The sequence below is a fragment of the Micromonospora sp. NPDC003816 genome (assembly GCF_042874705.1).
In the GTDB taxonomy this organism is placed as follows: Bacteria; Actinomycetota; Actinomycetes; order Mycobacteriales; family Micromonosporaceae; genus Micromonospora.
The window spans coordinates 57,672-102,987 of sequence record NZ_JBIANP010000015.1 but is presented as its reverse complement, the minus strand read 5'-3'; the positions used below and the strand labels follow the sequence as shown (position 1 = coordinate 102,987).

General features: G+C 70.9%; 40 protein-coding genes. 20 read left to right on the top strand and 20 right to left on the bottom strand.

Annotated elements, in window-relative coordinates; all coding sequences use genetic code 11:
• Positions 1–121 precede the first annotated feature (121 nt).
• A complete protein-coding gene (locus ACFYTT_RS28955; protein ID WP_131053106.1) occupies positions 122–1,732 on the bottom strand; it encodes a DHA2 family efflux MFS transporter permease subunit in 1,611 nt (536 codons plus the stop codon).
• Between the two features lie 279 nt (positions 1,733–2,011).
• Here ACFYTT_RS28955 and ACFYTT_RS28950 point away from each other — a divergent pair, with 279 nt between their 5' ends.
• On the top strand, positions 2,012–2,362 hold the full coding sequence (locus ACFYTT_RS28950; RefSeq protein ID WP_176092821.1) for a PadR family transcriptional regulator: 351 nt from the start codon (positions 2,012–2,014) through the stop codon (positions 2,360–2,362).
• Positions 2,359–3,378, top strand: a complete 1,020-nt coding sequence (locus tag ACFYTT_RS28945) for a hypothetical protein (RefSeq protein ID WP_387263943.1) — start codon at positions 2,359–2,361, stop codon at positions 3,376–3,378. Before ACFYTT_RS28950 ends, ACFYTT_RS28945 begins: the two co-directional genes overlap by 4 nt.
• Positions 3,379–3,423: 45 nt before the next feature.
• On the opposite strand, the gene ACFYTT_RS28940 is transcribed toward ACFYTT_RS28945, so the two are convergent.
• The 3 genes from ACFYTT_RS28940 to ACFYTT_RS28930 form a co-directional block, all read right to left on the bottom strand.
• Positions 3,424–3,792: a globin gene (locus ACFYTT_RS28940; RefSeq protein ID WP_254876736.1), complete on the bottom strand. Its 369-nt coding sequence runs from the start codon at positions 3,790–3,792 to the stop codon at positions 3,424–3,426.
• 253 nt (positions 3,793–4,045) lie between these two features.
• On the bottom strand, positions 4,046–5,317 hold the full coding sequence (locus tag ACFYTT_RS28935; protein WP_387263940.1) for an FAD-binding oxidoreductase: 1,272 nt from the start codon (positions 5,315–5,317) through the stop codon (positions 4,046–4,048).
• Positions 5,314–5,634: a DivIVA domain-containing protein gene (locus tag ACFYTT_RS28930; RefSeq protein WP_387263938.1), complete on the bottom strand. Its 321-nt coding sequence runs from the start codon at positions 5,632–5,634 to the stop codon at positions 5,314–5,316. The genes ACFYTT_RS28935 and ACFYTT_RS28930 overlap by 4 nt, the downstream gene beginning before the upstream one ends.
• 272 nt (positions 5,635–5,906) lie before the next feature.
• Between ACFYTT_RS28930 and ACFYTT_RS28925 the strand changes: the two genes are divergently transcribed.
• The 4 genes from ACFYTT_RS28925 (at position 5,907) to ACFYTT_RS28910 (ending at position 8,536) form a co-directional block, all read left to right on the top strand.
• Positions 5,907–6,719 (top strand): DUF5919 domain-containing protein, encoded by an 813-nt coding sequence (locus ACFYTT_RS28925; protein WP_387263935.1) that lies wholly within the window; start codon positions 5,907–5,909, stop codon positions 6,717–6,719.
• On the top strand, positions 6,716–7,522 hold the full coding sequence (locus ACFYTT_RS28920) for an inositol monophosphatase family protein (RefSeq protein WP_387263933.1): 807 nt from the start codon (positions 6,716–6,718) through the stop codon (positions 7,520–7,522). Before ACFYTT_RS28925 ends, ACFYTT_RS28920 begins: the two co-directional genes overlap by 4 nt.
• Positions 7,523–7,595: 73 nt before the next feature.
• Positions 7,596–8,045 (top strand): hypothetical protein, encoded by a 450-nt coding sequence (locus ACFYTT_RS28915; RefSeq protein ID WP_387263930.1) that lies wholly within the window; start codon positions 7,596–7,598, stop codon positions 8,043–8,045.
• 11 nt (positions 8,046–8,056) lie between these two features.
• Positions 8,057–8,536 carry a flavoprotein gene (locus ACFYTT_RS28910; protein WP_387263927.1) on the top strand — a complete coding sequence of 160 codons (480 nt, stop codon included), beginning with the start codon at positions 8,057–8,059 and terminating at the stop codon, positions 8,534–8,536.
• Positions 8,537–8,578: 42 nt separating this feature from the next.
• On the opposite strand, the gene ACFYTT_RS28905 is transcribed toward ACFYTT_RS28910, so the two are convergent.
• Positions 8,579–9,505 (bottom strand): hypothetical protein, encoded by a 927-nt coding sequence (locus ACFYTT_RS28905; protein ID WP_387263926.1) that lies wholly within the window; start codon positions 9,503–9,505, stop codon positions 8,579–8,581.
• An 89-nt stretch (positions 9,506–9,594) separates the two neighbouring features.
• On the opposite strand from ACFYTT_RS28905, the gene ACFYTT_RS28900 reads away from it, so the two are divergent.
• Together ACFYTT_RS28900 and ACFYTT_RS28895 are read left to right on the top strand one after the other, a co-directional pair.
• The gene (locus ACFYTT_RS28900; protein WP_387263924.1) at positions 9,595–10,113 is read left to right on the top strand and encodes a macro domain-containing protein; all 519 of its coding nucleotides are present in this window, start codon (positions 9,595–9,597) and stop codon (positions 10,111–10,113) included.
• Positions 10,110–13,178: a DUF3427 domain-containing protein gene (locus ACFYTT_RS28895; RefSeq protein ID WP_387263922.1), complete on the top strand. Its 3,069-nt coding sequence runs from the start codon at positions 10,110–10,112 to the stop codon at positions 13,176–13,178. The genes ACFYTT_RS28900 and ACFYTT_RS28895 overlap by 4 nt, the downstream gene beginning before the upstream one ends.
• 104 nt (positions 13,179–13,282) lie before the next feature.
• On the opposite strand, the gene ACFYTT_RS28890 is transcribed toward ACFYTT_RS28895, so the two are convergent.
• Together ACFYTT_RS28890 and ACFYTT_RS28885 are read right to left on the bottom strand one after the other, a co-directional pair.
• Complete coding sequence (locus tag ACFYTT_RS28890; RefSeq protein ID WP_387263920.1) at positions 13,283–14,095, bottom strand: hypothetical protein; 813 nt, start codon at positions 14,093–14,095, stop codon at positions 13,283–13,285.
• A complete protein-coding gene (locus tag ACFYTT_RS28885; protein WP_387263917.1) occupies positions 14,083–15,087 on the bottom strand; it encodes a MarR family transcriptional regulator in 1,005 nt (334 codons plus the stop codon). The genes ACFYTT_RS28890 and ACFYTT_RS28885 overlap by 13 nt, the downstream gene beginning before the upstream one ends.
• 388 nt (positions 15,088–15,475) lie before the next feature.
• On the opposite strand from ACFYTT_RS28885, the gene ACFYTT_RS28880 reads away from it, so the two are divergent.
• Both ACFYTT_RS28880 and ACFYTT_RS28875 read left to right on the top strand, forming a co-directional pair.
• The gene (locus tag ACFYTT_RS28880) at positions 15,476–15,667 is read left to right on the top strand and encodes a helix-turn-helix transcriptional regulator (protein ID WP_131053101.1); all 192 of its coding nucleotides are present in this window, start codon (positions 15,476–15,478) and stop codon (positions 15,665–15,667) included.
• Positions 15,657–16,193, top strand: coding sequence for a hypothetical protein (locus ACFYTT_RS28875; protein WP_387263914.1), 537 nt, complete (start codon positions 15,657–15,659; stop codon positions 16,191–16,193). Before ACFYTT_RS28880 ends, ACFYTT_RS28875 begins: the two co-directional genes overlap by 11 nt.
• On the opposite strand, the gene yidD is transcribed toward ACFYTT_RS28875, so the two are convergent.
• A complete protein-coding gene (gene yidD, locus ACFYTT_RS28870) occupies positions 16,177–16,590 on the bottom strand; it encodes a membrane protein insertion efficiency factor YidD (protein ID WP_387263911.1) in 414 nt (137 codons plus the stop codon). The two genes, ACFYTT_RS28875 and yidD, sit on opposite strands and share 17 nt — an antisense overlap.
• 204 nt (positions 16,591–16,794) lie before the next feature.
• Between yidD and ACFYTT_RS28865 the strand changes: the two genes are divergently transcribed.
• A complete protein-coding gene (locus tag ACFYTT_RS28865) occupies positions 16,795–19,002 on the top strand; it encodes a choice-of-anchor J domain-containing protein (RefSeq protein ID WP_387263909.1) in 2,208 nt (735 codons plus the stop codon).
• A gap of 110 nt (positions 19,003–19,112) precedes the next feature.
• On the top strand, positions 19,113–19,550 hold the full coding sequence (locus tag ACFYTT_RS28860) for a VOC family protein (RefSeq protein WP_387263906.1): 438 nt from the start codon (positions 19,113–19,115) through the stop codon (positions 19,548–19,550).
• Here ACFYTT_RS28860 and ACFYTT_RS28855 read toward each other — a convergent pair.
• Positions 19,519–20,415, bottom strand: coding sequence for an SAM-dependent methyltransferase (locus tag ACFYTT_RS28855; protein WP_387263903.1), 897 nt, complete (start codon positions 20,413–20,415; stop codon positions 19,519–19,521). The genes ACFYTT_RS28860 and ACFYTT_RS28855 overlap by 32 nt on opposite strands.
• 562 nt (positions 20,416–20,977) lie before the next feature.
• Entirely contained in the window at positions 20,978–22,216 is a 1,239-nt protein-coding gene (locus tag ACFYTT_RS28850; RefSeq protein WP_176092809.1) for a multidrug effflux MFS transporter, read from the bottom strand.
• 77 nt (positions 22,217–22,293) lie between these two features.
• Here ACFYTT_RS28850 and ACFYTT_RS28845 point away from each other — a divergent pair, with 77 nt between their 5' ends.
• The gene (locus ACFYTT_RS28845) at positions 22,294–22,737 is read left to right on the top strand and encodes a MarR family winged helix-turn-helix transcriptional regulator (protein WP_131053096.1); all 444 of its coding nucleotides are present in this window, start codon (positions 22,294–22,296) and stop codon (positions 22,735–22,737) included.
• Between the two features lie 58 nt (positions 22,738–22,795).
• On the opposite strand, the gene ACFYTT_RS28840 is transcribed toward ACFYTT_RS28845, so the two are convergent.
• Positions 22,796–23,905, bottom strand: a complete 1,110-nt coding sequence (locus ACFYTT_RS28840; RefSeq protein WP_387263899.1) for a hypothetical protein — start codon at positions 23,903–23,905, stop codon at positions 22,796–22,798.
• A gap of 289 nt (positions 23,906–24,194) precedes the next feature.
• On the opposite strand from ACFYTT_RS28840, the gene ACFYTT_RS28835 reads away from it, so the two are divergent.
• Positions 24,195–24,422, top strand: a complete 228-nt coding sequence (locus tag ACFYTT_RS28835; protein ID WP_387263896.1) for a hypothetical protein — start codon at positions 24,195–24,197, stop codon at positions 24,420–24,422.
• Here the strand turns inward: ACFYTT_RS28835 and ACFYTT_RS28830 are convergent.
• The 5 genes from ACFYTT_RS28830 to ACFYTT_RS28810 form a co-directional block, all read right to left on the bottom strand.
• The gene (locus tag ACFYTT_RS28830; RefSeq protein WP_131051627.1) at positions 24,400–24,684 is read right to left on the bottom strand and encodes a putative quinol monooxygenase; all 285 of its coding nucleotides are present in this window, start codon (positions 24,682–24,684) and stop codon (positions 24,400–24,402) included. The genes ACFYTT_RS28835 and ACFYTT_RS28830 overlap by 23 nt on opposite strands.
• Before the next feature lie 86 nt (positions 24,685–24,770).
• Complete coding sequence (locus ACFYTT_RS28825; RefSeq protein WP_387263893.1) at positions 24,771–25,529, bottom strand: MerR family transcriptional regulator; 759 nt, start codon at positions 25,527–25,529, stop codon at positions 24,771–24,773.
• A 74-nt stretch (positions 25,530–25,603) separates the two neighbouring features.
• Entirely contained in the window at positions 25,604–27,892 is a 2,289-nt protein-coding gene (locus tag ACFYTT_RS28820; protein WP_387263890.1) for a putative bifunctional diguanylate cyclase/phosphodiesterase, read from the bottom strand.
• 235 nt (positions 27,893–28,127) lie between these two features.
• A complete protein-coding gene (locus ACFYTT_RS28815; RefSeq protein WP_387263887.1) occupies positions 28,128–29,609 on the bottom strand; it encodes a hypothetical protein in 1,482 nt (493 codons plus the stop codon).
• A gap of 43 nt (positions 29,610–29,652) precedes the next feature.
• Entirely contained in the window at positions 29,653–30,750 is a 1,098-nt protein-coding gene (locus ACFYTT_RS28810; RefSeq protein WP_357218523.1) for a hypothetical protein, read from the bottom strand.
• 312 nt (positions 30,751–31,062) lie between these two features.
• On the opposite strand from ACFYTT_RS28810, the gene ACFYTT_RS28805 reads away from it, so the two are divergent.
• The 4 genes from ACFYTT_RS28805 (at position 31,063) to fxsT (ending at position 38,038) form a co-directional block, all read left to right on the top strand.
• Positions 31,063–31,311 (top strand): hypothetical protein, encoded by a 249-nt coding sequence (locus tag ACFYTT_RS28805; protein ID WP_131051623.1) that lies wholly within the window; start codon positions 31,063–31,065, stop codon positions 31,309–31,311.
• A 138-nt stretch (positions 31,312–31,449) separates the two neighbouring features.
• Positions 31,450–32,949, top strand: coding sequence for a hypothetical protein (locus ACFYTT_RS28800; protein WP_131051622.1), 1,500 nt, complete (start codon positions 31,450–31,452; stop codon positions 32,947–32,949).
• The gene (locus ACFYTT_RS28795) at positions 32,946–33,989 is read left to right on the top strand and encodes an ATP-binding protein (protein WP_131051621.1); all 1,044 of its coding nucleotides are present in this window, start codon (positions 32,946–32,948) and stop codon (positions 33,987–33,989) included. The genes ACFYTT_RS28800 and ACFYTT_RS28795 overlap by 4 nt, the downstream gene beginning before the upstream one ends.
• Positions 33,986–38,038: an FxSxx-COOH system tetratricopeptide repeat protein gene (gene fxsT, locus ACFYTT_RS28790; RefSeq protein ID WP_387263883.1), complete on the top strand. Its 4,053-nt coding sequence runs from the start codon at positions 33,986–33,988 to the stop codon at positions 38,036–38,038. The genes ACFYTT_RS28795 and fxsT overlap by 4 nt, the downstream gene beginning before the upstream one ends.
• Before the next feature lie 48 nt (positions 38,039–38,086).
• Here the strand turns inward: fxsT and ACFYTT_RS28785 are convergent, their stop codons facing one another.
• Positions 38,087–39,940: an HEXXH motif domain-containing protein gene (locus ACFYTT_RS28785; RefSeq protein ID WP_387263881.1), complete on the bottom strand. Its 1,854-nt coding sequence runs from the start codon at positions 39,938–39,940 to the stop codon at positions 38,087–38,089.
• Between the two features lie 26 nt (positions 39,941–39,966).
• Positions 39,967–40,146 (bottom strand): hypothetical protein, encoded by a 180-nt coding sequence (locus ACFYTT_RS28780; RefSeq protein ID WP_117228938.1) that lies wholly within the window; start codon positions 40,144–40,146, stop codon positions 39,967–39,969.
• A 327-nt stretch (positions 40,147–40,473) separates the two neighbouring features.
• On the opposite strand from ACFYTT_RS28780, the gene ACFYTT_RS28775 reads away from it, so the two are divergent.
• Positions 40,474–41,526, top strand: coding sequence for an alpha/beta fold hydrolase (locus tag ACFYTT_RS28775; protein ID WP_387263879.1), 1,053 nt, complete (start codon positions 40,474–40,476; stop codon positions 41,524–41,526).
• A gap of 153 nt (positions 41,527–41,679) precedes the next feature.
• Here ACFYTT_RS28775 and ACFYTT_RS28770 read toward each other — a convergent pair whose 3' ends face one another.
• Together ACFYTT_RS28770 and ACFYTT_RS28765 are read right to left on the bottom strand one after the other, a co-directional pair.
• A complete protein-coding gene (locus ACFYTT_RS28770) occupies positions 41,680–43,023 on the bottom strand; it encodes a class I SAM-dependent methyltransferase (protein WP_387263875.1) in 1,344 nt (447 codons plus the stop codon).
• Positions 43,024–43,099: 76 nt separating this feature from the next.
• The gene (locus tag ACFYTT_RS28765) at positions 43,100–44,482 is read right to left on the bottom strand and encodes an FAD-binding oxidoreductase (RefSeq protein WP_387263872.1); all 1,383 of its coding nucleotides are present in this window, start codon (positions 44,480–44,482) and stop codon (positions 43,100–43,102) included.
• Between the two features lie 102 nt (positions 44,483–44,584).
• Between ACFYTT_RS28765 and ACFYTT_RS28760 the strand changes: the two genes are divergently transcribed.
• Entirely contained in the window at positions 44,585–45,283 is a 699-nt protein-coding gene (locus ACFYTT_RS28760; protein ID WP_176092801.1) for an RICIN domain-containing protein, read from the top strand.
• Positions 45,284–45,316 lie beyond the last annotated feature (33 nt).

Genomic DNA, 45,316 nt, shown 5'->3' with positions numbered 1-45,316 from the left:
CGCGGACGCGGAGCGCGGCGCGGACGCGGAGCGCGGCGCGGACGCGGAGCGCGGCCATCCCGAATCGGGTGGCCGCGCTCCGCGCCAGTGGTCTCGAATCGTCAGCGGTGACCTGGTGCGTTCAGTGCACGATGACCGGGGCGCGGGGCGCCTCGCCGGGCTGCTCACCGGGCTGGTCGTCCAGCAGGTGCGACCGTTCCCGCCGCCGGGGCAGGAACGCGGCCGGGATGAACGTCGCCGCCACCAGGGCGAACGCGACCCAGAACGTGGTCGCGAAGGAGTTGGCGGCGAAGTCGAGACCACGCTCGATGATCGACGGATCGGGCAATTGTTCGGCGAGTTCCGGCCGCTGCTGGGCGGCGACGGCCAACCCGGCCTCGGTGACCGGCTCGCCGTTGGGGCCGGTCAGGCCGGGGATCGGCTGGGACTTGTTGAACTCGTTGGTGAGGATCACCGACATCACCGCCGCGCCGACCGAACCGCCGATCTGCTGGAGGATGTTCACCAGCGTCGACCCTCGGGCGACCTCGTGCCCGGTCAGCGTCTTCAACGCCGAGGTCATGATCGGCATCATCGTGCCGCCCATGCCCAGGCCCATCACGAACAGCGAGCCGCAGAGCAGCACGTACGAGGTGTCCGCGTCGAGCTGGGTGAAGGTGAAGAACCCGGCGAGGATCAGCACCAGCGCGAACGGCACCGTCCGGCCGACCGGCACCTTGTCGGCGAGCATGCCGGCGATGGGCATGGTGACCATGGCGCCGAGGCCCTGCGGCGCCATCAGCAGACCGGCGTGCAGCGTCGACTCGCCGCGCACCTGGAGGAAGTAGCTGGGAAAGAGCAGCCCGGCGCCCATGAACGCGATGATGAAGACGAACATGGTCACCGCCGCGACGGTCAACCGGCGGTTGCGGAACAGCCGCAGGTCGAGCAGCGGGTGTTCGGGCTTGAAGGAGTAGAACACGAACGCCACCACCAGGACGGCGCCGACCAGCATCGGGCCCCAGACCTCCGGCTCGGCGAACGTGCCGGTCTCGGGCAGCGTGGAGACGCCGTAGAGGAACAGGGCCAGACCCGGCGAGAGCATCAGCATGCCGACGAAGTCGAACGACTGCGAGGGCTGCGCGGCGTCCTTCGGCAGCGCCATCTGGGCGTAGATCAGCGCGACCACACCGATCGGCAGGTTGATCAGGAAGATCCAGTGCCAGCTCGCCACGTCGATCAGCCAGCCGCCGAGGATCGGGCCGCTGATCGGGCCGAGCAGCATCGGGATACCGAGCACGGCCATCAACCGGCCGATCCGATTCGGGCCGGCCGCCCGCGTCATGATCGCCATGCCGATCGGCATGAGCATGCCGCCACCGAGCCCCTGGAGCACCCGGTACCCGATCAGCTGCCCGATGGTGTCGGCCGTGGCGCAGAGGCCGGACCCGATGGTGAACAGCGCCAACGCGATCATGTAGAGGCGTTTGGTGCCGAACCGGTCGGCCGCCCACCCGCTGAGCGGGATGACCGTGGCCAACGCCAGCGTGTAGCCGGTCATCGTCCACGCGACGCGGGCGTACGAGGCGTCGAACTCACTCTGGAAGGTCGGCAGCGCGACGCTGACCACCGTCACGTCGAGGATCGACATGATCGCACCGAGCACGACGACGCCGGCCACCTTGAGCACCGCAGCGTCGAGTTTGTCCGATGTCGGGACAGGTTGCGGTGCCGCGACAGATTGCTGTGCCACGAAGTCTCCTGTTGTCGGATCTGACCGTAGGACGAGCGGTGGTGGCCGACGCGGTGCCGGCGGAAGACCGGCCCGACGTGCGGAGGGGGCGATGCCCGCAGCGCACATTAGCTCCCGCCGCCGACACTCCGCCGCCCGTTTAGCGGCCGGCAGACCGGTGTTCCTCGTCACCACCCGATCCCGCGACTACTTGCCGGACGCGACTACTCTAAGATAGAACTAGTCGAGCGGACGGAATACCCTCCCGAAGCGACTAGTCGGAAGGCGGTGTTACGAGCGATGAGTGCCACGGTCGACCCGGCGACAGGTTGGCTCCGCGCGAGCCTGGGGCTGGCCATCCTGGCCGTTCTCACCGAGGGCGAACGGCACGGCTACGCCCTGGCGCAGCGACTGGCCGACCACGGCCTCGGCGCCGTACGCGGTGGCGCGCTCTATCCGGTGCTGGGCCGGCTGGAGGCCGACGGGGCGGTGCGCTCCGACTGGCTGCCCGGCGAACGCGGCCCCGGACGCAAGGCCTACTCGATCACCACGGCAGGCCGGCAACGGCTGGCGGAGGAGCGCGCCCGCTGGGGCGAGTTCACGTCGGCGTTCGACCGGCTCCTGACCGCAACCGGAGAGGACACGAGATGACGGAGCCGTTCGAGCGTTGGGAGTTGCCGACCCGGCTGGCCCTCAGCGACCAGGGCGTCGGCTACCACCTGGCGAACCCGATCATCGCGGACGTCCGTACCCACTGCGAGCTCAGCGGCGAGAGCCCGTACGACGCCTTCGGCGACCCGGAGGAGTTCGCCCTGACCGCGGCGGCCGAACAGCCGGCACACCTGCGGGAGAAGGTGGACCGCAACGGCATGCTCTCGGCCGACTACCTGACCGGCTCGGTCTTCACCTTGGTCGTCTTCGGCCTGAGCGCCACGATCTTCTACGCGATCCTGGAACGCACCCTCACCTTCACCACCACACCCGCCAGGCTGGCCGGTCTGATCATGGTCTGCCTGGCCTTCACCGCCTGCGCCCTCCCCAACGCCCTGCGCGCCGCCGGGCGCCCACAACTGGCCACCTGGTCGTTCGCGGTGGTCGGCCTCTTCGTCGGGCTGGGCGCGACGAGCTTCGTACTCCTGCCCGAGGAGCCGGCCGCCCGCATCCCGGTGCTCGGCATCGTCGTGGTCGCACTGCTGCTGCTCTGGCTGATGACCCGACGGCCGGCCCCGCCGAAGCAGCCGGTCGACTACGTGCCGCCCACCCCGCGCACCGCACCCGACGACGACCCCGACGCCTGGTACCGCAGCCTGTCGGGCCTGCTGGTCGGCCGCTACGACCTCCCGCCCGACCGCGCCGCCGACCTGGCCCGCGAGGCCCACGACCACCTCAGCGCCACCGGTGGCACCCCGACCGTCGAGTTCGGCCCGGTCGAGGAGTACGCCCGCGACCTCGCCGAGCACGAGCCGCAGCGACGCGTACCCTTCTGGCGCACCACCTGGGCGGAACTGGTCGCCACCCTGGTCGCCGTCCACCTCGGCATCGCCGCCTTCTTCAACTGGACCGACGAGGGGCACCTCTGGGCCGCGTACGGCGTCGCCCTGCCCTGCGCCGTGGTCGGCCTCGGTGTCGCCGTCCGGCTGGCCCTACGCCTGCGCAAGCGCGGCTGACCTGGCCCGATGCCCTCTCGTCACCTGCAGCGAGAGGGCGTCGCCCTACCCGCGCTCCGCGCGCACGGCGCGTTGCACACCGATGATCGCGTCCGTCGGCAGGTCGAGTCGCCACAGCACCGCCGCCAGGTAGTCGAGCACCCGCCAGTGCTGCTCCGTGGTCAACCCCAGCCGCAGCCACACCCCGCCGACCGACCCGATCGCCCGACCCGGACCACCCAGGGCCGGAGTGAGCTGAGCCGCGAGATGGGTGGCGAGCCGCCGCCGGTCGATCCCCAGCAGGTACGGCGCCAGTTCCGCGTCGGCCGCCACCAGACGCATCCAGCGGTGCACCACCCCACGTACCCCGGCCGGCCCGAGCCAGTCGATCGCGTTGCGCGTGCAGGCCACCAACTCCGTCGTCCGCATGACCATCAGTACGGACCATTCTGGTGGATCAGTTCACCCGTCGTGCCCCGGCCAGGCGGCGGGCACAGGATGCGGTGCGGGCCCAGGGCGGCCGTGTCGGATGCGGGCCCTGTCGAGCTGACGGCGTCAACGGATCGCCGGAACCAGCACAGGCGACACCCGTCAGGGCAGTGGGCTGAACGCCTATCCGCTGGCTGACAAGCATCGATGGCCCTACGCGGCTCAGCTCGACAGCAGCCGCATTCGACCTCCCGAGGTCCTAGCCGACCAGACCGGGTAGGTGGATCCGCTCAGCAGGCACCGCCGCAGCGAGCAGCTGCAATCGGGAGCCGGCCAGCATCGCGGGTGGCCCGCAGACGTACACCTCCTGATCGGAACGGAGGTGACCCAAGGCCACGGTGAGGGCGTCACCGTTCTCCTCCGGCACCGCGGGCGGGTCGTGGGAGAAGACCGGCACGACGGTCAGCCAGGGGTGCGCCTGGTCAAGCTTGTCCAAGGCAATCGCGTCATACAGGTCGGCGACGGTACGTACGCCGACGATCAGGGTCACCCGCCGGCCGCCCGGTGCGGCGGCGACCTGTTCGACCAGGGCGCGCAGCGGGGCCAGCCCGGTGCCACCGGCCACCAGCAGCAGGTCCCGGCGAGGAACCGACGGCGAGACAGTGGGCAGGCTGAGGCCGACATCGACGGGTGGGCCGAGGTGGAGCGGGTCGCCGGGGCGTACCTCGTGGACGAGGCTGCGGGAGACGGTCCCGGCGGCCACCGCGCGGACGTGCAGCTCGACGGTGCCGTCGGGGCGTGGGGCGTTGGCCGGACAGTACCAGCGCCACCGGCCCGGGTGTTGCGGCAGGCAGAGCGGCACCGCCTGGCCGGGCCGGAACGGCAGCGGGTGCCACGGGCGTACCGTCAGAATGGCGATGCCCTCGGCGGACAGGTCACGGCCGGTCACCTCGGCCGACCAGAACGCCGACCCGTCGCCCATCCGCCCGGCGGCGCGCACGACGAGCGCCCAGGCCCGCCGCCACCGGTGCTCCCAGCCGACGTCGACCGGCGGCGGAGAGAGGCGCGGAGCCACCGTCGCCAGGGCGGCGCCGATCAGCGGACCGTGCTCGGGACGCAGCCGATGCCGGTGGTGGACCCGGCCGAGTACCGCCAGCAGCGCCCACCGCTCGGCCCGGCCACCGCCGCCGCCGACCAGCCGGGCCAGGGCGGCGACGACGAGCGCCAGCTCCGATGCCGGTAGCGGGCAGTGCCCCGCCAGACTGGCCCGGAACTCGGCGGCGACCTCGTCCATCACCGCAGGGCCGCCGGTCGCGAGCGCTCCCGCCAGGTAGTCACCGGCCCGCCGCCGCGGTGCCTCCGGCAGCCCCGGCCACCCCTCCAACACCGGCCCGCCGCCCACGAGCTGCCGGATCAGGTGCGCGGCGAGCCGGTCCAGATCGACCCCGATGAGGTACGCGGACAGCTCCGTATCCGCCTGCACCAGCCGCAGCCACCGGGCGACCGCCGCCCGTGCCGCCGCCTCGGTCACCGGCGCTCCCCCACCGGGTGTACGTGCCATGCCGGCCGGTTCCCGGTCCGCCGACTCCCGCTTTGCCGGTTCTCGCTTTGCCAGTTCTCGCCTTGCCAGCTCTCGGTCTGCCGGGACTGCCACTGCCGCAACGCCTGCCGGACCCGCTCGGCCTCGGTGTTCGCCGTGACGAGCTGCCGTTGCAGGCGATCCAGTTCGTCGGCCACCCGGTCGAGGTAGTCGTACACCTGGGCCGGATCCAGCCCCCGCCAACGACGACCGAAGTCGACGGCCCGGACGTGGTGCGACTGGAGGCGTTCCCCGGTCACGTAGATCATCGCTGCGCTACCTCCTGCTCGGCGGTCACGTACGGCGGCCTCAGCACGCTCGTTTCGCTCATGTGGTGCGGCACCGAGGCGGGCGGGGTCGGTACGCGTCGTTCGGGTCGACGCCACCGGAGCCCAGCACCCGCCCCGGGCCCTGCGCCCAGCCTGGCCAGAAGACCTCGACACGGACATGACTACGGACTGCACCTTGGCGGTAACTGCAATGCACCTGCTGCCGATAGGCTGCACTTCAACTGATGCCGACGCGAACAGAAGGCGGCACGATGACCACGGTGCAACGGTGGACCGGGCTGGAGACACGAGCACTACGTCAGGCGCTCCGATTGAGCATCAAGGATTTCTCTGCCTACCTGGGCGTAGCCGAGCGGACTGTGTCCAAGTGGGAAGCCGGACAGTCGGTCCATCCGCGACCCGAGATGCAGGCAGCGCTCGACACTGTTCTCGACACCTCTGCCGAGGACGTGCGGCACCGTTTCGACGTTGCTCTCAATGCCGCCCGAGGAGAGCAAAGGAGCGTGGCATTCTCTGCTACTACCGATGAGTTGGGTGGCCTGACGGCGGTCTATCAAAGTCGGTGTGACCTGACGGCGGCCATGCCGGCGGACCAACTGTTCGAGGGTGCACAGGTCGTGCGGGCGGTCGGCCTCTCGCTCAACATGCTCTGCCAGGAATACGCCGACCGGCGTTGGCAGGAACTTCTGAGGCAGGACGCGCACGTCCGCTGCCTGTTCCTGGACCCGGACGGCACGTCGATCCAGTCGCGTGAACGGGAGGAAGGATTCCCTCCCGGCCAACTCTCGGCACTGACCAAGCTGAACATCGAAACCCTACTTCGGGTCCGCGACCGCCTTCCCGTCACGCGGCGAGAGAGGCTGGAACTGGCGACGTACGACGAGACACTCCGATTCAACATCATCCTGGTGGATGACGTGTGCGTGGCCCAGCCCTATCTCGGAGGCAACCGGGGCATCGACTCCCCCGCCTTCGTGATGCGCCAGGGACAGCCGGGGGCAGGACTGTACCCCGTGTTTGAACAGGTCTTCGTGTTGCAGTGGCAGGGCAGGCGTGATCTGTGAGCGATTATTCTGACTATTTGCCACTCGCAGTCGAGGCTACGCGGCGGGCGGCAGATGCGATGCAACGGCAGACTCCTGGAGCGCTCGCCAGCAAGGGTGACCGGGATGTTGTCTCCGACCTGGACTATGCGATCGAACGCGACCTACGAGACTTACTGAAAGCAGAGACGCCCGAGATCGGATTCCTCGGCGAAGAGGAAGGACCTAGCGGTTCGACAAGCAAGCGGTGGGTTCTCGATCCCATCGACGGCACGTCGAACTTCGTGCGTGGCCTGCCGCTGTGCGCGGTGTCGCTCGCGCTCGTGCACGGCGACGAAGCAGTAATAGGCGTCATCGAACTTCCGTTTCTTGGTACGACCTACACCGCCGCCAAGGGAGACGGGGCGCACGCCAACGGACAGCCGATCACTGTCAGCAGCACCAGCCGCATGAGTCAAGCACTTGTGGCTATTGGGGACTATGCGGTTGGGCCCGACGCGGAGGCGAGAAATCGATTACGACTCGCCTTGACTGGCCAGTTGGCAGCCGAAGTGCAGCGCATCCGGATGACCGGCAGCGCGGCGCTCGACCTGGCATGGCTCGCCGAGGGCAGGCTCGACGCCGCTCTGACCTTGTCCAACCATCCCTGGGACATGGCGGCCGGGGTAATCATCGCCAGAGAGGCGGGAGCCACCGTCATCGACGGAAATGGTGCCCGCCACGACATCACCTCCACAACGACGCTTGCCGTCACACCGGAACTCACTGGCTCCATCTTGGCGGCGTATGAAAAGGCCAGTTCCCTTGGGACGAATGCACGCTGACGTGGGGATGGACGAACAATGATGCTGGCCTTAGCCGTGTGCCAGTTCATGCCTATGACAAACAGGTGACACGATGATCGCTAATCTGCACGCTGCAGACCTGCGGCACCGACGGGCCGAGCAACTCACAGACACACTCGTGCGGGTCTACCTGGAGGTGCACGCCGGCGAGGGTTTCACCGACGAGGACGACCGACGGACCTTCGCGATCAGCGAGCTGCTGGTTCGGGCCAACGCGCGGCGTCAGGGTGTCGCGCAAACACTCCATGACCGGTTACTCGGGAGCCATATCGAGGAGCGTGCCACCTTGCTCGTCCGTCCTGACAATGCGATCACCCGACGCGGCTACGACTCGTGGGGCTGGACGCAGGAGGCCCGGCTGCGACCTGGTTGGGAAAACGCCAGAGTTCATCGTGCTTACCAAGGCGCTTGGCAGCACGTTCAGCGCAGACGCGCAAGGGCCGCGGTGACCGCGCACCGCGGATCCCCGCCGGTCGCGGTCGAGGCGAGTCTTGCGGCATGAACAGTCAAAGGGTGTTGGCACTGGTCGTATGTGCGGCACCTCCGGTATTGCGAATCGGTGAGCTGATTGGCCTGTTGCAGGGAGACGGCTGGACGGTGTGCCTTACCGCTACACCGACCGCTGCGACCTGGATCGACCGGGAGGCGCTTGCGGAGCAGACCGGCTACCCGGTACGGGCGGAATGGCGAAAGCCCGGCGAGCCGGAGCCGCATCCGCCAGCTACGGCTGTGGCGGTCGCACCTGCTACCTTCAACGTGATCAACAAATGGGCTCAAGGCATCAATGACACTCTCGCACTCGGCATTCTCAATGAAGCACTCGGTGCCGGCATCCCCGTCCACGCCTTTCCCACCGTAAAGCCTCAACTGGCCGCCCACCCGAGCTACGACCGGCACCTGCAGCTACTCCGTGATGCAGGCGTCGCAGCGGCACCCCTCAACGCCGAGTCGGGCTGGGGAACAGTTACCGAAATGCTCAATGCCACGCTATAGCAAGGCAGTGGAGTGGCTATTCGGCATCCGCTGGCCGACCCCTTAATCTCGGAAGGCCGACCAAGCCCGTGCCGCAGCGAGCAGCGGGCCGCGATGAGGTGCAGAACGTGAGCGCTGCCGTTGCTCCCACAGACGCACCAGTCCGCTGGCGAAGCTCGTGACAGCGTCGTCGGACGCCTGCGCCCAGGCCGGGGTCTGTCGGGCCCACGCCTCGGCGTTCGCCGGACTGTGCCCGGCACGGATGAGGCGGACCAGCATGAACGCGGTGTCGATCCAGGCCGCGCCGCGACAGGGGGCGGACCAGTCGACCAACCGGAGCCGATCGCCGAACAGGAAGTTCCGAGGTGTCATGTCGGTGTGCAGCAGGGTGTCCCCGTCGACCAGTTCCGGGGCGATGAGCCCGTGCCACCGTGTGGTGAACGGCTGCACCTCGACCGGCGGGCAGGGCGTCAGCTCGCGAGCGAGGGTGGCCAACAGGTCGGCGACGGCATCCAGATCCGGGGAGCCGGGATCCAGCCTCGGGTAGCGGCCGGGCACGTGCTCGAAGCCGAGCAGAAGCCAGCCGTCGCGCTCGACGGTCCAGCGGAGGCGGGGTACGACGTCGGGAAGCCATCGGTTGATCCGGGCTTCCCTGCGATAGAGCCACGCAGTCCGGCCGTCGGCCTGCCCACCCTTGCAGAACACCCGCCCTGAGGGAGTCTCGAGCGTGACGGCGAGTTCACAGGAGGCCCCGTCCGACACGATCTCGGCCTGAACGGTCCCGCCGGTATGCCGCTCGACCTCTCGACGCAGCGAGCCGGGGAGGTCGTGCCAGTGGTGGCGGTGGTGCGGCATAGTAAAGGTCACGCTCGATCCTGGATCGAGTGGTATCCGAGGGCGACGATGACCCCTCGATCCAGGATCGAGCGTGACCTTGCGGTGAAGTTGAGAGCCCAGGTCTGTCCAATAGACGCCCGGGATCAACGACACGCGGTGGGCACCACGACCTCGCTTCCGGCCGAACGTTCATGTCGGGCCCTGCTGGTACAACGGGTTCGAGGCGGGAGGAGGTGGGGTTGATGATCACCTTGAGTCGTGGGGACCTGCTGAACGCCGACGTCGACGCGCTGGTCAACGCCGTGAACACGGTCGGAGTGATGGGCAAGGGCATCGCTCTCCAGTTCAAGCGCGCCTACTCGGCCAACTACGCCGCCTACCGAGCGGCATGCGCGAAGAACGAGGTCCACCTGGGTCGGATGTTCGTTCACGATGCGGCCCGTCCCGGCCCCCGCAGATACGTGATCAACTTCCCCACCAAGGGCCACTGGCGCGCCGACTCGAAGCTGTCCGACATCCTCGCGGGCCTCGCTGACCTCGTTCGCGTGGTGCGCGAACGGCAGATCACCTCGATCGCGTTGCCCGCGCTGGGCTGCGGCCACGGCGGACTTGCCTGGGCCGAGGTCCACCCGGCCATCGAGCGAGCCTTCGCCGAGCTGCCCGACGTGCGAGTGGTGCTCTTCGTGCCGGATGGAGAGCGAGAGACACCGGATGGAGAGCGAGAGACAACAGCCCCGAGAATTGGCAGGATCACCGGGTGACTGACCTTGAGCGGGGCGTCTACGAGCACGTCGTCACCCGTGAACTCGCCGACCGGCTCCGACGCGTCGATCCTGCACTGATCCAGCACGGGAAGCTCGACCCGGCTGACGCCCCGGATGCCCTGGCCCGCCACATCGCCACCCTGACGCACCGCGCCCTGCACGCCGTCGGCGGTGGTGACGACAAGCTTCACCGGCAGGTCGAGTTGGCGAACCGCATCGCGGACGCCATCGCCACCCTCAGCCCGCAGGCAGCCACCGTCGACGACCAGGTCACCGACGCGAAGCATCTGCTGCACGCCATCGCCGCGCCGCCGACCCCGCCGGCCGCGCCCGCCTTTCCGCAGCGGCCCACCACTCCGCTCTCCACCGGCGCGCTGCTGGTCAACGGTCGGCACCAGCCGCGTATCGGCCACGAGGTCACCCACGAGATGGCCTCGGCAGTGCAGGTGGACCTGCTCTGCGCGTTCATCAAGTGGCACGGTCTGCTCCAGGTGCAGGGGGCGATCCGTGAGCTGATCGGCCGTGGCGGTCGACTGCGGGTGATCACCACGACGTATCTCGGCGCGACCGACCAGCGTGCCCTGGACCGGCTCGCCGAGCTGGGTGCCGAGATCAAGGTGTCCTACGAGACCCGGACGACCCGCCTGCATGCGAAGGCGTGGCTGTTCCGTCGCCACAACCGCATGACCACCGCGTACGTCGGCTCCTCGAATCTGTCGAGGACCGCGTTGATGGACGGCGTGGAGTGGAACGTCCGGATCTCGAACGTCGAGCAGCCGTACGTCATCGACACGTTCACCGCGACGTTCGAGGACTACTGGCACGACCCCGCGTTCGAGGACTACGACCCGGGCCAGGATGCGGACCGGCTTCGCACCGCGCTGCGCGGGGAGCGTCGCGACGAGGCGCCGACCGAGATCGCCAATCTGGACGTGCGGCCGTACCCGTACCAGTCGGAGGTCCTGGCCGACCTGGACGCCGAGCGCAAGGTCCATGGTCGCTGGCGGAACCTGGTGGTGATGGCCACCGGCACGGGCAAGACTGTGGTCGCGGCGCTCGACTACCGCCGGCTGCACCGGGAGAAGGCCGTCGACTCGCTGCTCTTCGTCGCGCATCAGGAGCAGATCCTGCGACAGAGTGTGGCGACGTTCCGGCAGGTCATGGGGGACGGCAGCTTCGGCGAGACGCTCGTCGGGGGGCGGGAGCCGCAGAACTGGCGGTACGTCTTCGCCTCCATCCAGTCGCTGCACCGGCGGGAGATCGACCCCGAGGCGTACGACATGGTGATCGTCGACGAGTTCCATCACGCGGAGGCGCCGACGTACGCCCGGTTGTTGGAGCGGCTGCGTCCGCGCGTACTCCTGGGATTGACGGCGACGCCCGACCGCAGTGACGGCGGCGACGTGCGGCGGTGGTTCGATGGCCGCGCCGCCGTGGAGCTGCATCTGTGGGAGGCGCTGGAGCGGCAGTTGCTGGCGCCGTTCCAGTATTTCGGCCTGCACGACGATGTGGACCTGTCGCAGTTGGGGTGGAAGCGCGGGCAGGGGTACGACCCGACGGAGTTGGACGGCGTCTACACCGGCAACCACGCGCGGGCGCGGATGGTGTTGCGGGCGGTACGCGACACCGTGGACGTCGCGCGGATGCGGGCGCTGGGGTTCTGCGTCAGCATCGGGCACGCCGAGTTCATGGCGGACTGGTGCAGTCGGCACGGCGTGCCGTCGGCGGCGGTGACCTCCCGGACCAGTCCCGCCGAGCGGCAGGCTCTGATCAAGAGCCTGCGGGATGGCGCGGTCAGGGTGCTGTTCACCGTCGACCTCTTCAACGAGGGGGTCGACCTGCCGATGGTCGACACGATCCTGATGCTGCGGCCCACCGAGAGCGCCACGATCTTCCTCCAGCAGCTCGGCCGTGGGCTGCGGCTGGACGACGACAAGCCCTGCCTGACCGTGCTCGACTTCATCGGCGGGCAACACGCCAACTTCCGCTTCGACCTGCGCTGGCGGGCGCTGACCGGGGTCAGCCGCCGCGCCATCACCGAAGCGGTACGCGACGACTTCCCGTCTCTGCCGAGCGGCTGCCACATCCAGCTCGACCGGGTGGCCAAGGACATCGTGCTGCGCAACCTGCGCTCGGCACTCCCCACGTCGAAACCCGGCCTGCTGGCCGAGCTGCGGCAGCTCGGGGACGTGTGCTTGGCCGAGTTCCTGCACGAGGCCGGCGTGGAAATCGAAGACGTCTACCGGTCGGCGAGCATCGGCGGGTGGACCGGGCTGCGACGGCTCGCCGGGCTGGAGACCTCGTCGGGCGGGCCGGACGACCGCGAGCTGGGCCGGGCGATCGGGCGGATGCTGCACCTGGACGATCCGGACCGGCTCGACCTGTTGGCCCGGGTCGCCGCCGGTGAGCGACCCGAGGCCGGACGGCTCTGGGACATGCTGCACTTCGACCTCTGGGGGCCGAACGCCCCGCTGACCGAGCGCGAGGAACGGCTGTCCCGCCTCTGGTCCGAGCCGACGCGCTGCGCCGAGCTACGCCAGGTCGCCGAGGTCCTGCGCGAACGCATCCACCGGGTCACCGCGTCGGTCGACGGGCTACCGCTGCGGGTACACGCCCGATACAGCCGCAACGAGGCGTGCGCCGCGTTCGGCATGCCGAACCCGGGCTCGCTGCGCGAAGGCGTGAAGTGGCTTCCGGACGCCCAGGCCGACCTCTTCTTCGTCACACTGATCAAGTCGGCGCAGCACTACTCCCCCACCACCATGTACGCCGACCGGGCCGTCACCGAGTCGCTGTTCCAGGGGGAGTCGCAGAGCACCACCTCGTCCGCCTCACCGACCGGGCAGCGCTACGTCCACCACGCCGCACGCGGCTCCACGGTGCACCTGTTCGTGCGGGAGACCCGGGTTCCGGACCGCGAGCTGGGTGCACCTGCCTACCTGTACGCCGGGCCGATGACCTACCAGCAGCACACCGGCGACCGGCCGATGCGCATCCTGTGGCAACTGGACCGTCCGCTTCCCGCCGACGTGTACGCCGCCGCCCGCACCATCGCCGCCTGATCGATCCTGAAGAGCATGGCGGTGCAACTGTTCGACACGCCGCGCCCACGCCGCCTGCACTGCCACGCTCCACGCCGCCGCCCGCACTATCGCCGACCGAGTAGCTACCAGACGGGCACCACCTCTCGCAGCAATGCCCGCAGCCGAGTTCGGTCCCCCACCCTGGGAGATGCCTGCTTGAGACCAGCCGCTCCAGGTGCACCGAAGAAGCGGTGAAGGACAGCGGCGGCTTGGCGCCCGGTAACGCTGCCCGGCCAGTCTGCGACCCGCAGCCCGGCGGCGTAAGCAGCGTTGATGAGACGCCACAGGTCAACGGCGTCCTTCGCCGCAAATCGTACACGGTAGGCGAGCGCCTTCAGGCAGAGCGCAGACGTCACATCCGGGAGCACGACACGCAGGCTCAGACCCCTACCGTTGGTGAGCTGGACGTGGGCCGTGAGTGACTCGGCAGGTCGATGCAGAGCGAGCACGAGGCCCGGCACCTCGTCGACCACCAGATCGCCGTGCCGCTGGTTGGGCACCAACGAGTTCTGATAGGACGGCGCAAGGATGTCGACCACCAGCGTAAGAAGCCCCTGCGGATCTTCGACCTCGCGGGCGAACCGGATAGCCGCCTCCCGCGATGCGTAACCCCGCGCGACGAGCGCGGCCGGTAGGCGGGGGTCTGCGATGACGGTCGGCAGGGCGGCGAAGTCGGCGTCCGCCGTCTCACGCAGGGGCACCTGCTCAGCGACGCCATGCAGTGCGACGAGGAGGGTGACCATGTGACCGCCAACGATGCGGTGATCCAGGTCCAGGGCCGTGGTGATGTCCGCCAGATCCGCAAGGGTAAGGAATCCGGCGTCTGCTGCTCGGCTGGTGGAGACAAGCGAGACGGTACGTTGCTCCGCTGGGGCCGGCCCGTTCATGCCGCGCACCTCCGCTCATGGTACCCGCGACGGAGCACATCCCAGACGCGTTGAGCGGCCTCGTCGCTGTCCGGACCAGGCGATCTTCCTAGGTCCCAGAGGATCTGAAGCGGATCGACGAGCGGAATGCCTGGCGGCGTCTTGCCGGACGGCGGCCACAGACCCAGGTCTCTCGGCACGATGAGTTCGAGCGTCGCCTCTTCCTCGCCGGCAGGAACGAAGCCTGCGGCCGCCAGTTCCAACCCGGTATGCGCATAGAGAATGGCACGGGTCGGGGCATGCCAAGGGGCGATGATGTCGGCCGCGACATCACCCGAGACCACAACGTGAGTCGCATCGGCAGTCGCGGCAAACTCCTCGATGACGGTCCGGGCCTGCTCGACCACGGGCCCCAAGCCAAACCAATAGGTGCTGATGCCACCCGGCCCGGGATAGGTCGACAACCACCACCGGATCGCCTCGTCAACGTCCCGCACGATCCAGCCACGCGACGAGCGGTGTACAAGGTCTTGGTCGGCCAGCGAAGCCAGCGCCTGGGAGACCCGGGGTTGGGAGATTCCGACGATGGCGGCCAACTCCCGCTGAGTGACGTATGGATGTTGGATCAGCCGGCGGACCAGGGTGAAGGTGCCCCATGGCACTCGACCGCGCGTGGTGGACCGCTTGGTCGTCTCGACGGGGGGCCGCAGCGCGACTCGTTCCCCATCGAGGCACAGCACACCTGTCACCTGCTGTCCGGTATCGACCAGCCATGACCAGCCCGCCGCCGCGATTGCTTGCCGCACCGCTACCGTCGCCGCTGGAACGATGACCAGGCACGGGTTCGAATGGCGGCTGATTGAGGCGGCAACGGTGCTCGGGGTCAGTGGGGTCGGGGACGCGATGACGGTCAGCGTGGCACGGGCTTTTCCGTAGCGCAGCTCGGCGCGGTCGGCACCGGTCGGCACGAGCGAAACACCCGCTTCAGTAAGGGCGCGCCAGACAGACTCCGATATAAGCATTACCCAACCCCCTTAGATAAAACTTATACCCCCTCGTCGCCGTACCCTCAGCCGCATCGAGCACGACTCGCCGCCGCGCACGGCGGCGAGTCGTGGGCTCCAGTGCGGCACACCGGGCCGAAGTCGAAGGTGCGGGCGACCACCAACCTGCCACCGCCTGATCAACACGAACACCTGCCGCGAAGAGCGTGGCAGTGCAGCTGCTCGACACGCCGCGCGCACAGCAGCTGCACTGCCACGATCCTGCGCCCCCACCCGCACGCCGCCCCACCCACCGCCCCAGCCCGCCGCCCGCCGCCCGCCGCCCGGCAGACAAGCACGCTTGACATCTGCCAGCAGTGTCAAGCATCCTTGACGTGACAAGGTTGCTTGACATCGGAGGTGCTGGTTGCGGAACGATCTCCGTGAGCTTCGGCAGGCCGCCGGGCTGTCCCAGCGGGAGATGGCCGAGGCCCTGAACGTCTCCCGACAGACGATCAACTCGATCGAGACGGGCCGTTACGACCCGTCCCTACCCCTGGCGATCGCCATCGCCCGTCACTTCCACCGCCCCGTAGAGGAGATCTTCCATGTCGACTGAGGGCCGCGGCACCCCAAAGGACCACCGCACCACCGAGGGCCACCCCACGGCCCAGGGTCCCCACACACCTGAGGGCCACCCCACGACCGAGGGCCACCCCACGACCGGAGGTCGCAGTGCCCTGCGGAAACTCTCGGCCGCCGCCATCCTGCTGGCAGTCGCTGCGCTGGTCGTCGCCGTGGGTTTGCTGCTGCGGGAGCATGCGCCCGGCAACATGGGTGTCGGGTTCCTCCAGGGAGCGGCGGTCGGCCTGCTCGCCTTCCTGCTGATGCTGTGGCGGCTGAGCAAGCGGCCGGACCGCGCCACCACGTTCGAGCGGGCCTGGTCGCAGACCGGGGACGAGCGCGACGACGCCGTTCTGACCCGTGCTCTGGCCGTGCTGGGCCTGGCCGCGTTCCCGCTCACGTCGGTGGCGGCCGTCGCCGTCGCTCTCGGTGCCGAGCCGAGCATGGTGTTCGCGCTGCTGCTCTTCGCCGAGATCGTCGTCGGCGGTGTCGCCTTCGTGGTGATCAACCGCCGGAACTGACCGGGCGGGAACGGGCAGCCCGGGAAGCGCCCGGGGAGACGGGCACCGGGTCGTGGGTACCGGGTGGAGTGTGTGCGGTGCAGCGTCGCAGCCGGTCCGCGGCCATCCGGCCACCGACCGCCAGGCCGTACCGTTCGACGGCCGCCAGGCCGTACGCGCTACAGGTGGGGGTGAAGCGGCACTTCCCCGGCCAGCGGTGGGACAGCCAGCGGCGGTAGCCGAGGATGGCCGCCCGTCCGGAGCCGTCGGCCACCGGTGCCGGGATCACCCGCGCGGCTGCCGCGCCGACCGTCAACAGTATCGAGAACAGGGAACAGTCGCAGGCGGACAGGGCACCGCACCCCGGGTCACTGCAGGTGTTTCCCTTCTTCTGCCGGCGCCCGGCGATCTTCGTCATGGCGACATCATGATCCCGCCGCGCCACCCGGCCACGTCCGGGATTCGAGGGGCACGGGCAGCGATCCACAGACGTATGTCGCGTCAAGGCTTGATTGATCGATGCACTTGTGCAAAGGATACGAGGGCGCTCGATCAGCGTGCGTAGATCCATCACCCCTGGTCACGCGGGGTTGAGTGGGTCTGTCGGCTATGAGGAGGTTCTGTGGCTCGACGCCGCTTTGCGGGGATAGCAGCCTGCGCCATCGTCCTACCGTTCTTCGTCGTCGCCCAGTCGGCGGCGGCCAGTCCGAGCACCGTGGCGGCCCAGCCCGCTCCGGCTCCGGCAACCGGGATCGCGAGTGACGTCCGCGACCTCACCAGGAAGGACTTCACCTTCAACGGCAAGCCCGTCGAGGTACCCCGGCAGTACCAGCCGCAGGCGCAGCGCAGGTCGGCGCAGGCCGCCGAGACGCCGGCGGTGGGCACGGTGCGGCAGTGGCTCGCGCTCGACGACTACCAGGGCGTGATCTACCTCAAGGACTACACGCTGCGGGGTGTGGGCGACAACATCGAGGTCTGGGTCGCCAACGACACCGAGTTCCCCGTGGGTGACTGCCGCCGGCAGATCGCGAACTCGACGGTGGTCACCGACGCGCAGGTGACGCGCCTGGTCGACGAGTTCGACAACAACATGTATCCGAAGTCGACGGCCGCGTTCAGCACGCCGCCGGACCGCGACGGCAGCAACGCGCAGATCGACGGCGACTACACCGGTGCCGGCAACCGTACGGTGACGCTCGTCGACAACGTCCGGGACGACAACTTCTACGACTTCCCGGCCGCGCCGACGTACATTGCCGGGTTCTTCTTCTCGCTCTTCAACGAGCTGCTCGACCGCAACATCATGACGATCGACGCGTTCGACTGGGCGCACCGGACGGGCGTCAGCCCGGCGAACGAGCCGACCGACGATCTGTGCACCAGCCGACCGGCGCGTCCCAACCTGTACGAGTCGACGTTCATCCACGAGTGGCAGCACCTGGCGCACTACTACACCGACCCGTTCGAGAGCATCCTGATCAACGAGGGGCTCTCCGACTTCGCCCAGACGCTCGGCGGCTATGCCGACGCCTCGGCCCGGGTCGACCAGCCGGGCGCGGACAGCCACATCTACTGCTTCCAGGGCTTCGGCACGGTCCAGACGGCCTACAACACGAATCCACGGGACTGCGGCGGGCCGGAGAACTCACTGAACCTGTGGGACGAGGGCGGCAACCCGAACGCGGTACTCGCCGACTACGGCAACGCGTACTCGTTGATGTTGTTCCTCTACGACCGGTACGGCCTGGACTTCATCTCCCGGCTGCACCGCGACGGTGAGTCGCAGGGTCTGGCCAGCATCAAGGCGGCACTCGCCGCCGAGGGGGTGAACGACCTCCACGGCGTGATCCACGACTACCAGACGATGAACCTGGTGGACCGGATCGTCGGCAACTCGAAGCTGGGTGTGATGCTCGGCCGTGACAAGCGCAAGGTCACCACGGCCAGCCTGAACGCCACGGTGAACCTGGCCAACCCGGCCACGCACGCGACGCCGGGTGCGGCACCGAACGGTGCCGACTACGTGCAGCTGCGCAAGGCGAACGGCAAGCCGTTGGGCCGGGGCGACCTGCGGTCGATCAGCTTCAAGGGTGCCAAGACCCTGCCGTCGGTGCCGCTGGCCTGGACGACGGTGACCGACGACCCGGACCGTCCGGGCAACCCGGTGATCTGGTCCGGCAACGGCAACAGCACCGACGCCGCCGCCGTGACGCCGGTGAGCGTGCCGGCCGGCAACCCGACGCTGACCTTCCTCGCCAAGTATGGCGCGGAGACCGGCTACGACTACGGCTACGTCAGCGTCTCGACCGACGGTGGCAGGAGTTACACCGCGATCGAGGGCGACAAGACCGTCGCCGGGCCGCTCGGGCCGTCGCTGAACGGCACCACCAACGGCTTCGAGCCGCACTCGTTCGACCTGTCGGCGTACGCGGGGCAGGACGTCCTGCTCAGCTTCCGCTACGTCAGTGACGGTGGGGTCAACGAGGGCGGTCTGCTGATCGACGACATCACGGTCGGCGGCACGCTGGTCAGCGACGGGTCGAACCTGGACGCGTTCGACTCGCCGTCACAGGTCTACCCGACGCCGGTGGCGAACTGGAACGTCCGCTTCGTCGGCTTCGACGAGAAGCTCCGGACGGCCGTGCAGTTCGAGGTCGACGGCAAGACCAACTTCACCCTGGGGGTGGTGCAGACGGCGCTGCTCACCGCCTTCCCCACGGTGGTCGCCATCGTCGCCTACGACGAGCCGACCGAGCAGGTCACGCAGTACGCGCCGTACCAGTTGACGGTGAACAAGGTCGTGCAGCCCGGCGGAGCCCCGCTGAGCTGACCGGCCGTTGACGAGGACTCCCGGTGCCGTGGTCGCGGCACCGGGAGTTCTGCGTTCCGTGGGACCTTCGGCAGGCGGCTAGGCGACCCGTGCCGGGTTAGATTGCCCGGATGGAACAGCGCCTCAGCCTGATCACCCTCGGCGTCACCGACCTGGCCCGATCCCGGGCCTTCTACGAACGGCTCGGCTGGCGGGGTCAGGAGGTGGAGCGGACGGTGTTCATCCAGGCCGGCGGGATCGCCGTGGTGCTCTGGGCCCGCGAGTCGCTGGCCGAGGACGCCGGTGTCGACGCGCGGGCCGCCGACGGATTCGGCGGGATCGGGTTGGCGCACAACGTACGCGAACGCGACGAGGTGGACCGGGTGCTGGCCGTCGCCGCCGAGGCGGGCGCGGTCGTCACCCGGCCGGCACGCGAGACGTCCTACGGCGGGTACGCCGGCTACTTCGCCGACCCGGACGGCCACCTCTGGGAGATCGCCTGGAACCCGGGCTTCCCGATCGCCGAGGACGGCACGATCAGGGTGCCGGAATTCGGGCCACCACGATGACCATGCCCTGTGTCTGTTCCTCGGTCAGCATCTGGCGCCACCCGTGTTCGAGCTCGGTGTCGGTGAGCGGCGGCCGGTCCGCGGTGCCCTTGAGCGTCGGTGCGAAGACGTCGAGGATCTGATCCACCTCCGACGGCACCGGATTGTCCCGGGCGTACCGCCGCAGTTCGAGGTATGTCCACATGCTGCTGTACTTCACGTGGTCGGTGTTGTCGGTGACCTCGTCGAGCACGATGCCGGCCTGGGCGGCGATCTCCGGGTAGTCCTCCGCGCCGATCGGCGTCGCGGCGACCCGCCAGGAGTCGTACACCTTGACCAGGGTGTCGTCGTCGCGCCCGTGCGCCTGGACCGTGAAGTCGGTCAGCACGATGCGCCCGCCGGGGCGGACCACTCGGGCGATCTCCCGCAGTGCCCGCATCCGGTCGGGCACGTGCATGATCGACTCGAAGGCCATCGCGTGGTCGAAGGAGTCGTCGGGGAAGGGCAACTCGGCCATGTCGGCCTGCTCGAAGCGCACCCGGTCGGCCACCGACTCGGCGTGGGCCAGGTCGTTGGCCAGGCGTACGTCCTGTTCGCTGACCGAGACCCCGACGAGCCGGGCACCGGCGATCTTGGCCAGCCGTACGCCGGGGCGGCCCAGCCCGCAGCCGGCGTCCAGCACCCGTGCGCCCGGCCGGGCGGCGACCCGTTCGATCATCATGTCGGTCAACCGGACGCTGGCCGTGGCGAAGTCGCTGTCGTCGTCGGGCCCGGTCCAGTAGCCGTGGTGCATGGAGCCGCCCTGGACCCGGGCGACGATCGAGTTCACCTGGTCGTAGAAGGCTCCGACGGATTTCGGTGTCGGCCCTTCGAGGTCAGTGTGCACCGCTGTCACCGCTTCCTGCTCGTCGAGGAGTGCCGGGTCGGACAGACGCAGGCAGAATTGCCCCGCGAATTCGCGATCACCGACTCGTGGGAAATGCAGATTCCGAACCGTTGCAGACGTACCGGAATTCACCACTGTCCGATTCCTGATTGACGTCGCGAGTGGCGGGATCACCGCACCTTTCGCTCCGCCCCGAGCCGGAGCCGGTGGCTGGACATGCGGACTCACCTGCGGCAACAACGGGTGAGCGGCACCTCGCGCCCGGATCGCCGTCAGCGCGGCGAGGACGCGTCATCCCCTTTCCGGCGGGAGTCGAAGTGCGACTCCGGCCGACGAAAGAGGAAGGGGGAACAACGTTCAGTAACGTCACTGTAACCGGGGCGTCTCAACCGGTCAAGCAAATGAATATAGCGGCAAATCCTGCCTTTGCTTCGCCTTTCCGAATCCGCTCTCCGATCATGGGCTTGTGGTCAGCGAATCGCCCCTTGTCAGAGCGTTTCGTGATACCACAACTCCATGATCGACGGGACCGGTGGGGCTGCGGGGCGGCGGGAGCGGCGGGTCAGGAAGGGCGGCGGGAGCGGGCCAGGGTGAGCACGACCAGCAGCGAGCCGGCCGCCGCGCCGGTGACCACCACGGCCATCGGCACCGCGCTGCCCTCGCCGCCGAGCCCGACCAGCGGCGCGGCACCGGCCGCGATCACCGCCTGGAGGCTGCCGAGCAGGGCGGCGGCCGTACCGGCGTGCGAGGAGTGGCGTTCGAGGGCGAGGGCGGTGCCGTTGGGCATCACCGTGCCCAACGAGCCGAGGAAGAGGAAGAGGGCGACGACGACCAGCGGCAGGGACCCGAGCAGGGCCCCGACGAGCAGGCCGAGCGCGGAGAACAGGCCGAGGCCCAGACCCCAGATCAGCAGCGGTCGGGGGTCGTGGCGGTCCAGCAGCCGGGCGTTGACTTGACCGACGGCGACGAAGGCCACGGCGTTGACGCCGAAGAGCAGGCTGAACGCACCGGCGGAGAGGCCGAAGACGTCCTGGAGGACGAACGAGGAGCCGGAGAGGTAGGCGAACAGACCGGCGAAGGCGAGGCCCTGGGTCAACGCGTACCCGAGGAAGACGCGGTCGGCGAGCACCGCGCGCCCGGCGGCGGCGGTCGCGGACAGGCCGCCGGTGTTCCGGCGTGCGACGGGCAGCGTCTCCGGCAGCCGCCACGCGACGGCGGCGACGAGCAGCACGCCGACCAGGGCCAGGGCCAGGAAGATGGTCTCCCAGCCGCCGAAGCCCAGCACCAGGCTGCCGAGCGCGGGCGCGGCCATCGGGGCGATGCCGAAGATCAGGACGAGTCGGGAGAAGTACTTCGCGGCGGCGCGTCCGCTGTAGAGGTCGCGGACGACGGCGCGGGCGACGACGGTGCCCATGCCTCCGGCGAAGCCCTGGGCGAAGCGGAGCGCGGCGAGAGTCTCCGCCGACGGCGCGAAAGCGCAGGCCAACGACATCAGGACGTACGCGCCGACCCCGATCAGCACCGGCAGGCGGCGCCCCCAGCGGTCACTGAGCGGGCCGGTGACGAGTTGCCCGATGGCCATACCGACCAGGCAGGTGGTCAGCGAGAGCTGGATCTGCGCCTGGCTGGCGGACAGGTCGCGGGCCATCTCCGGGAACGCCGGCAGGTAGGTGTCCAGCGACAGGGGCCCGATTGCGGTGAGCGCGCCGAGCAGCACCAGCAGACCGATGGCGGCCCGGCCGGTGGGTGCGACGGCCCGTTCCGGCTGCCCGACTGTCGGCGCGGCGGCGGTCTGCGGCATCGTGGCCCCCTCGGCGTCGGTTCGCCGGGCTACGATAGCTCTGCTTACAGAGTTATCGCCGTGGAGAGGGCCGTTCTGTGACGGAAGAGACGCTCGGGCAGCTCAGCGGCGCTCTGGGCGACCTGCAACGGGTGCTGCGCCGGACGGCCGCCCAACGGACCGGCCGCGTCGCCCTGCCGGACGCGCAGGTGGAGGTGCTGCGCCTGGTGCAGCGACAGCCGGGGGTCAGCGTCCGGGAGGCCGCCCAGCGGCTCGGCACCGCTCCGAACACGGTGAGCACCCTGGTCGGCGAGTTGACCACCGCCGGCCTGCTGAGCCGCGACCGGGATCCGGTCGACCGGCGGAGCGTCCGGCTGACGTTGACCGCCACGGCGCGGGAACGGATCGCCGTCCACGAGCAGCACCGGCGTGACCTGCTCGCCGCAGCGCTCTCCGGGCTCGACACCGCCGAACGGGAACGACTGCTCGCCGCCGCGCCGGCCCTGTCCCGTCTGGCCGACCTCGCCGCCGAGCAGCGCTGAGCCGCCGGGGAGACCGGCGAGTCGTGGGCGGACCCGCGCCCACGTCCCGCCGGAGGTCTCAGCCCCAGACGGTGCGGCGGACACCGCCGTGCGTGCCGCACGCGCGCGGGCTCCCGCCGGCCAGGCTGACCTTGCCGTCCTCGCACTGCACCAGGTAACCCCGACCGTTCCAGAACCCGGGTACGCAGTCGAAGTGCTCGCACACGTCACGGGCCGGCTCACGGATCCGCTCGCCGCCGCAGAAGTCGTACCCCATCGGGTTGACCGGGGCGCCGCACCGCCGCTCCGGTGTCGGCGCGTCCCGCCGCGGCGCGGACGAGCCGCTGGCGCCGGTCGCCGTGGACGTGCCGGTGGCGGCGACCGGCGCCGGGGTGGCCGCGACCGCCGTGTCCGTGCCGGCCGGGTCCGCGCCGGAGTTCGCCAGCGCCACCGGCACCATCACGGCCAGCGCGGCGGCGACCACGGCGGTCCGCCGACCACCGGGGATCAGCGCCGACAACCGGGCCTGACCGGGGGTGGCGATGCCCGGCCGGGACGGACGCAGCCGGGCGTGCTCGGCGATCAGCTCGTCGAGCTGCGCGATCACCGTGGCACGCTGCTCGATCGCGTCGGCGAACGCCAGCGTGAGCACGAACCGGAAATCGGGTGCCGCGTCGGGAGGCAGCAGCACGCCGGAGCCGCGTCGGCGGTCCAGCACCTGGATCAGCGTGACCGGCGCGTGCGGGTCGTGGGCGAGCCCGGTCATCCGCGCGTACGCCCAGTCGCGGCGGCCCCGCCCGCCGAGCAGCACCAGTCGACGGCTGGTGATCACCGCCATTCCGGCGTCGGTGGCCCGTACCCCTTCGGGGAGGCGCGGGCGCAGCCGGCCGATCGGCGGGGCCACGGTCAGGTCCGGAGCGGGCAGGACGGCGTTGTGCCGCACCTCCACCAGTTGGGCGGCGGGCACCACCCGCAGCACCACCTCGTCGGCGTGCAGTTCGAGCGGGAGGCCGCCCCCCGCCGTGGCGGACCCCTGGCACTGCTCCGCGAGCGTCCGCAGGCGACGCAGGTCGTCGTCGCGTCGTCGCCAGTCCCCCTCGGCGCTGCGGAACGTCCGCAGCCGGCGCTCGTTCTGCCGGCGCGCCCACCGGTACCGCCATGTCGAACCCGTCGAATCAGTCCTTGCCACGCCGACTCCTTCGCCGCGCAGGCCACCAACCGCAGGCCACCTAAGTGGGGTGTCACAGTGTTAACGACCTCGGGAACCGCCATGGACACGGCCAAGAGTGGGTCAAATACCCGATCGGTGGACTAATAAGGACAAGATGGTGGTTTCGCTGCGTGGCCGGACGGCGACGTGCGGATGACTGTGACGCCACCGGCGACGGTGACGCCAATCAATCGAGCGGGTGTGCCGGACGCCCGCCCGCGACCGATGCGGCGACGCCGAGATCCGGCACTACGCCAGGGACCGCGAGATGAGCCACGCACCACCGCGCCGCCGGGACCGACACCTCGTCGACCGGCTACTCGACGGCGACCCGGTCGCCCTGCGCCGGGCCGGCCGGATCGCCGCGCCCCTGCGCGCGGCCCGCGCCCCCGCCCGGCGCGACGAACTGGCGGGAGAGCAGGCGGCGGTGGCGGCCTTCCGTGCCGCCGCCCGCCGCCCGCCCACCACCACGCTCAGGGCGACTCGACGGAGTTGATACGGAACTTGTGCACCTCGGCACCGACGATGGCGACCTGCTGCTCCGGCTCCGGACCGGCACCACGGAAGTCCAGCAACTGCTCGTCGGACTCCCACCGCTCGTAGACGTTGATCCGCCCCGGCTCGACCACGTCCGGGCTGATCGAGAAGTCGACGCAGCCGGGCGCCGAGCGGGCCGCCCGCACGATCTCCGCGCAGGTGGCAAGGTAGTCGTCCCGCTCGGCCGGATCGACGTAGAGCGTGCCGGCGACGATCAGCAAAGGGACCTCCGGAAGATCGTGGAGTCGACGATGTCAGTCATACTCCCCCGGTCCGACGGTTCCCGCCCGCCGATCGCCACCCCGGGTCAGGCCCGGTTGATCGCGTTCGCGTGGATGGCCTCGGCCAGGTACGCGGTCAGCCCCGGCGCGATCGCCTCGTAGTGAGCGGTGAACCGCTCGTCGGCCAGATACATGTCGGCCAAGCAGGTGTGCATCTCGTACGAGCACTCGTAGAACGACTGGCTGATCTGCCGGCGGTGCTCCTCGGCCAACTCGCGCGCGTCCGGTCCGTCCGCCGGTGCACCGGACTCCATCAGCGCGACGGTCCGCCGCCCCCAGTCCTCGCTCTCGGCCTTGATCCGCGCCCAGTCCTCCTTCGTGTAGCGCGACACGCGCCGGTTCGACTCCCGGTACGCCTCAGTGCCACCCCAGCGCTGCTCCGCCTCCTCGGCGTGCGCCTCCGGATCGAAGTCCCCGAACACCTCGAACCGTTCCTGCGGGGTCAATCGGATGTCCAACTTACTCGCCTCCATCGCGAACTCGATCGCCGCGACCATCTCCTGCAGGCGCTTGATCCGTACGGTCAGCAGCTCGTGCTGACGCCGCAGGTGTGCCTCCGGGTCGCTCGCCGGGTCGTCGAGGATCGCGGCGATCTCTTCCAACGGGAACCCCAGCTCGCGGTAGTAGCGGATCACCTGCAACCGCTCCAGATCGGCATCGGAGTAGCTCCGGTAGCCCGCGCCGCTGCGCCCGCTGGGCGACAACAGCCCGATCTCGTCGTAGTGGTGCAACGTCCGGACCGTCACCCCGGCCAGCCGGGCCACCTCGCCCACGCGGTACGCCATGGTTCCCTCCCTTCCTGGGAACCACGCTCCCGCCTGCCGCTACGTGAGGGTCAAGTCCGATTCTGCGACATCGCTCAGACGGGGCGGACCGGACCGGCCAGGACGGTCCGCAACTCGGCCAGCGCCGCCGGGCGCCCGTAGCGGTAACCCTGCCCCTGGACACAACCGATGGCGGCCACCGCGTCGTGCTGCCGCTCGGTCTCCACCCCCTCGGCCACCACGCTGAGGTCGAAGGCGTGGGCCAGCCGGGTGACCATCTCCACGGTCGCGTACGCCCGCGCGTCGTCGGAGATCCGGGACACGAACGAGCGGTCGATCTTCAACTCGGTGGCCGGGATGCGGTGCAGGTAGCTCAGCGAGGAGTACCCGGTGCCGAAGTCGTCGATGGCGATCCGGATGCCGAGTTCGCGCAGTTGCCCCAGCCGGTCGAGCACCGCGTCGCTGCCCTCGATCAGCGCCGACTCGGTCAGCTCCAGGGTCAGCGCCCGGGGCGCCAGACCCGCCCCGGCGGTGGCCTCGGTGACCGTGGCGATCAGATCCGGGCGGCGCAGGTGCGCGGCGGCGATGTTCACCGCCACCGTCGCGCTGGGCACCCGCCCCTGCCAGGTGGCCGCCGCCCGGCACGCCTCCTTGATGACCCACCTGTCGATCGGCAGGATCAGCCCGGTCTCCTCGGCCAACGGCAGGAACCGGGCCGGACTGAGCATGCCCAGTCTCGGGTGCCGCCAACGCACCAGTGCCTCGGCGCTGCGGACCGCCCCGGTGGCCAGGTCGACGATCGGCTGGAACTCCAGGTGCAGTTGCTCCTCGTCGACGGCCCGCCGCAGGTCGGCGATCAGTTCGGCCCGGCTCACCGCCGACTCCCGCAACGCCGGAGTGCTCCGCCGGTACGCCGACTTGCCCGCCGCCTTGGCCGCGTACATCGCGATGTCGGCGTCGCGCAGCAGATCGGTGTAGGAGATGTGCTGCGGCCCGTACTCGGCGATGCCGATGCTGGCCGACGGGTGCACCCCGACCAGCTCCTCGCCGGGCGAGGGCTGCAGCGCGGCCAGCAGCCGTTCCGCCAGGCGTTCCGGCTCGGCGGGCGGACTGCCGGTGACCAGTACGGCGAACTCGTCGCCGCCGATCCGGGCGATCATCCCGTCGTCGCCGACCGCGCGCCGCATCCGCCGGGACAGCCCGGTCAGCAGCGTGTCGCCGGTGGTGTGCCCGAACCTGTCGTTGACCTGCTTGAACCCGTCCAGGTCCAACAAGAGCACGGCGACCCGGTTCGTGCCGAGCAGCGCCGCACGCAGCCGGCGGGTGAACGCCAACCGGTTGGGCAGCCCGGTGAGCTGGTCCATGTAGGCGAGCTGCCGCAGCCGGCCGACCAGTCGCAGGTTCTCGTTGGCGGCCAGTCCCTGCCGCAGTGCGAGCGTCGCCAGCAGTGCCAGCAGCGCGATGAAGATCGGTTGCGGGATGTAGCCGTCGGGCTGGCTGGCCCACACCACCGCCACGATCGCCCCACCCACCGGCAGGTACGGCAGCGCCACCCGCCACCAGGGCGGCAACGGCGACTCGGCCGCCTCGTCGGGATCGGCCCGGTAGCGGGGTGGCCCGAGCCGGGTGGCCGCCGCGATCAACAGGTAGCTCAGCGGCCAGAGCACGTCGACCAGTCGACCCGGCTGATAGGTGCCGGCGGCCACCAGCGACACGTACGCGGCGTCGCCCACCCCGCGGACGGTGAGGCTCGCGCCGAGCACCGTCAGCACCGGCCAGACCGGTCGGCTCGGACCGATCACCGCGACCAGGATGGTCAACTGCATCAGGTCGAACATGGGATAGAGCAGACCGGCGGTGCGCAGCGGCTCGTCGAGATCCGCCATCGCGACGTTGCGGAAGATCAGCATCCAGCCGACCGGGATCAGCGCCAGCCCGACGATCACCCCGTCGAGCAGCGTGCGTACCCGGCCCACGGTGGTCCGCGGGGCGGTCACCGAGGACAGCAGGGCCGTGGTGCCGGTGACCAGACCGGCCACGAACAGCAGCCCGACCGGCAGCGTGTGCGGCAGGTCCTCGCCGACCAGCCGCAGCACCGTCCAGAGTGCTCGGCCGGCCATCGCCAGAGCCATGGTCGCCGCCAGCAGCAGCCAGAACCGCCGCACCGGCGGTTGCCTGCGGGCGGCACCCACGCAGGCCGCCCCGGCCAGACCCGCGACGACGAGCGCGCCGAGGTCGCTGACCAGCGCACCGGCGGGCAGTTTCAGCAGCAGCCAGATCGCCTCGACGACCACCACCAGACCGGCGGCGGACAGCCCCGCCCAGCCGACCCGGTCCCGCCCGGGCCACCGCGCGGCAGCCCGCCCGACGTCCTCTCGCGACACAGCGCTCGCTCCGGCCCTCTCTCGTACGTGCACGTGCACCCTCGACGGCGAGGACCGGTCCCGGCAAACCCCGAAAGCCTAGCCACGCGAGCGAGGGCCCCGCCAGAGCCGCCCGGACGCCAGTCGGCAACCCGACGGCCCATCCGTCCATCCACAAACATCTTCACGTACACCGGGGGCGGCATGTAAGGAAGGGACCCTTTCTAACGCCTGGTGTATAGGAAGGGTCCCTTCCTTACATCTCGGCGGGTGGGTCGGACGTGGGCGGACCGCCGTGGGTCCACGGGGTCTCCGCCACGGTCGGGAACGTCCCGCTGGGCACGAACGCCTCGCTGAGCGTGGTGTAGCAGAGCCGCTGCCCCACCTCGGGCACGCTGCCGGGGCTCGCGGTCAGCCCGCGCCCCATCCCGCCGGAGAGCTCCAGCACCACCTCGGTCTTGCCGTCGGCGGTCGGGGTCACGAAGACCACCCGGGCCTTCTGCGCCGGTCGGGCCGGGTTGAACAAGCTCGCGCCGACCGGCACCAGCACCGGTTCGGTGGTCACCAGTTGGATGCGCGGACGCAGCACCGGTCGGCGTCCGGTGTCGTCCACCCGTGCCGGGTCGGCCAGCACCACCTCACCGACGAACGCCTCACCGGTCAGCCGGTACTCCGCCATCACCAGCGGGTCGTCGTAGGCGCGCTGCACGGCGTAGCTCGCGGCGGCCCGCTCCAGACGGTGCAGCCGGGTGGCGGCCGCCACCGCGCCGTCGCGGCTGGGCTGCGGCACGCCGCCCTCGTCGACGTGCGTGGCGTGCGCGGTGAAGGCGTCCCGGTCGCCGGTCCACCGGCCCGCCACCCGGGCGCCGGGCGGCAGCGCGCGCAGCAACCCCAGGCCGCGCCACATCAGGTCCCAGGTGGGCGTGAGCTGGTCACGCAGCAGCCTCTCCAGCTCCGCGTACGCCTCGGCGCGAGCCGCCTCGTCCGCGTCGGCCCCGGCGTACGCCTCGATCGCCGGGGCGAGCTGCCGGTTGTCGAAGTCGGGATCGGTGGCCGGTCCGGCGGGCGGGCACACGGTCGGGTCCTCGGCCCGCGCCGCCGCCTCGGCACCGGTCAGCCCGGACGGCGGGGCGATCCAGCCGAGCAGCGCCGGCAGGTGCAGGTCCTCCACCGCGCTCTGCCCGGTCGCCCAGTGCATGCTCAGGGCCTGGGTCAATGCCAGCAGCGTCGACGAGCCCGGATGTTCCGCGCGTTCGGCCAGGAAGGTCAGCCAGCGGCCGAGCAGCGGCACCGACGGGGGCACCGGGTAGTCGCCGTCGATGCGACGGAACCGGGTGGCACGGCCCAGCAGCCGCAGGAACGTGACGCCCGCCGGGTTCGGCACCACCAGTTGCGGGGCGTCGAGGTACCGCTGCCGGACGTCCTTGCCCCGGTCGACCGCGACCGTCTCGGAGCCGAGCCGATGCGTGTCGATGTAGGGCAGCAGGATGTCGGCGAGCGCGGCGGCGAACCCGAACCGCTGGTCCCGGTTACGCGGCTGCGGCACGACGAGCAGGTGGCCCCGGCCCGGCGCGGTGCCGACCATCGCCGCCAGCGGGGCGTTCGACTCACCCGCCATGGCCAGCGGCACCAGCACCAACGGCCGGGCCGACAGGTGCACGTGCCGGACGGTCGCCACCGGCTGGGCTATCCCGGCGGCCACCGCCTGCGCCGCCGCGAGCGCGCGCAGCGTACTCATGCCGGTGCTCTGCCGGGCGTGGTCGGGCCGCCCGCCGGACGCCTCACGCCGACCCGGCCAGGGCGTCGGCGCGCAGGCGGGCGGCGGTCCGCAGCAGCGCGGCGGCCTGCTCCTGCTCCGGATCGGCGGCGGGTTCACCACCGGCGAGCGCCAGCACCCGGTCGACGTCCTCGATGCCGCCGAGCGCCTCCCGCACCGGGCGGCCCAGCGCACCGGTGTTCCCGCCCGCCTCGTGCCGGCAGAAGTACGCCAGCTCGCAGGTCGCCAGGCAGTCGGGGGCGTAGCGGGCCGGCACCGTGCCCAGCGAGGCGAGCAGCGCCGACGGGTCGGCACCCGGGTCGGCGGTGAAGTCGACCGGCACGTCGTCGAGCAGCGTGTCCAGCCGGTCCATCCGGCCCAGTTGCCGGCGTACCACCAGCAGTTGTTTGCGCACGTCGAGCAGGTGCGCCACCGGCTGGTTGGTGAAGTCGCGCGGACAGACCAGCACCACCTCGTGCGACACCGACTCCGGCGGTCGGCCGGCGGCGACGAGCAGGTCCCGCAGGGCCAACACGTACACCGCCGACTGGATCGCGGCGGCGGCCAGCTTTGTCGGGTCGGCCTGACCGTCGATCACCGGGAAGGACTTGACCTCGACCACGTGGAACCGGCCGCCGAGCCGGGCGGCCACCAGGTCCGGCTCCAGGTGCACCCGCTGCCCGGCGACGTCCAGGGCGAGCATCGGGTGGTCGAACAACGCGGCCGAGTCGTCGGGGCCGTCCGGCGCGGTGGTCAGGAGCGCGGCCGAGCGGCGCTGGCGGGCCGCCATGTCGTCGCCGACGCCGAGCGCCGTCCACCGCGCCGAGGCCGGCACCGGTACGCCCAGCCGCTCGGCGACCAGCCGCAGCAACTCGGCACCGTCGTCGGCCTTCACCTGCGCCTCGAACGCGTTGCCCCGGGTGATGGCGAACCGGGACTGCCCGAACCGGGCGGGAAAACCGATCCGCTCGGCCAGCAGTGGCTTGTCCACCCCGGCACCGTCCAGCACCGCCCGGCGGGTGCAGCCCGGGTTGCCGGTCAGCGCGGCGATCGTCCGGGCGTTGTGCCGACGCGGGGGGATTCCGCCCCGGATCGCGGCCAGTCGCTGCTCGCTGCTCGTCACGACAGGCCACGATAGCCGCGCGGACCCACCGACCCGGCCGACCCGCCACGACCACACGGGACCATCGCGCTACGTGGTGTTTGCGACACTGTGTGCGGCATCGAGGTGTCACGATCCGAGGAGCCCCACGTCGTGTTCTCCGATCTGTACGCAACTTCCGCGCAGGTACTTCCGGTATTGATGCTCGCCTTGCTCTGGGAGTCCCGATTCCTGGAGCGAATTCAGACGCAACCGCGACGGCCACGGAGTGAGGACCCGGTGCACGGCGTACGGTTCTGGACCAGACGCCGAGTCGGTCTCTACGCCGGTTTCGTGGCGACCACGAGTGTGCTCGGCACCGCCCTCGCAGTCCTGGTGCTGGCCGGCGCACTGCCGGACGTCCCGGCGCTGCGGATGCTCGTCTGCGGGTGCATCCTGTTGGCACTGGCCACCTTACTGACCCGTACGCTGATCGACATCGCGCAGGCCACCGCCCCGACGGCGCATCCGTCGGCGGCCGTCCCGGAACCCCGTCCAGCGCGCGATGTCGGAAAGGAGACAGCCGAGCAGTCGCGGGGATAAGGTCCACTTCGGACATCGGTGATCTATCGCCTGCATTATCGGCTCCACGCCGAAAACAAAGGACAACTCGGCCCTTGCCTCGGCCGGTAACCTGGCCTTTACAGAACCGTCGGAAACGTTCGACAGACCGGATGGTCCATGACCCATCTTCCACTGCCGGGCGATAATCAGCGCCGCCGCATCGAGAGGGAGCTGGTCGACATGCTCGCCGCGATGCCGCTGATGGGGCATGCGGACAGTCGCCGGCAAATGGTGCAGCGTCTGCGCCGGGAACTGCACCACGGCGACCGGCTCGACGACGTGGCCAATCCTCGGGGCCAGAGCCTGGAGATCGCGAACGCCTGCCTCGGCGAGCCGCCCGAGGTGGACACGCTGGTCGAGCTGGTGCGGTTGTTCGATCCCGCCGCCGACGAGCTGCCCGACCTGGAACGGCTGCGCTACGAGGCGGACGCGATCGGCGTCCTTGCCGACAGCGACTGGGCCGAGCTGCGGACCGCTCTGCTGGCCGTCCGGCTGGCTCCGCTGACGCGGCTGTTGCAGCGCGCCAGCGAACACAAGCTCGCCAGCCTGCCCCCGTGGTGCGCCAACGCGTGGGACGTCTTCGTCTATCTCACCGGGCAGAACGCCCCGCCGCGCGGACTGCCGCCGGGCATGCTGTTCCTCGCCCTGCTCGAGAACGAGGTGGACTCCGGGACCGCGACGCTGATCCGTCGGCGCAACCGGCAGGAGGCCACCTCACTCGGCCTCACCGAGGAGCTGGACCGACGCCGGGTCCTGGTCAACGCCGGGGGCGAGGCGACGACGCGGTACGCGTACCTGGTCATCCAGATCGAGAACGACCTGGAGCCGGGCAGCGAGCGGTACACGGTGTCGCACTACCGGCAGTGGCACGGCGGCGGCGAGTGGAACTCGAAGCTGCGCGGACGCATCCCCGAGGTCGGCTACGACGACCTGGAGTCCACCGTGGAGCAGATCGTCCACCAGATGGAGGTCGAGTGGGCGGACCGCCCGGCCGAGGTGGCGGTGGAGCTGGTGCTCCCCATCGAGCTGCTCAACGAGGACGTGCCCTGGTGGCGCAAGGAGCGCGCCAGTCAGTACCTCGACCAGAAGGTGCTGGCGATGGACTACCCGGTCGTGGTGCGCAGCCTGGACCGGTTGCGCACCACCTCCTGGCGTCGGGCGTGGCTGCTGCGCTGGGACCGGCTCCAGGCCGAGCCGTGGAACAGCGGGCTCTATCGCAGCGCGCCGGACGGCCCCGGCTACCTGACCCGGATGGAGGCGGACCTGAACTCCGACCAGAGCCTGGCCACGGTGGTGCTCAGCGCACCGCCCACGACCGATGCCGAGGCGACCGTCAAGGAGATCATGACCGCGCTCCGGGCCGGCCTGCCGGTGGTCGTCTGGCACCGCACCGCGCCCACCGACACGGACTTCTGGGACGAGATCCGGTCGATGACCGCCCGCGCCGGTGTGGTGCGCCTGCCGGAGCTGGCCAAACGGTCCCGCCTGTCGGCGTTACAGGCCCCGCCGCCCGAGCAGGAGCGGCACCACGGCCGGCACCTCGTCGTCCTCTGGGACGACCCGTACCGCACACCGGAACTGGACACGCACCACGGCACCCCGGAGGTGACCGGATGACGGACCCGACCAGGGCGCCGATCGGCTGGCGCATCTACACCGGCCTCGGACACGCCGTCGACGCCGCCGAACGCGACCGACGGTGGCCGGCACCGCCGCGCTGGCGGGCCTTCGACGGCGGTCCGGACGAGCCACCACCGCCCCAGGAGGACCCGGAGCTGGGCCGCCGGCTGGGCGAGCCGATCGTCTCGCACCCGGCAGACGAGTACGAGGTCGACGTCGTCAACGCCGCGCTGCACCTGCGGCGGCCCCTGCTGGTGACCGGGCGCCCGGGGACCGGTCGGTCCAGCCTGGCCTATCGGATCGCCCGGGAGCTGCGGCTCGGCCGGGTGCTGCGCTGGCCGGTGACCACCCAGGTGAGCCTGCGCCACGGGTTGTACGACTACGACGCCGTCGGGTTGGTCCAGGCCACCGGCCGGGCGGCGGCACAGGGCCCGGACGCTCCGCCGCCCCAGGTCGGCGACTACGTCCGCCTCGGACCGCTCGGGACCGCGCTGCTGCCGTACGGGCTGCCCCGGGTGTTGCTCATCGACGAGCTGGACCAGAGTGACATCGACCTGCCGCAGCAGTTGCGCAGTGTCTTCGAGGACGGTGGGTTCGAGATCCCGGAGCTGGTCCGGGTCGCCGGTCGCACGCCGGAGGCGACGGTGCACACCGCCGACCCGGGGCGGACCGCCACCGTACGCGGCGGACGGGTGGCCTGCCACGAGTTCCCGCTGGTGGTGATGACGTGCAGCGAGGACCGCGACTTCCCGGCGGCGTTCCTGCGGCACTGCCTGCGACTGCGCCTGCCCGAGGCAGGCGAGGCGGGGCTCGCCTCGATGGTCGCCGCGCACTTCCCGGACGGCGCGGAGGGATCCACCGAACTCATCCAGGAGTACCTCTCCCGGCGTGGCGAGTGGGATCCCCCGGCGGTGGACCAACTGCTCGACGCCGTCCACCTGCGCACCTCCGGCGCCTTCACCCCACAGGACCGGGGTGAGTGGCGGCGGCTGATCGAGGCACTGTGGCGTCGGCTGCCGCCGGACGGCACCGAGTGACCGGTTCCGGCGGTGGGCTCACCCGCGCCGAACTGGCCGACTCGATCTGGCTGGCCGCCCGCCTCGGGCCCGGCGCCGGGCTCGCCGGACCACCCGGCACCGCGCTCACCGCCGACCCGTCCCGCCCGGACGGCGGCCCGCCGCTGTCGGAGGTCCTGCACCCGTTCCGGCAGTTGGTGCCCGGTCGCGAACGCTACGAGTTCGACGAGGACGCCACCGCCGAACACCTCGCGGCGGGAGTGGCCTGGCCGGTCCTGCGGCGCACGCCCCGCGCCGGCTGGGACGCCGTGGTGGTCGTCGACGACCACCTGTCGATGGCCGTCTGGTCCGGCCGGATCCGCAGCTTCGTCAAACTGCTGCGCCGGCACGTCGCCTTCCACGACGTACGCGTCTGCCGGCTGGTCACCGACACCACGGACCCGGCCGGGGTGGTGCTGCGCGGCCGACGCGGCGGCCCGGTCGCCGGTCCGTCGACGGCGTTGCCGCCGGTCGGCCGCCGCCGCCTGGTGCTGGTGCTCAGCGACGGGGCCGGACCGGCCTGGCACTCCGGTGCGGTCCTTCCGCACCTGCACGAGTGGGCGAGCCGGCAACCCGTGGCGATGGTGCACCTGCTGCCCCAACAGATGTGGCACCGCACCGGCGTGCAGCCGCTGCGGCTGCGCCTGCGGGCCGCCGCACCGGCGACGGCCAACTCGCGGTGGGAGTGGCGTCACCACAACACGCTCCAGGCGCTGCTCGCCGAGGAGCCCCGACCTGCCGGCGGGCCGGTGCCGGTGCCGGTGGTGGAGCTGCGCCCGCGCTGGCTGGCGGCCTGGGTGGAGCTGCTCGCCTGCCGGGCACCACGCTGGATCGACATGCCCGCCCTGCTCACCACCGACCGACCGGCCCCGGACCGGACGCCCCGGCCCACCGCCGGGCCCGACGCCGCCCGACGGGTGCGCGAGTTCATCTCGTGGGCCTCGCCGGAGGCGCTGCGCCTGGCCACCCACCTGGCCGCCGCGCCACTGGACCGGTCGGCCGTCCGGGTGGTGCAGCGGACGCTGCTGCCCCGGTCCACCACCCTGCACCTGGCCGAGGTGCTGACCAGCCCGCTGGTGCGGACCGTCGGCACCGGTGACGACCGCACCTTCGAGTTCCTCCCCGGCGTACGGGCCGAGTTGCTGGCGGCCGGTCGCCGCGCCGACACCGTGCGGGTCTGGCAGCTCCTGTCGGCGCGGCTCGGACGGGTCCGTCCCGCGATCGCGCACTGGGGACGGGTGCTCGACGACCCGGCGGGTGTCGAGATTCCGACGGTGGCCCCGGCCGACGTCGCGCTGGTCCGGATCGAGCAGGACGTGATGCGGGCGCTCTCCGGGCGGTACCTCCCCCGGGCGCGGCTGCTCGGCGAGGCGCTGGCAGCGGTCGACCAGGAGGGCGGCACCGACCCGGTCGTCAGGACTCCCGCACCTGCCGGTCGGGATGCGATGATAGCTGTCGGCGCTGATGCCGACGCAGACCGTAGCGTAGGTACCGAAGGAGCCGGCTTGTCGTCCAGCACTCCCGCAGACGCCACCGCCCCAGCCCGCACCCCGGCCGTCTGGGGCAACATCCCGCCGCGGAACCCGAACTTCACCGGCCGCAAGGAGCCGCTCGCCCTGCTGCACCGGCAGGTGCGCGGCGGCACCACGGCAGTCCTGCCGCACGCCCTGCACGGGATGGGCGGAGTCGGCAAGTCCCATCTGGCCGTCGAGTACGTCTACCAGCACCAGGGCGAATACGACCTGGTCTGGTGGATCCCGGCCGAGCGGCCCACCCAGATCAACGCCTCCATCGTGGAGCTCGCGGCGCGGATGAATCTCGCCTCCGGGCCGGACATCGGCAGCGCCCGCGTCGCCGTCCAGGAGGCCCTACGGCTCGGTCGGCCGCACCCTCGCTGGCTCCTCGTCTTCGACAACGCCGAGAGCCCCGAGGCGTTGGTGCCGTACCTCCCCACCGGCGGTTCCGGCGACATCATCATCACGTCCCGGAACCCGGGCTGGGCCAACGTCGCCCGCACGTTGGAGGTCGACGTCTTCCCCCGGGAGGAGAGCATCGAGCTGTTGCGCCGCCGGGGTCCGGAGCTGACCATCGAACAGGCGGACCGGCTGGCCGAGGCGCTCGGTGACCTGCCGCTCGCGTTGGAGCAGGCGGCGGCCTGGCGGGCCGAGACCGGCATGCCGGCCGAGGAGTACCTGCGACTGTTCGAGGAGAAGCGCATCGAGCTTCTCGAACAGGCCCCGCCGATGGACTATCAACTGCCCGTAGCCGCCGCGTGGAACGTCTCGCTGGACCGACTCGTCGTCTCCAATCCGGCCGCCTTCCGGCTCCTACAGGTCTGCTCGTTCCTCGCCCCGGAGCCCATCCCGCGCACCCTGTTCAGCGGCGCGCAGAACGACGACATCCACCCGGAACTGAACGCCGCGCTGCGCGACCCGATGCGGCTCAACCGCGCGATCCGCGACATCAACCGGTACGCGCTCGCCCGGGTCATCCACCGGACCAACTCGATCCAGATGCACCGGCTGATCCAGGCCGTCCTCATCGACCGGATGGCCCGGCCGGACCGGGAGACCGTCCGCAACAGCGCGCACCTGCTGCTCGCCTCCGGCGACCGCAACGACCCCGACTCGCCGGCCAACTGGGCCAGTTACGCCGAGCTGTACCCGCACGTGATGGCCTCCGACGCGGTGCACTCCCACCAGCCGTGGGTGCAGCAACTGGTCTTCAACGAGGCGCGGTATCTCTACTGGTGGGGCGACTTCACCGCGTCGCTGGAACTGGCCGAACAGGCGTGGCGGGCCTGGAGCAGCAGCCTGGGCGAGGACGCACCGATGACGCTCACCATCGGCCACTGGCTCGGCTTCATGCTCTATCGCCTGGGCCGGCACCGCGAGGCGGCCCAGCACAACGCCCGCATCCTGGAGCTCTACCAACGCAGCACCGTCGAGGACACCGAGGAGCTGTTGCGGGCCATCGGCCAGGTGGCGGCCGACCTGCGGGCGTCCGGGGACTTCCGTCGCGCCCTGGAGATGGACGAGGACCTCTACCAGCGGCACATCCAGGCGCTCGGCGAGGACGACCCGAACACGCTCAACGCGGCGCACAACCTGGCGGTCAGCCTCCGCCTGACCGGTGACATCCGGCGCGCCTACGAGGTCGACCGGGCGACGTACGACCACCGGGTGCTGCTCTTCGGCGAGGACCACGCGCAGACGCTGGAATCCCACCTCAACCTCATCATCGACCGCCGGGAACTCGGCGAATACCTCCCCGCCCGGGCCGAGATGCAGAACGTCGTGGACCGGCTGCCCCGGGTCTGGGGCTCGGCGCAGACGCAGACGTTGACCGCGCGACGGCGACTGGCCTCCGCGATCCGCAAGGCCGGTGACCACCGCGCGGCCCTGGCGCTCTCCCAGGAGGTACGCGACGGCTTCGCGGCCCGCTTCGGCGAGCACCACCCGGACACCCTGCTGGCCGCCTTCGGTCTGGCCGTCGACCTGCGTGCCACGGGTGACCTGGAGGCCGCCGCCACGCTCACCGCCGAACTCGTCGGCTGGTATCGGGAACTCTTCGACTCCGACCATCCCTACACGGTGGCGACTCAGCTCAACGGCGCGATCGTGGACCGGTTGCGCGGCGACGTGGCGCGCGCCCGCAGCACCAACGAGAAGGGGTCGGCGGTGCTGACCCGGCGGCTCGGGCCGGACCATCCGCTGACCCTGGCCGCAATGATCAACCTCGGCAGCGATCTCTACGCGCTCGGGGAGCACGCCGCCGCGTACGACCTCGACCGGCGCACCGCCGACCGCTGCGCCGAGGTCTTCGGGCCGGACCATCCCACCACGCTGATCTGCCTCGGCAATCTCGCTCAGGATCTCGTCTCGCTCGATCGGGAGGAGGAGGCGAACAGCCTGCACGTCGCGATCAGCGAGAAGTTCGCCCGGGTGCTCGGCGAGGAGCACCCGGCCACCGTGGCCGGCACCGACCTGACCATCCGGGGCGACTGCGACCTGGACCCGATGCCGTTGTAGCGACCTCCGGAGAGCCGGGGTGGCGGCCTCCACCCCGGCATCCGGCTCTCAGTGCTTGCCGGCGCCGATCCAGGCGGCCAGTTCCAACGGCTCCGGCACCGGAGTGCCCTGGTCACGCAGCCCGAGGTAGACCGCACGGACCAGTTCCGGCCGGTCGCGAAGCGCGTCGGCGGCCGGTCCCGGGTAGATGTCCCCGGCGGTCTGGCCGAGACCGGCCCAGGCGGCCGGCGAACCCGGTTCGGTCGACAGTGCCCTCAGGTAGCCCGCCTGGGCCTGCGCCACCTCGCCACAGACGTGGGCCAGTTCGGCCGGCCCGGCGCCAGAGACCCGCGCGCCGACCGCCGACGCGTCGGTACGGAGCCGGTCGAAGCCCTCCGGGTCGGTGATCCGCCACAGCTCCAGCACCGCGCGGGTGTCGAGACGGCGGGCGGCGGCGTCCGCCTCGACGGTCGGCGCGACATCTGGCGCGGTGGGCACGGGCTGTCCCGCTATCCACGCCGCGACCACCGCCGACACCACCTCGGGGGCGGGCCTCAGGTGGTGGGTGCGCCACCGCGCCCGGTGGTCGGCCACCGCTGCCCGCGCCGCCGCGAGCGGGTCCGCCGGCACCGGCTCCTCCTGCCACCCCTCGGCGGTGGTGGTCAGTCCCTCGACCAGGTGCCGCCCGACGTCGGTGAGCTGCGGCAGGTCGCGCATCATCCGCAGGGTTGCCCACACCTGCTCCCGCCACCGGGCGAACTCGAAGTGCGCCAGCCCGGCGGCGGTGCCGGTCGCCACCTGCCGGTACGCCCGCCAGAACTCGACGATCCCGACGAAGGCGTACACGCCCTGGATCAGACCGCCGAGCGGGCGGGGATCGTCGCGCCAGGGCGCGTACAGCCGGTGCGGCGGTTCGCCCTCGATCAGTGGGGCCAGGTGCAGCAGTCCGCCGAGCTTGATGTGCTGGAACTCGTGGACCAGCGTGACCGCCAGCTCGGGAGCGTCCTCCGGCTCGGAGACGATCATGCTGCCGAAGGCGTCGCCTGCCGAGGCGCTCATGGTCCGGAACCGTTCGGCGGCCGGTTGGGGCACCACCGAGGTCAGGCCCCGGGCGATCGGCACCGCCAGGTCGGGGCAGGCCCGCACCAGCAGTGCCCACGCCTGGTCGAGCAGTTCCCGCCACCGCCGCACGTCGGCGGCGATGTCCAGGTGCGGCGCGGTGGGCGTACGCAGGTTGCGGTAGGGGTCGATGAAGTCGAGCGTGACCTCCAGGGTGTGCCCGCCGGCCGTGGAGCGTACGGTCGGCAACGGCACCCAGCCGTCGGTGCCACCGCCGGTGGCGTCGAACTCGACGACCGTGCCGGCCACGGTCACCGTGGCCCGCCCGTCCCCGCCGACGATCTCCGCCTCGTCCCACTCGTGGGCCTTGGGGACCCGGGCACCGCCGAGCGTCGGCAGGACGACGAAGCCGTCCCGCACCGGCACCCGCATGGTGAAGTCGCATCCGGTGCGGACGGCCGCGGCCACCGCCAGTGCGTGCAGGTACCCGAGGTCCACCCAGAGCGGGCCGGTGGCGGTGACCGTGGTGCCCCGCATCCGGCGCAGCGCGTACCCGGCCCAGGTGCCGACCTGCGGATGCAGGATCAGCTTCTCCACGACCTCGCGGTCGCGTCGCTGCGCGGCGACGAGCAGCCGCCATGCCTCGGCGACCGGCGGCAGCGGGCCGGTGGCGTCGGGTACGCCGGCGGCGGCGTCCAGGACCGCCCGCAGTTGGATCTTGCGCCAGCTACTTTCGGCAGCCAGCAGTTCGGCGATGGTGTCGGCGTCAGCGGACCCGGTGGCCAGGGCCCCGAAGTGGCGTGGGTCCAGGCGATGGCGCGCGGGTCGACCGACCTGCTCCGCCGCCAGATGGTGAGCGGTCACAACTTCTCCAAGGAAGGCCGGCCCCGTCAGTCGAGACGCTGGGGATTGTAGCCACTGGTGATACTTTCGGGATCGTCGACACGACGGAGGAGTCGCCGCATGATCGGGCCGAGAATCTCCTGGTCATAGTCGACCAGGAGATCAAGAGACACATCCGCGAGATCGACGAGTTCCGAGTCGACCTCGACAGCGAACGGTTGATTCACCGGCATACCATTACCACACTCCGCGCCCGATGACGGCAATGGACGCGGCAGAACGCGCATTCGTCGGTGAATGGACCGATAGCACCCGGGATGTCACCGCCAACCGATCCCCCAACACCCCCGCGCTGTGATCGTCGCCGCAGGTCAGAGCGGTTCTTGACGGTCCAGTCGGGTCGCCTGCGCGCGCCACGGGTTGAGGGACGACCGCAGCCGGTCCACGGCGCGCTCACCGGTCGTGGCGATTTCGGCAGCGGAGCGCGAAATGCGCTGCTCACCACAATGGACCGTGGTCCCCAACCGGTGGCGCGGTGGTGTTAGCGTGATCTCGTGTCCGGAACAGCCGTCGTGTTCGTACACGGATTCTTGTCCTCGGCCGACACCTGGGGAGAATTCGTCCGACTCGTTGCCCAGGACGACGCCCTGACCGGCCTTCACGTGCACACCTTCGGGTACGAATCGCCGTTGGTCTCGCTCAATCCGCTACGCCGGATACCGCACATCGACGACATCGCCGACGACCTGCGCACCTACCTGTCCCAGGACCTGGCCGACCACTCCCGGCTCGCGCTCGTCTCGCACAGCCAGGGCGGTCTGGTGGTCCAACGGGCCCTGGCCCGGATGCTCGCCGACAACCCCGGCGAACTCGACCGCCTCCGCCTGGTGCTCATGTACGCCTGCCCGAACGCCGGGTCGGACCTGGCCCTGCCGCTGCGCCGGAGCTTGCTGCGCTGGCACCCACAGGAGGCGGACCTGCGCCCGTTGCGCGCCGCCGTGCTGGACGCCCAACGGGTGGTGCTCCGCCAGATCGTCCACGCGCCGCAGCCGACCGTCCGGGTCAAGGTCTACGCCGGTGCCAGCGACGGCGTGGTCCCGCCCGCCTCGGCTCGCAGCGTCTTCCCGGACGCGGGCGTACTGCCCGGCGACCACTTCTCCATCATCCAGCCGGATTCCCACGAACACCGCTCCTATGTGGTGCTGCGGCGGGCCCTGCTCGCCCTCGACGATCCCGCACCCTCCCCCGAGGCACTCCCGGACGTCCGCGACCCGGACACGGGAACGCCGCAGGCCGCCGGGCCGGCGGTGGAGCCGACCGGTGACGAGTACGCCGAACTGGTCCGACTCCTGCTCGACCTGCCCAACATCCACGATCCGTCGTTCCGGCAGCAGCTCTACTCGCTTCTGCCCCGGCCGGTGCAGGAGCAGTTGCCGCGCAGCCCGGTGGCCCGGTTGGAGCTGATCGGGCTGCTGAGCACACTGTGGCGCTACCGCCACCTGGACGGCTGGCAGGCCCTCGGCGCAGGTCTCACCGCGCTCGTCCCCGACCACCCGGCCACCGTCGCCCTGCTCGCCCGGCTCGACACCCTCGCCCGGTCGGTGTAAGGAAGGGCACCCTGCTAACGCCTCGGGTAGAGCAGGGGTCCCCTCCTCACAGCCGGACGACCGGGTAGCCGGCCACGGCGATCTCGGAGGCGTCCCCATCGACGCGCCGCGCCGATGGATTCGGCGCGGCTTCGTACCGACGAGGTCAGCGGGTCAGGGCAGCCAGTCCGGCCGCAGCGGGTAGCCGTTGACCGCGTCCGGGCCGTTGCGCGTGGCCAGCACCTGGTGCAACTGGATGCCGTTGCGCTCGAACGCCAGCCGCGAACCGGCCATGTAGAGCCCCCACACCCGGGCCGTGCCGCTGCCCACCTCGGCGACGCAGAAGTCCCAGTGCTCCACCAGGTTGCGGCACCACGCCGCCAGGGTCAGCGCGTAGTGCTGGCGCAGGTTCTCCTCGTGGTGCACCTCCAGCCCCACGTCGTGCAGTCCACTGATCACCCGCCCGGGACCGGCCAGCTCGCCGTCGGGGAAGACGTACCGGTCGATGAAGGCGCCCGACCGGTGCGGCGCCCGGTTGTCGGCCCGGGTGATGCAGTGGTTGAGCAGCCGCCCCTGCGGACGCAGCCGGTCCCGCAGGAAACCGAAGTACGCCGGGTAGTTGCGCACCCCGATGTGCTCGGTCAGCCCGATCGAGGAGACCGCGTCGAACTCCCGCCGGGGCGCGTCGCGGTAGTCCATGTGCCGCACCTCGGCCAGCCCGGTCAACCCCTCACGCGCGATCGCCGCCTGCGCCCACTGCGCCTGGGCACGCGACAGGGTCACCCCGAGGGCCTTGACGCCGTACTCGCGGGCCGCGTGCCGGACCATGCCGCCCCAGCCGCAGCCCACGTCGAGCAGGCGCATCCCCGGACGCAGCGCGAGCTTGCCCGCGACCAGGTCGTACTTGCTCGCCTGGGCCTCCTCCAGCGTGTCCTCGGGGCCGCGGAAAACCGCGCAGGTGTACGTCATCGACGGCCCGAGCACCTTCTCGTAGAAGGCGTTGGAGACGTCGTAGTGGTGGCTGATCGCGCTGCTGTCCCGGAACCGGGAGTGCCGTAGGCCGCTCACGATCCGCCTCCAGCGGGGCAGCGCCTCCTGCGGCGGTGCCGGTGGCGGCAACAACCGTTCCCAGCCCAGCCTGCGTACCAGCGCCAACCCCTCGGCCACCGTCGGTGTGCGTACCCGCAACTCGTCCTTGAGCACCCGCAACGCCTCGTACGGGTCGCCCGGGTGCACCCCCTCCAGCGCCAGGTCACCGCTCACGTACGCCCGCGCCATACCCAGGTCGCCCGGCGCCGTGAGCAGATACGACAGTCCCCGCTCGGAGCGGATCGACAGGGTGATCCCGGCGTCTGCCGGGCCGAGGCGACTGCCGTCGTACCCGGTGACCCGGACCGGCAGCGGGCCGGCGGTGAGTGCCCGGACCACGTCCGCGACACGCGGACCACGTCGGCCGCTCCCGTCCGGCGGTGTGGCGGGAGCACCACCCGCCCCCTGCTCTCGATCAACAAGGCTCATGCCGGCACTCCGCTTCGCTCCGTGCCACCATGAGGCTCGATCGCACTGAACCTGATGATTCGCTCGCTACGCTCGCTCATGCGCGCGTTACCGCCTTTTCGTACAGTCCGGTGAGCCGATGTTCCGGGTCGTACCGGTCCCGCACGGCGCGCCATATGTCACCGCCGTAGAGCCGGTCGAACGCATCCCGGTCGTAGTACGCGTCGGAGTAGAGCGACTTGTGTCCGCCCGCCTCCGACACCGCGCGCTCGATCTCCCGGTTCACGGCACCGTCGACGGCACCCTCGGTGATCGGCACGCTCCCCCAGAACCCGATGTTGACGTAGTCCTGCCCCGGCCGGAGCGGATACAACGGCCAGGACCGGGCGCTTCCACCGCCCGCCGGCTCCCGCAGCCGCAGCGGGCACAGCCACACCGGGGTCATCCCCACCCGGCGGGCGAACCAGTGCAGGAAGTCGGCGGTGCGGTCCAGCGGGACCTCGACGTCCTGCACCACGCGCTCCCGGGCCGGCTGGCCACGCCACCGGTCGATCCGGGCGGCCACCTGGTGGCGGTGTTCCAGCCGCACGATGCGGTGGTAGACGTCGCTGCGCCGCCACCGGGCCGGCCACAGCCGCCGCACCAGCGGATGTTGCGCCCCGAACGCCGCCGAGCACCAGAACCAGTCGGTGTCCCAGCGCCACAGGTAGTCGTGGACGGTGAGGGTGTCGTGCGGCAGCCGGCGCAGCGACCGGTAGTAGATGTCCTGACCGGTGTAGTCGGAGACCCGGCCCGGGTCGTCGGTGAAGCGGGCCAGCACCAGGTACGCCTCGCCGGGGCTGAACATCACCCCGTCCATCGCGTCGACGCTCTCCCCCGCCCAGGCGCGGCCGGCGGAGATCTCGCCGATCGCCTCGGTCAACGCGGTCAGGTCGGTGAATCGGACGTTGCGCAGCGCCACGTGCCGCCGGACCGGTTGCAGCTCGATGCGCAGCCGGGTGGCGTAGCCGAGGCTGCCCAGCGAGTTGGGGAAGGCGGCGAAGAGGTCCGCGTGTTCGCCCGCCGGCCGGGCGGTGACCAGCTCGCCCGCCCCGGTGAACACGTCCATCTCGGTCACCGACTCGTGCGGCAGGCCGTTGCGGAACGAGGTCGACTCGATGCCCAACCCGGTGACCGCCCCACCCAGGGTGATGGTGCGTAGCTGCGGCACCACCAGCGGCATCAGGGCGTACGGCAGGGTCGCCTCGACCAGCCGCTCGTAGGTACACATGCCCTGCACGTCGGCGGTGCGGGCGACCGGGTCGACGCTGAGCACACCACCGAGCCCGCTGACGTCCAGACCCGCCGTGCGCGGGGCGGCGCGCGGGCGGAACAGGTTGGAGGTCCGTTTGGCCAGCCGCACGGGCCGACCCGGTGGCACCGCCGCGTACGACCGTCGCAGCTGAGCCACCGCCACGTCATGATCACGCAAAGCGTGCATGTGGTCACTTTACGCGTCGGCGGCGCCCCCGGCGGGCCGTCCACGCGAGAGTTACCGCACCTGCCATGGCGTACCGGCCCGGGGGTGGGCCAGGATGCCGGCATGTCGGAAACCGATGGATCGGGCACCGTCTACGGCACCCGCCGTTCCGGACCGCCCCGGGACCCGGTGCTACTGGCGGCCGGTGCGGTCGGACTGGCCGGCGTACTGGCCGGGGTGCTCTTCGCCACCGGCCTGCTCGGCGGCGGCGACGACCCGGCGCCGACCCCGGTGGCCGGCAGCCCGACGCCGGCCGCGCCGAGCCCGAGCGAGAGCGTCGCACCGCCGACCGTGGAGAGCCCCGAGCCGACGCCCACCCCGTCGCCCACGCCCAGCGAAGCCGACCCGAACAGCGGGCCGAAGGTGCTCCGGGGCGTCGGCTCCGGCCTCTGCCTCGGGCTGGATGGCGACGGCGAGCGGGCGGTGGCCAAGCTGGCCGGCTGCACCGGTGGGCCGGAGCAGCAGTGGGTGGTCAACCCGTTCGGCCCGGACACGGTGACGCTGACCAACGCCGCCCACAACCAGTGCCTCGACGTGGAGGGGCGCAGCGGCGACGACGGCGCGCGGTTGCAGCAGTTCGGCTGCCACGGCGAGGACAACCAGCAGTGGCGTCTCCAGCCGGCCGACGACGGCGCCGTGCTGCTGGTGGCCGTGCACAGCGGAAAGTGCGCCCAGGTCCGCGACGGTGGCGGCGAGGCCGGCATCGACGTCGTCCAGGCCCCGTGCGACGGCAACCCGGCGCAGCGCTGGTCGCCGCAGTAACCGGCACTTGTGCAAGGAAGGGCCCCTTGTTAA

Excerpts from the sequence above, each read along its gene's own strand:
- ACFYTT_RS28940 (WP_254876736.1), bottom strand. The coding sequence starts at position 3,792 with ATGGTCATGCGGACGACGGAGTTGGTGGCCTGCACGCGCAACGCGATC.
- ACFYTT_RS28925 (WP_387263935.1), top strand. The coding sequence starts at position 5,907 with ATGACCACGGTGCAACGGTGGACCGGGCTGGAGACACGAGCACTACGT.
- ACFYTT_RS28885 (WP_387263917.1), bottom strand. The coding sequence starts at position 15,087 with ATGCTTATATCGGAGTCTGTCTGGCGCGCCCTTACTGAAGCGGGTGTT.
- ACFYTT_RS28860 (WP_387263906.1), top strand. The coding sequence starts at position 19,113 with ATGGAACAGCGCCTCAGCCTGATCACCCTCGGCGTCACCGACCTGGCC.
- ACFYTT_RS28835 (WP_387263896.1), top strand. The coding sequence starts at position 24,195 with ATGAGCCACGCACCACCGCGCCGCCGGGACCGACACCTCGTCGACCGG.
- ACFYTT_RS28760 (WP_176092801.1), top strand. The coding sequence starts at position 44,585 with ATGTCGGAAACCGATGGATCGGGCACCGTCTACGGCACCCGCCGTTCC.
- ACFYTT_RS28930 (WP_387263938.1), bottom strand. The coding sequence starts at position 5,634 with ATGATCTACGTGACCGGGGAACGCCTCCAGTCGCACCACGTCCGGGCC.
- yidD (WP_387263911.1), bottom strand. The coding sequence starts at position 16,590 with ATGACGAAGATCGCCGGGCGCCGGCAGAAGAAGGGAAACACCTGCAGT.
- ACFYTT_RS28800 (WP_131051622.1), top strand. The coding sequence starts at position 31,450 with ATGACCCATCTTCCACTGCCGGGCGATAATCAGCGCCGCCGCATCGAG.
- ACFYTT_RS28765 (WP_387263872.1), bottom strand. The coding sequence starts at position 44,482 with ATGCACGCTTTGCGTGATCATGACGTGGCGGTGGCTCAGCTGCGACGG.
- ACFYTT_RS28875 (WP_387263914.1), top strand. The coding sequence starts at position 15,657 with ATGTCGACTGAGGGCCGCGGCACCCCAAAGGACCACCGCACCACCGAG.
- ACFYTT_RS28900 (WP_387263924.1), top strand. The coding sequence starts at position 9,595 with ATGATCACCTTGAGTCGTGGGGACCTGCTGAACGCCGACGTCGACGCG.
- ACFYTT_RS28815 (WP_387263887.1), bottom strand. The coding sequence starts at position 29,609 with ATGAGTACGCTGCGCGCGCTCGCGGCGGCGCAGGCGGTGGCCGCCGGG.
- ACFYTT_RS28795 (WP_131051621.1), top strand. The coding sequence starts at position 32,946 with ATGACGGACCCGACCAGGGCGCCGATCGGCTGGCGCATCTACACCGGC.
- ACFYTT_RS28950 (WP_176092821.1), top strand. The coding sequence starts at position 2,012 with ATGAGTGCCACGGTCGACCCGGCGACAGGTTGGCTCCGCGCGAGCCTG.
- ACFYTT_RS28770 (WP_387263875.1), bottom strand. The coding sequence starts at position 43,023 with ATGAGCCTTGTTGATCGAGAGCAGGGGGCGGGTGGTGCTCCCGCCACA.
- ACFYTT_RS28825 (WP_387263893.1), bottom strand. The coding sequence starts at position 25,529 with ATGGCGTACCGCGTGGGCGAGGTGGCCCGGCTGGCCGGGGTGACGGTC.
- ACFYTT_RS28915 (WP_387263930.1), top strand. The coding sequence starts at position 7,596 with ATGATCGCTAATCTGCACGCTGCAGACCTGCGGCACCGACGGGCCGAG.
- ACFYTT_RS28945 (WP_387263943.1), top strand. The coding sequence starts at position 2,359 with ATGACGGAGCCGTTCGAGCGTTGGGAGTTGCCGACCCGGCTGGCCCTC.
- ACFYTT_RS28850 (WP_176092809.1), bottom strand. The coding sequence starts at position 22,216 with ATGCCGCAGACCGCCGCCGCGCCGACAGTCGGGCAGCCGGAACGGGCC.